We start from the raw sequence: 57154 nt of genomic DNA, 5'->3' as shown, positions 1-57154 counted from the left end.
GGGACTCGGACATGTTCTGAGCTCACCGACGGACACCCGCTCGGAGCTCGATATCGACCAGCGCCTGCCAAGAAGATGGACAGTTGACCAACAATTCTCGCGCGGACTTGCGCGGAAGCGATTCGTGGGCTGTGATCGCTCATCGTGGTCGAAAACAACAGCGCCGTAGCCTCCCAGTCGGTCGGGTTCGCCCGCCGCACCCTGTTCGCCGGTTCGACGGCGGTGGCGGCGGTCGCGGTGTTGGGCACCGTCGCGCCCGCACACGCCGCCGGCGCTGTCTTCCGGCACGGTGTCGCGTCCGGCGATCCGCTACCGAGCGCGATCATCCTGTGGACCAGGGTCACGGTCGCCGAGGACGCCACTCCAGGTTCCGGCCTCGGCGACGCGGCAGCGGTGCGCTGGGAGATCGCCACCGACGCCGGCTTCGGCACGCTCACCGCGTCCGGCACCGTCACGACCTCGACCGACACCGACCACACCGTCAAGGTCGACGCGACCGGCCTCACCCCCGGTCAGGACTACTTCTACCGTTTCACCGCGCTCGGCGAGACCTCCCCCGTCGGCCGCACCAGAACAGCGCCGGCACCGGACAGCGAGGTCGACCGCCTCCGCCTCGGCCTGGTCTCCTGCGCCAACTGGGAAGCAGGCTGGTTCGGCTCCTACCGGCACCTGGCCGCGCGCACCGATCTCGACGCGGTCGTGCACCTCGGCGACTACATCTACGAGTACGGCCGCGGCAAGTACACCGGCCGCAACGGCGCGGTCCGCGCACACGACCCGGCGAACGAGATCGTCACCCTCACCGACTACCGCACCCGCCACGGCCAGTACAAGACCGATCCCGACCTGATGGCCCTGCACGCGGGAGTGCCGTTCATCTGCACCTGGGACGACCACGAGTCGGCCGACAACTCCTGGCGCGACGGCGCGGAGAACCACGACCCCGCCACCGAGGGCCCCTGGGGCGACCGCAAGGCCGCGTCCACCCGCGCCTACCTGGAGTGGATGCCGGTGCGCGCCACGCGCGCCGACGGCCAGGTACAGATCTACCGCCGCCTGCGATTCGGCACGCTGGCGGAACTGTCGATGCTGGATCTGCGCACCTATCGTGACGAGGAGGCAGGGCCGGGCGGGGGCTGGCGGCACGCCGACGACCCGTCCCGCACGATCACCGGCCGCGCCCAGATGGATTGGCTCACCGCCGGACTCACCTCCTCCCCCACCCGCTGGAAACTGGTCGGCAACTCGGTGATGGTCGCGCCGCTGGTGTTCCCGCCGCTGGAAGCGGCCACGACCCAGGCGATCACCGAGGCACTCGGTATTCCGCAGGGCGGCATCACCGTCAACGGCGACCAGTGGGACGGCTACACCGCCGACCGCACCACCCTGTTCCGGACGATCGCCGACAACGAGGTGGGCGACGTCGTGTTCCTCACCGGCGACATCCACACCTCCTGGGCCGCCGACCTGCCGTTGAACGCCGCGAACTACCCGGACGGGCCGACCGTCGGCGCGGAGTTCGTCATCCCCTCGGTCACCTCTTCCAGCGTCGGCGACATGCTGAAGGTGCCCGCCCGCACCGCGTCGGTACCGGCGGAGGAGGCCATCAAGGCGGCCAACCACCACCTGCGTTACGTCGAGCTCGACTCGCACGGTTTCGGCGTGCTCGAGGTGACCGCGACGCAGACGCAGATGGACTGGTTCTACGCCGCCGACGTCACCGATCCCGCGACCGGCGTGCGACACGGCGCGTCGTTCGCCGTTCCGGCGGGCGGGCGGCTCGAACAGCGACCGACTCCGGTGCTCTGACCGGGGTTCGCCGCGGCGCCGCGGAAATCGGCGCAGAATTCTTCGGACAGGGTTGTCGATCGCGCCCGAGGTCGCTCGTCGGGTGAGTACGGCCACCCGACGAGCGGGCAGCCCCCACCCGAAGGAGCACATCATGAGCCAGTATCTGGTCCTGATCTACGGCGACGAATCCGCCTATGCCGCGTACTCCCCCGCCGAGTTCGACGACATGCTCGCCGCGCATCGCACCTTCCAGCAGATCGCCGGTGCCGCCAACCTCGGCGGGCAAGCGTTGCAGCCCACCGCGACCGCCACCACGATCCGCCACGACGCCAACGGCGAGGTCGTCATCACCGACGGGCCGTTCGCCGAGGCGAAGGAAGCGCTCGGCGGCTACTACTTGCTGGAGGCGCCCGACCTGGATGCCGCGATCGCGATCGCCGCGCAGGTGCCTGCCCCCACGGGTGGCGTCGAGGTACGCCCGATCCAGGTCTACCCGCAGTCGTGACCACGGTGGCGGCCGAGGCCGTCGAGCAGGCGCACCGTCGTGAATGGGCCTTCGTGCTCGCCGCGACGGTGCGGCTGGTCCGCGATTTCGACCTCGCCGAGGAATGCGTGCAAGAGGCCTACGCGACGGCCCTCACCGCGTGGGCGAGCGACGGTGTCCCGGCCAAGCCCGGCGCCTGGCTGACGACGGTCGCGCGACGCCGAGGCCTCGACCTGTTACGCCGCGACAGCACCTTCCGGCGGGCGCTGCCCCAGCTCGTCGTCGACGAACCGGTCGCCGACACCGCCGATCTGGCGTTGGCCGACCTGGACGACCCGGCGATCCCCGACGACCGGTTGCGGCTGATCAGCACCTGCTGTCACCCCGCGCTCGCACCGCAGGCCCAGGTCGCGCTGACTCTGCGGCTGGTTTGCGGTGTCACCACCGCCGAGGTGGCGCGCGCGTTCCTGGTGAGCGAGTCCACGATGGCCGCGCGCATCACCCGCGCCAAGAAGAAGATCGCGGTCGCGGCCATCCCGTATCGGGTGCCCTCGGTGCGGGAACTGCCGCAGCGGCTCGATTCCATCTGCGCGGTGATCCACCTGCTGTTCACCACCGGCCATACCGCGCCGGCGGGTGAGGTGCTGGTCCGCACCGATCTCGTCGACCGGTCGCTGCAGTTGGCCAGGATGATGCACGCGCTGGTCCCCGACGACCCGTCCGTGACCGGGCTGCTGGCGCTGATCCTGCTCACCGACGCCCGCCGGGCAGCGCGCGTCGACGGCGACGGCAATCTGTGCACGCTCGAACACCAGGACCGCGAGCGCTGGGACCGCGCGGCCATCGTCGAGGGCATCGCACTGGTGAAACACGCTCTGCCACACACCGACCGGTATACCTTGCAGGCCGCGATCGCCGCGGTCCACGACGAGGCGCCCACGTGGGCCGACACCGACTGGCGAGAGATCATCGGCCTGTATCGGCTGTTGCTGCGCGATTCGGCGTCGCCGGTCGCGCTGCTCAATCACGCCATCGCGGTCGGCCTCGCCGGCGATCCGGACCAGGCGCTGGCCCTGCTCGATCCGCTCGGCGCGGAACCGGCGCTGGCGACCTACGGCTATCTCGACGCCGCCCACGCGGCTTTCCTCACCGATCTCGGACGTACCGAGGAGGCGATCGCCGCCTACGAGTCGGCGTTGCTGCTCACCGACAACGCGGTCGAACGTGCCCATCTGCGGGGCAAACTCGTCGCGCTGACGAGCTGACCGGCACCGGGCAACTCCGGATCAGGCCCGTTCGGCGGCCAGCTCCCGTTTCCACTCGCGGAAGCCCTCCTCGGTGCGGCCGCGCCGCCAGTACCCCGAGATCGAGAGCCATTTCGGCGCGACGTCTCGTTCCTTGCGCAGGTAGGGGCGCAGCTGACGCATCACGGCCTCGGCCTCGCCGTGCACGAATGCCTGGACCTGTCCCGGCAGCCACTCGGCTGTACGCACCGCGGCCACCAGTGGCGAGTGCGCCCCGGCGAGGTCGTCGGTGATCCGGTCCGAGGACACGCCGCGATGCACCCAGTGCAGGCGCAGGTCGGCAGGTGAGGCGAGGGCGATCTCGTCCTCGGTACCGCCCACCTCGATGAACACCAGGGCGGGCGCACCGGCGGGCAGCGCCTCGAGCGCGGCCGCGATGGCGGGCAGTGCCGATTCGTCGCCGGCGAACAGGTACCAGTCGGCCGCCGGGTCGGGTGCGAACGCACCGCCGGGTCCGTTCAACCAGAACAGCGCGCCCGGCTCCACCGAGCGCGCCCACGGCCCCGCGATGCCCTCGTCGCCGTGCACCACGAAGTCGATGCTGATCTCGCGCCGCTCCGGATCGAAGGACCGCACGGTGTAGGTGCGCAGCACGGGCTGGCTCTCCGGGCCGAGCGTCGCGCGCACGGTGTCGAGATCGAACGGCTCGGGGTAGTCGACGCCGGGCACCGGAAAGATCAACTTCACGTAGGCATCGGTGAACCCGTTAGGGCTGAATCGGTCCGAGACTGTGCCGACCACCCGCACCAGGTGCGGGGTCAACCACTGCTTGCGGACGACTGTGACGGTGACCGGTATCGGCACGGCTGCTCCCAACTCCTCAGATCCCTGCCGACGGTACCCGTGTCGCGCCGGGAAATGGGGAGCCCGCTCGGCGCCGCTACTCCGACCAGCGCTCTTCGAGCATCGCCGAGACCTGTTCGGCGAAGTCGCCGACCGCGTCGTCGCCGGTCATCCTGGCGTCCTCGGCCAGCGCCGACCACCGGTTGATCAGTGCCTCCGAGCGCGGCACCGACAGCCCGTGCTCCCGCGCGGTGGCGATGCGGGCGTGGTCGGCGGGCAGGAACCAGTACGTCGACAGCCAGACCCAGATCAGCCGGGCCTCGAGGATCCGTTCGGCCAGGACGGTGTCGTCGGCCAGCGACGGCCACACGCCGACCACGGCCGAACGCCACGCCTCGACCATTTCCTTGGCACGGCTGCGCGAGAGTTCGAAATCGCACAGGCAGCCGGGGAAGGAGACCAGCGCGTAGGCGATGTCGAGGGTGGCGTCGCGGAAACCGCCCCACTCGTAGTCGAGGAACCGCGCGCCTTCCTCGTTCATGATCACGTTGTCGGGGCACAGGTCCGACGGGCTGAACGCGCGATAGCGGCCACCGGTGAACAGGCGATTGCCGTGCACGATGCGTTCGGCGATCTCCCCTGGCACCTCGATGCCGAACTCGGCTTCGAGCAGACCCGGAACCTCGGCGATGGCGGCCTGCGCCTGCTGGGCGATCCCGTCGACGCGATGCGCCGAGTCGACCCGGCGCATCAGGGCGACGAAGTCGGGTTCGCGGCCGACGGTCGCGGCGTGCATCCGGCCGAGCGCCTGCGCGAACGCCATCAGCGAGTTGCGGGTGCCCGGCTCGACGCGCGCCTGCAGCACCGAGGTGAGCAAGGCGTTCTCGCCGAGGTCCGACAGCACGAGTAGCCGGTCGGGAACGCTGTGGGCGATCAGGAAGGCTCCGGGCCGCTGTTCGCGACTCAGCGCGGTGGTGAACTGGTAGGACACCGCCTCGCGGAGGAACGCGGCGTCGATGCTGGCGACGCCGGGCGCCAAACCACCGGCGCGGCGGTCAGGACTGGAACCGCGCACCTGCTTCACGATCAGCGTGCGCGGCAACGAAAATGCGTTTTCCGCAACACGCACGCGTAGGACTGTCGTCCTACCACTGCCGCTGAGCTCCATCGGATCACTCAGCTTTACCGGAGCACCCATTCGCTTTGTGAGCAACTGTTGTGCTGCGGACACGACGTCGGCGGCGCGTTCGGCCAATAGTGCGGTCATCGCCTCTCAAGCTACTCGTACCCGGTCACTTCTAGCGAGCGGTTGGACAACCTTTCCGCGTCGTTCGGCGTGTTGGCGCCGAGGTTGCGCGTGTGTGCCTGTTCGCTTGACACATCAGCCGGTCTTCGGGTTTTCTCATCGTGAACTGCTGTGCGCCACACCGCAAACCGGTTGAGTCGAAAGGTCTATCACAGTGACCGACACTCCGTACGCCGCATCGAGCGATTCACCGGGCGGGTCGCCTGTTCCGGGCGGTGGCGGACAGTTCGCCGGCCCCACGGGCAGACACGAGGGAACCGGGCAACCACCGGCTCCCGGTTCGGGGCCGAGCAGGCACGGAATGGCCGGTGGCGCAGGCTATCCGCAATTCGAGGGGCCCGGCGCCGCCCAGTACGGGCAGGAGCCGGTCGAGCCGCCGCCGCCGATTGCCGGACACGGCGGTCCCACACCGCAGTACGGGCCCGCGGGCACGGGTCCCGGTTACGCGGTCCCCCAGTCGAAACCGGAGAATCCGGTTTACCCCGCCGCCCCCGCATCCGGCGTGTCGCAGGGCGGTGGCGGGCAGACGCCCGGTTACTACCATTCGGGAGCACAAGCCCTCGATATCGGCCGTTCGCTGAGCTACGGCTGGGAACGATTCCGGGCCAACCCGGGTCCGTGGCTCGGCGTCACCGCGGTGGGTGTGCTGATCTATCTCGGCTTCGTCGCCGTGGTCCAGATCGTCGAGCCGACATCGCCGTTCAGCGTGCTGTTGCTGTTCTTGATTGTGATCGTCGCACTGTGGCTGCTGCAGGCGGCGATGGTGCGCGGCGCGCTCTACGAAACCGACGGATACCCACCGGCTTTCGGATCGTTCTTCCGGTTCGTGAACGCGGGCAATGTCCTGCTGACCTCGCTGCTCGCGTTCACCATCACCCTGCTCCTGTCGTCGCTGTGCCTGGCGCCGGGGCTGATCGCCGGGTTCCTGTGCATGTTCTCGCTGCACTTCGTGATCGATCAGGACTACGGCCCGGTGGAAGCGATCAAGGCGAGCGCGCAGCTGGTGCTGGCGAATCTGTGGGCGGCGCTGCTGCTGGCGCTCACCGTCATGCTGGTCACCCTCGTCGGCGCGGTGCTGTGCGGCCTCGGCCTGTTCGTCGCAGGACCGGTGTGCGTCATCGCGGTGACGTACTCCTACCGGATGCTGACGGCGGGACCGGTCGCCCGCGTCTAGAGGTCAGCGTTCGAGCACGGTCCGCATGCCGATGGCTCGCTTGAACCGGCCGACCGGGCCCTTCTCGTCGCCCGCCTTCGGCCGCAGCTCGAGCACCAGCACGCCGGCGATCACGATGCCCACCAGATTCAGCGCCAGCTGGCCCGCCGACTCGAACGCCCGGTGCCACTGTCCGATGGTCGCCGCCACCACCGCGTACCCGGCGGCGGGCACGGTCGTCACCGAAATGAAGACCCCGATCAGGGCCGCCGACTTCGCGGTGACCAGCGACAACATCCCCGCCGCACCGGCGAGCAGCGCCACCACCAGCGAGAACGGACCTACCTCGAAGATGAAGTCGACGCTGTGCGCGTCGACCACACCCTCGGTGGTGATCCAGCCGAGCTGCTCCCACACGATCGTCGCGCCGAGCGTGACCACCATCGCGAACGGAAACGCCACCGCCAACGCGATGATGGAGCGCCGCGCCAGCCGCCAATTGCGGCGCACCAGTGCCACCGACAGCGCGGCCAGCGGACCGAACTCCGGGCCCACCACCATCGCGCCGACGATGGTGACCGGCGAGTTGGTCGCCACCCCGATCGCGGCGAGCAGGCAGGCGATGGTCAGGAACGCCACGAAGGTGGCGTTGAGCGAGGACTCCTCGCGGGTTTCCTTGAGCAGTTGCTCCCAGACCACCGCGTCACTCGGATCGCCGGGCGCCGCCCGCACGGCGCGGTCCGCGGCATCGGAGAGCACCGCGCTGACCGGCCCGAGGGTGATTCCGCCGTGCTCGACGATGCCCAGCGACTTCACATCGGCGAGCACCTTGTTGCCCGCCTCCCGCGCCACATCGGCCTGGACGAGATCGCCCACGGGGTCGAGCGCGATGCCGCGCGCCACCGTCAGGTGGGTGACGCCGGCGTCGGCTTCGAGAATCCGCACCAGCTCGTCGGTCTGCTCGGGCGGGCTGATGACTCGAAGATGTAGCACCGGTGTCCTCCTGATCGGTATCGCCGTGGCGATACGGGAACTGACCAGAAGGTACCGGGCTACCTCCGATGACCGCTATTTCTCGGCCGCAACAACTTTCGGCGCGTCGGTGGCCTCGCCCTTGCCCTTGACCTCGGGCTTGGCGTCGATGCCCGCTTCCTTGCGCTGCTGTGCGGTGATCTGCGCGGGTGCGTCGGTGAGCGGGTCGACGCCGCCACCGGTCTTCGGGAACGCGATCACCTCGCGGATCGAGTCCTCGCCCGCCAGCAGTGCGGTGATGCGGTCCCAGCCGAAGGCGATGCCGCCCATGGGCGGGGCGCCGAAGGAGAAGGCATCGAGCAGGAAGCCGAACTTCTCCTGAGCCTCGTCGTGGTCGATGCCCATCACCTTGAACACGCGTTCCTGCACGTCGCGCCGGTGGATACGGATGGAACCGCCGCCGATCTCGTTGCCGTTGCAGACGATGTCGTAGGCGTAGGCCAGCGCCGAACCGGGGTCGGTGTCGAAGGTGTCGATCGACTCCGGCTTCGGCGAGGTGAACGCGTGGTGCACCGCGGTCCAAGCCGAGTAGCCGAGGGCCACGTCGCCGCTGGCGGTGGCGTCGGCGGTCGGCTCGAACATCGGGGCGTCGACGATCCAGACGAAGGCCCAGGCGTTCGGGTCGATGAGGTCGCACTTGCGGGCGATCTCGCCGCGCGCGGCACCGAGCAGGGCACGGCTCGACTTCACCGCACCGGCCGCGAAGAACACGCAGTCACCCGGCTCGGCGCCGACCTGCTTGGCCAAGCCGTCGCGCTCGGCGTCGGTCAGGTTCTTGGCGACCGGGCCACCCAGGGTGCCGTCTTCGTTGATCAGGATGTAGGCCAGGCCCTTGGCGCCGCGCTGCTTGGCCCATTCCTGCCAGGCGTCGAGCTGACGTCGCGGCTGGCTCGCGCCACCCGGCATCACGACCGCGCCGACGTACTCCGACTGGAACACGCGGAACGTGGTGTCCTTGAAGTAGTCGGTGAGCTCGGTGATCTCCACACCGAAGCGAAGGTCGGGCTTGTCGGAGCCGTAGCGCCGCATCGCCTCCGCGTAGGTCATGTGCGGGATCGGGGTGACGATCTCGTGGCCGATCAGCTTCCACAGCGCGGTCAGGATGTCCTCGGCGAGCAGGATCACGTCGTCCTGGCGCACGAAGCTCATCTCGATGTCGAGCTGGGTGAACTCGGGCTGACGGTCGGCGCGGAAGTCCTCGTCGCGGTAGCAGCGCGCGATCTGGTAGTACCGCTCGATACCGCCGACCATCAGCAGCTGCTTGAACAGCTGCGGGCTCTGCGGCAGGGCATAGAAGCTACCCGGCTGCAAGCGCGCGGGAACCAGGAAGTCGCGGGCGCCCTCGGGAGTCGAGCGGGTGAGCGTGGGGGTCTCGACCTCGACGAAGTCGTGGTTCGCCAGCACGTCGCGAGCGGCGGCGTTGACCTTGGAGCGCAGGCGGATGGCGTGGCCGGGGCCTTCGCGGCGCAGGTCCAGGTAGCGGTACTTGAGGCGGGCCTCGTCGCCGGGGGTCTCGTCGAGCTGGAACGGCAGCGGCGCGCTCTCGTTGAGCACGACCAGTTCCTTGGCGTCGACCTCGATCTGCCCGGTCGGCAGCTCCGGGTTCTCGTTGCCGTCGGGACGCCGTTCCACCACACCGGTGACCTGCACACAGTATTCCGCGCGCAGCTTGTGGGCCTGTTCGGCCGCCTCGCCCTCGCGGAAAACCACCTGCGAGACGCCCGAGGCGTCGCGCAGATCGATGAAGGTCACACCACCGTGGTCACGACGCCTCGCCACCCAGCCGGTGAGGGTGACGGTCTGACCGGCGTGCTCGCCTCGCAGCGAACCAGCCAAGTGGGTGCGCAGCACGGTATTCCTTTCGACAGACTTTCACGGACTTGTCGCACCGGCGCAGATGACCGCGTGCACTGCCATCGTAGTGAGACACGGTGCCCGGATGAAAACCGATATCTTCCTCACCGTGTCAAGCTTGTGACACCTGTCCGCCGTCGCCGCTCCCGCCGACGGTGAATCGCGCTGTGAGACAGCTGGACAACCGAGCGAAGGCGAGTACCGCGATGACCTTCAACGAAGGTATGCAGATCGATCCCGGCCGGGCTTCGTCGGGCGGCGGACCCGGCATGGGCGGCAAACTCGCCCTCGGCGGCGGCGCGGGCGGTCTGATCCTGTTGGTGATCACGTTGCTCCTCGGCGGCGATCCGGGGACGGTGCTCGGCAACTTCACCGGCGCGCAGAGCGGGCAGCAGGCGCAGCCGGGGACCGCGGGGACGCCGACCCACTGCAAGACCGGCGCCGACGCGAACAAGTACGTCGACTGCCGGGTGGTGGCCACCGCGCAGAGCCTGGACGCGGTGTGGTCGGTGCAGCTGCCCAAGCAGACCGGCAAGCAGTATGTGGAGCCCGAACTGGTGCTGTTCACCGGCGGCGTGAGCACCGGGTGCGGCAACGCCACCAGTGATGTCGGCCCGTTCTACTGCCCCGCCGACCAGACCGCCTACTTCGACACCGCCTTCTTCCAGGAACTCACCGATCGCTTCGGCGCGAGCGCGGGACCGCTGGCGCAGGAGTACGTGGTCGCGCACGAGGTCGGCCACCACATCCAGAACCAGCTCGGCGATATCGGCAAGGCTCAGCGCGATCCGCAGGGCGCGACCTCCGGCGCGGTCCGCACCGAGCTGCAGGCCGACTGCTACGCCGGCATCTGGGCCAACTTCGCCGACAAGCAGCCCTCGCCGGGCGGCGGACAGCCCTTCCTGAAGCCTTTGTCCGACAAGGATATTCGCGACGCGCTGTCGGCCGCCAATGCCGTCGGCGACGACCGCATCCAGCGCTCGGCCGGTCGCGGTGTGAATCCCGAGTCGTGGACCCACGGATCCTCCGAACAGCGGCAGAAGTGGTTCCTCGTCGGCTACCGGACCGGGTCGGTGCAGGCGTGCGACACCTATTCCGCCCGTGACCTCGACAACCCGCCCGGGATACGCTGACGCCTCGAACGCGATACCCACGCACTGTCTTTCGATCGAGGGGAACCCATGCGCCCGACCCTGACCGGACTGCTTGTCTGCGCTCTCGCCCTGAGCGGCGCGAGCGCACTCGCCCATGCCGATCCGGCGCCACTACCGTTGGTGAGCCTGACCACGATCCCCGACGGCTGGTCACAGCGCACCGACCTACGTCCGGTCCTGCAGGTGTTCGCCGACGGCAAGGCCGTGCACATGCCCGACGCGGTGAGCAAGGACCGTAAACCCGAGACCGCGCCCAAGCAGGTGACCGGAAAGGTTGCCGCCGACGTGATCTCGGCCGCGCTCGAGGAGATCAACGCGCTCGCGGAGACCGATTTCGGGATGCCGGCGGGCGACAACCGGGGCACCCAGATCATCGACCTGATGCCCGACGATCCGACCGACGAAGCCCACCTGGTCGTCTACTCCCCCGAGGCGTCCGATGGCCTCAACCCGGAGCAGAAGGCCGCCCGCAAGCGCTTCACCGACCTCTACAAGAAGCTGGTCGACGCCTTCAAGAGCTGATCGTTCGACACTGAACCACAAGGGGCTCGCCGGTTTTCACCGGCGAGCCCCTTGTCGGTCAGAACCGATCCGCGGTCGCGTCCGCGTCGCGTTCGTCCTCGTGGACGGCACCGATGACGTCGGGCGTGGATTCGCCCAGCGGACCGGTGAGATCGTCGTTGCCGGTGCGGCTCTGGTAGGGCTGCACGGTACGACCGTGTTCTTCCTCGTTGTTGCCACGGCCCGCGCCGGCTCCCGCGCCACCGCCGCCCATCATGCCGGAGGTACCGCCGGTACCGGCGGCCGTGGTGGTGCCGGAGCCCATCACCGTGCTCATCGGACGGCCGGACGCCGGAACCGCCGCACCCGGCACGGCCGCGGTGGACTTCGGAGTGCCCGCGCTCGGGGTGCCGCCGGTACTGCCCGCCGCGCCACCTGCGCCACCCGCGCCGCCCCGTGCGGTACCGAGCGCGCCGAGCGAGGCGCCGGAACCACCGCCGCTGCCACCGGTGCCGACACTGGACGGTGACGTCGAGCCGGGAGTGGTGGTACCCGCGGTGGTGCTCGCCGCGGTGGTAGAGGAATCGCCGCCGCCGCTCAGGGCCTCCTCCGCTTGGGTGAGCAGCGGTTCGCCGATGTTCTCCGAGGCCGCGGAGAGGACTTCCTCGGGCGAGGGCAGGCCGCTCTGGCCGGCCAACTGCCCGACGACGCCGCTGAGTTCGCCGGTGTACCCCATCAGCTGCCCACGGGTGACGTTGACGACCGACACCGCTTCACCGAGATGCGAAGTGGCCAAGCCGATCAGCGTGGCCTGGGTCGGCGGCAGCATGATCGTCGGCGCGAGCGCGGTGGCCTGGGCCGCGAAGGTGGTGGCGATCGTGGTGAGCTGGGCGTTGCCGGTCTGGACGACGGCAGCGGCCTGCTGGGTGAGCGCGGAGATATCGATGCCGCGCTGGCTGGTGTCCTGCCCCTGCGTTTGCGCCTGCTGGCTGGCGGTGGTCGCCGCGTCGGCGGACTGCCCCTCCCACACCTGCTGGACGGTCTTCACGCCACCTTGGGCAAGGGTCATCGCCTGCTCGATGACCGCCGAGGAATTGCTCAGGATCGCGGTCGGGTCCAGCGAGCCGAAAACGCCGGAACCGAAGCTGCTGAGCAGGTCGAGGAACGGCTGGAACAGGGTGTCGATGCCGGGCAGCGCGGGCAGCGACAGGCCGCTCATCAGTGCGGCGACCGGATCTTCGGTCAGCGTCGTCGCGGCGGCCGACGTGCTCGCGCCGGAGGTAGTCGAAGCACCGGCACCCGAGGTGCCGGTGAGCGCGGACTTGGCCTGGTCGAACGCGGTCAGCGCGGCGGCGGACGCGGGCGCGGCGACCTGAGCCACCGTCCCCTGTAGGCCGCTCAGCGCGGACGACGCGTCGTCCGCGACGCCCGACAGGATGTCTTGGGGCTCCATGCCGGTGCCGAGGCCACCGAGCCCACCCAATCCGGCGGGCGACATGCTGCCGTTCTGGGCTTCGTCGGTGATCTTCTGCGCGAGGGTGAAGACCGCTTCCTCGTCGGTCGCCACATCCTCGGGCACCTGCATCAGCGGGACGTCCAGGATCGCCTGCGCATCGAGGGGTACCGCACCCATCACCGATGCCGTCGCGGCATCGGCAGCGGCCATCGCGGCATCGGGAGCGATGACGCCCGCGTCCGAACTCAGCGGCTTCACAGGCCGGCGGCCTGACGGGCGAGTTGGGCGGCATTGTCGATATCGGTCGTCTCGAAGGTCACCGACGTCTTGAAGGCCGCGTCGGAGAGCGAGCTGAACTTCGCCGACAGGTCGTTGATGTCCTTGGCCTGCAACGCTTGTGCGGCCGCGAACATCGCCAGGTAGTCGGCGCCGATGAGGCCGAACACCGGCGTCGCCGCCGACACGCTGGCAACCAGGTCGATATTGCCCGCCGCGGCGACCTGTGCCGCCACCCCGCCATTGGTCGCCGCGAACGCAGCGACTTCTTCGGTTTGCACCGAGAGATCGGTCATGCGAAATCCCCCCAACTCGTCGTGAAAAGTCTGCACTACAGAAGCGAGCGACGGACGCGAAACTCCCGACGCGACCACCCAACTGCGATTGGCGCCAAATATAGCCGAACTCCCGGACAGTTTTCGAGTCGTGCCACCCTCGATCTGCGTGATCCACTATCAAAACTAGAACATGTTCTATATCCTCGGGCTCATGAAGGTCGCAGTGACCGGCGCAGCCGGCTACCTCGGTACCAACTTGATCCCTCTGCTCGTCGAGCGCGGCCACGAGGTCGTCGCGATCGACCGCGCCGCCCCGACCACCGCCGATCCGGCTGTCACCTGGGTCGAAGGCGATGTGCTCGACCCGGCGTCGATGCGTGCGGCGCTGGCGGGCGCCGAGGTGGTCTACCACCTCGTCGCGTTGATCACCCTCGCCGAACGCAACGATCTGGCGTGGCGGGTGAACACCGAGGGCGTGCGCGTCACCGCCGAGGCGGCACTGGAATCGGGCGTGCGCCGGTTCGTCCACACCAGCTCCATCCACGCTTTCGACCAGTACCGCGCGGGCGGGCACATCGACGAGACCTCCGGCCGCTCAGACGATCCCGGCTTGCCCGTGTACGACCGGTCGAAGTGGTCCGGCGAACTGGCCTTGCGCCCGGTGATCGAGCGCGGGCTGGACGCGGTGATCGTGAATCCGACCGGCGTCTACGGCCCGGTCGACCTCCCCGGTCGCCTGTCCCGGCTGAACGTCATCGCCGCCCAGGCGATGCGCGGCCGGATTCCGGTGATGATCGGCGGCGGCTTCGACCTGGTCGACGTGCGCGACGTCGCCCAGGGCCTGATCCTCGCGGGCGACAAGGGCCGCACCGGCGAGAACTACCTGCTCGGCGGCGAGATGACCACGATGATGGACTTCTGCCGGATGGCGGCGGCCCGCACCGGCGCCAAGGGCCCACGTTTCGCCATCCCGGCGAAGGTACTCGGCGCGACACTGCCGGTGATCGAGCCGATCAGCAGGCGTTTCGGCTCCGACAGCCTGTCCAAAGCCGCACTGGGCGCGCTGATCTCGGCGCCGGTCGTCGACCACGGCAAGGCCGAACGCGAACTCGGCTACCGCCCCCGCCCGACCACCGAGACCGTCAACGACCTCGTCGACTTCCTGCGGACGTCGCGTCAGGCTTGACAGCTGTTCGAACAAATGTTCGACTCGTGGGGTGCGGTGGCAAGCTCAGACCCTGGACGCCGATGACGGCGCGCTGCCCGGCCTGACCAGGGCCGGGCTGGTCCGTTCCGTCCGCACCCCCGAGTTCGACGGCATCACCTTCCACGAGGTGCTGTGCAAGAGCGCGCTGAACAAGATGCCCGAGAGCTCCGCGCTGCCCTTCCGCTGGACGATCAACCCGATGCGTGGTTGCTCGCACGCCTGCCGCTACTGCTTCGCGCGCGGCAGCCACGAATATCTCGGCCTCGACGCGGGCGAGGACTTCGATTCCGAGATCGTGGTGAAGACCAATATCGCCGCGGTGCTGCGTCGCGAACTCATGCGCCGTTCGTGGCAGCGCGAGGCGGTGGCGCTCGGCACCAACACCGACCCGTACCAACGGGCCGAGGGCCGATACCGCTTGATGCCCGGCATCATTCGCGCGCTCTCCGATTCGGGCACCCCCTTTTCCATCCTGACCAAGGGCCCGCTGCTGCGCCGCGATCTCCCGCTGCTCACCGAGGCGGCCCGGCGCGTAGAGGTGAGCGTCGCGGTGTCGATCGCCATCCTCGATCCCGACCTGCACCACAGCCTCGAACCGGGCACCCCCGAACCGCGCGCCCGGCTCGACCTGGTCCGCGCGCTGGCCGACGCGGGCTTCACCGTCCATGTCATGGCCGCGCCGATCATCCCCTGCCTCACCGACAGCCGAGCCCACCTCGAGGCCCTGTTCGCCGCGATCGCCGATGCGGGCGCGGCCAGCGCCATGGCCTTCCCCATGCACCTGCGCGGCCCCACCCGAGACTGGTTCCTCACCTGGCTCGGCACCGAACACCCCGCGCTCATGCGCCGCTACCGCCAGCTCTACGCCCGCGGCGGCACTGTGACTCCCCTCTACCGCGACTGGCTACGCGACCGAGTGAATCCCCTCCTCGACCACCACGGCCTACGCCGAGTCCAAGGCCCCACCACGCCGGCCGCTCCCCCGCCCACGCCGCAGGACGCGCAGCTCGCCCTTTTCGGCTGACCACGGGGAGAGCGGTCGGGCCACGACACGATCGGGCGACGCTCAGCCGAGTGCGGCGACCTCGGAATCGGTGAGGACCACCGGCGAGACGCTGTCCTTGCTACGCACCGACCGCACCGCGCGATACAGCGGACGTTCGTCGAGCCCGGCGTCGCGAGCCTCGGCACGCAACTGCCCGACGAGCACCTCCGAGATCGCGATGGCCGCGGCGAGTTCGCTGGCGGCGAGTGCGTCGGCGAGTTTACGCAGGCCGAGCAGGTGCAGTTCGCGGCCGCTACCCACGTCGGTATACATCGCCAGCGGCACCAATTGGGTGTCGCCGCCGACGGTGACCCGCAGGACGATGCGGCTGAGCCGTGCGGGATAGGCCAGCAATTGCACACCTGTGGCGTCGGCGAGGTCGACCGTGTGTTCGCCGAACAGCCGGTGTGCGCGGATCACGGTGCCGCTCAACCACAGCCGCCGCCGCTGGAACACGAAGACGTAACCGATGGTCGGGACGGCGACGGCCAGGCCGATCAGGATCGCGTACGGCCAGCTCAGCCAGACCGCCGACAGCAACGCCGCACCGACGCCGACGCCGAGCGCGGCCAGCGCGAGCCTGCGCAACATCGGCGCGAACACCTCGGGCGCCACCAGGTCGATTCCCACCGGCTCCGTCGCCGCCGACTGCCCGGACTGCCCGTCCACGATTGCCTCTCCGCCCCCACCGGCCCGCCCGGCATGAGGCGCGGTCAGATTACCGCGCCCCACCGACCTCAGCAGCCGAGCGCGACGCCCAGCCGCTGTGCGAGCGGCCTCAGCGACCGAGCTCCTCGCGCAGCACCGCCACGACACCGTCGAGCGGGACGGACCGCTGCTCACCGGTCGCCATCTCCTTGACGCCGATCGTGTTCTCGGCGAGATCGCGATCGCCGAGCACGAGGGTGTATTTCGCCCCCGAACGGTCGGCGCCCTTCATCGCGCCCTTCATCCCGCGTCCGCCATAGGCCAGGTCGACACTGATGTCGGCGGCACGCAGTTCACCGGCCAGCGCGACCAGCTTCGCCTTGGCCGCGTCGCCGAGCGCGACGCCGTACACCTGGCAGCGCGCCGGATCGGCCGCCGACTTGCCCTCGGCCGCGAGTGCCAGCACCGTCCGATCGACCCCGATGCCGAAACCGATGCCCGACAGCGGCTGTCCGCCGAGTTCGGCCATCAGTCCGTCGTAGCGGCCGCCGCCGCCGATGCCCGACTGCGCGCCGAGCTGGTCGTGCACGAATTCGAACGTGGTCTTGGTGTAGTAGTCCAGACCGCGCACCATGCGCGGGTTCACCACATACGGCACGCCGAGCGCGTCGAGGTGCCCGAGAACCTGCTCGAAGTGGGCCTTCGCCGACTCCGAGAGGTGGTCGATCATCAGCGGCGCGTTCGCGGTCAGCTCGCGCACTTCGGGGCGCTTGTCGTCGAGCACGCGCAGCGGGTTGATCTCGGCGCGGCGCTGAGTCTCCTCGTCCAGGGGCAGCCCACGGAGGTACTCCTGCAGCAGTTCGCGGTACTGCGGACGGCACGTCTCGTCGCCGAGCGAGGTGATCTCGAGCCGGAATCCGTCCAGGCCCAGCGAGCGGAATCCGGCGTCGGCGATCGCGATGACCTCGGCGTCGAGGGCGGGGTCGTCGATGCCGATCGCCTCGATGCCGACCTGCTGCAACTGCCGGTAGCGACCGGCCTGCGGGCGCTCGTACCGGAAGAACGGACCGGCGTAGCAGAGCTTCACCGGCAGCTGACCGCTCTTGTCCAGACCGTGCTGGATCACCGCGCGCATCACGCCTGCGGTGCCTTCGGGACGCAGGGTGAAGCTCTCGCCGTTGCGGTCGGCGAAGGTCCACATCTCCTTGCTGACCACGTCGGTCGACTCGCCGACACCCCGTGCGAACAGGGCGGTCTGTTCGAATACCGGCAGCTCGACATGCCCGTACCCCGCGAGTCGGGCGGCGTGGATCAAGCCGTCGCGCACGGCGACGAACTCGGCCGAACCGGGCGGCAGGTAGTCGGGGACCCCCTTCGGGGCGGTGAAGCTGCTGGTCTTGGTCACGATGGTCCAGTTTTCCCCACGGGCGCCCCCCGCGTCCAACCGGTTACCCTCTAGACGAACCTGACGACACGGGAGGAACGCGGTAGTGCCGAGTAACGAACAGCGACGGGCGGCGGCCAAGCGCAAGCTGGAGCGCCAGCTGGCACGACGGGCCGAGCAGGAGAAGAAGCGCAAGCGCTTGACGATCGCGGGCTCGGTACTGGGTGTGATAGTCGTCGCGGCCGCCGCGACCGGCGTGTATTTCCTCACCAGGGGCGACGACAGTGAGTCGGCCAACGCCGAGTCGTCCTCGGCGGTGCCGACGACCCAGTTCGTCAACACTCCCCTCGACATCCCCGGTCCGCCGCCCCCCGCGGCCAAGCCCGCGACCGTCGACTGCAGCTACCCGGTGGGCCAGGAACCCCCGGCGAAGCCTGTCACCGCGCCGACCACGACATCGGTCGCCACCGACGGTCCCGAGGTGAAGGTGGCGATCGATTCCACCCAGGGCCCGATCGGGTTGTCGCTCAACAGCGCGCAGGCACCCTGCACGGTCAACTCGATGGTGAGCCTGGCCCAGCAGGGCTACTTCGACAAGACCAGCTGCCACCGCATCGTGGCCACGCCGGGCTTCGGCATCCTGCAGTGCGGTGACCCCGCGGCCACCGGCATGGGCGGCCCCGGCTACAGCTTCGACAACGAATACCCCACCGACCTGTTCCCCGCCGGTGACCCGGCGCTGCAGCAGCCGGTGAACTACAAGCGCGGTCTGGTCGCGATGGCCAACGCGGGCACCTCCCCGGAGGGCAAGGGCACCAACGGAAGCCAGTTCTTCCTGGTCTTCGGCGACACCCAGCTGCCGCCGAACTACACCATCTTCGGCACGATCGACGAGGCCGGACTCGCCACCTTGGACAAGGTCGCGGGCGGCGGCGTCAAGGGTGGCGCGGAAGACGGCGGGCCTGCCGTCCCGATCTCGTTCAACTCCGTCAAGGTGGGCTGACACCCGCTTTTCCAGCACGGAAACGGACCGGACACGCTCGCGTGTCCGGTCCGTTTCCGGTTTTCCCGCCCCGACGTGCGAAGAAGATCATCAGAGGCTAGGCAACCCTACGATTCATCCGGCCCACAGACCGCTCACCCGCATTTTCTCCGCTGTCCACGCGGCCCGCCGGACATCGCACCGTGTCCTGCACGCGGTAGGCTCAGATGTCCACTTCCACAGCAGCATCGGGGAGCAGTCATGGCGGAACTCGACGACATCGGCAGCGAAACGGCGTCCATGATGCGCACCATGCTGCAGATGGCCATTCTGGTCGCCGTCAAATCGCGTGAACACGGCCAGAAAGAGGCCGAGTCACGGGCGAAGGCGATCGAGGCCAAGATGAAGGAAGCGCGCGAATTGCAGATCCGCGAGGCGCGTGATCTCAAGGCCAAGGATCCGCGCAATATCGAACTCGTGCAGATGATGTCGGTCGGGTCGCGCACGGTGGAAGCGCGCGGTGTGGAATCGCGCGGAATCAACCTCAACAAGCCTGAGGGCTCCGCCTTCGCATCGAGCGCCGCGGCGACGCCGAGCGTCGGCTACGACTCGGCGGAGCGGCGCTCGGCGATCGCGGCACATCTGCAGCGCGCCGGGGTCGCTCCGGAGCTCACCCAGGTTCGGATGCTGGTCGAGATGGGCCAGGGCATCTCGCCGGAGGAGGCGATCCGGTCCAGGGACACGGTGATGCGCGCTACCCTCGCGCGCCAGCGCGGGGAACGCGGAATCGAACGCGGAATCGAACGCGGGCGCTGACTCGGCTCTGAGGATGCTCGGATCCCCTTGCCTGGCAACGGGATCCGAGCATCCATTCGGTCAGTCCGGTACGCGGCCCTTCTGCCAGAGCCGGTCGATGTCCGGACTGCCGAACATCTGCGCGTCCGCGCCCTCCGGCTTCTTGAGCGGCAGCGGTTCGAGCATCCCCTTGTGACCGTTGCGCACACTGCAGTATTTGAACGGCCCTTTCGGGTCGAACAGCTTGGTCATGTGCGGGTCCGCATGATCGAGGAACCACACACTGATACCGGTCCCGCCCTGCAGGCGGTGATGCTCCCAGGCCTGCCACAGCGCGCTCAACCGGATCACGGCCTCGCTGTGGTGCCACCATTCCGGGCACCACACCGTGTCACTGATATCGGTGACCTGGCGTCGGTAGACCTGGCTCAAGTACTCGGTGACGAACTCGTACACCCCCTGGTAGCCGTTCGTAATCTCACCATTGGCGACATTGTCGTAGCTCATAGCGGCTTGACCTCCTCGACTTCACCCATCTCTTCCGGCGGAACAGATTTCGCTAGCGACGGCGACCCGAAAAGGTCTTCGACGCGGGTCTTGCGAGTCGGGTCGTTCTGCTCGATCGACCGTTTGACCGCGTCGGCGTAGTCCGACTCCCACCACGGCACCGTCCGCACCAGGACGGCGGGCTGGCCGGAGGTGAACACGATGGCGCGGCCGCGCGGCAGCGTCGCCAGGCCCTGCGCGGTGAAGGTCACCGACGAGCTGAGCGAACGCGAGTAACTCTTGCTGTTGCCCGACTGCGACATCGACGCCGAGATCGAGTCGTACTCGCCGATCGCCTCGGATCGATCACGGAGGAAGGCCATGTCATCGACTCCGCTGCCGAGCACTTTGATATTGGCGGCCGACCACAGCGCGCTCATTCCGGCCTCACCCCAACAGCGCGCGCCCTGCGCCCACGACTGCAGCACGGTCATCACCACGATGCCGCGCGACCCGAAGTGGCTGTACTGCTTGGGCAGATCCTTCCAGCGCACCACGTTCGCGGCCTCGTCGAGCACCGCGAGCAACGGAATCGGCAACCGTCCGCCCGAAGAACGCGACGCCTTGCGCATGGCGACATCGATGACCGCCTCGGTGAGCGCGCTGACCAGTGGCGCCGCCGACCCACGGCCCTCGAGCGACAGGCAGTACAGCGTGCCGTTGCGTTCGATGAACTCCAGCTCGTCGAACTGGGGCCGAACGCCGTCGGCCGGAGTGATCCACGGATGCACGTTCGACAGCTGCAGGCAGCGGATCATCTTCTTCGCGGTACCGAAAATGCCGCTCCTGGTGCGCTCGTCAGCGTTGTACTGCATGGCGAGGCCGGACGCGGTGAAGTGGTGTTCGGCGCCGCGCAGGTGTTCGATCGCCTCGGTGTTCTGCGGGTTCGTCACCCATTCCCACACCTGCGTGATCGGTTTGCCCGCGATCGCGGCGGCGAGGAAGAACGCGGCGAGCAGGTCTTCGGCCTCGGGATCGAAGAAGTTGTCGCCGTCGTCGGCGCTGCCGCCGGTCTCGGCGTCGGCGAAGTGCCCGGCCAGCCGCGCTGCCCGCATCTCGCATCCTTCGGTGCGGAAGTTCACCCAGCCCAGCGGATCCCAGAACCAGGTCGGTCGTTCACCGGCGACCCCCTGCGGGTCGAACACGAAGGTGCGGCTGCCCTTGGCTTCCTGTACGTCACGAGTCGCGTCGACCACGTCGCGCTTGTTCGACGTCGCGAGCACAGGCCCGATCGCGGACAGGATCGCCGGGATAACCCGGGACGTGGATTTGCCCTGGCGAGGACCCCAGATGTCGAGGTGCAGGTCTTCGTAGGAACCGTAGAGCGGGGTGCCGTCCGCGACAGCGATTCCGATCGGCACACCGGGCGAGTCGTTGGTGCCCAGCTTCATACCGAGATCGGACGCCTTCTCGCGCACCCCGGCCTCGGTGATCGACGCGATCGCGCTACCACTACCCATGTAGTCGGCCTTGTCGTCGACCGCCAGCCGTCCCGCACCCGCGCGCTTCCTCATCTGCTTGCGGATCACCACATAGGCGATGGCCGACGCGATCACCAACAGCACGATCACCGTCGAAGCGCGCGGCCAGTGCAGCTTGCCCCGCGCCAGATCGGCGACCACCGCGATCGGGTTGATCGGAATGGTCTGCGGCACCACCGCCAGCGCGTTGCCCAGGTGCAGGGCGACGGCGAGGGTGATCAGCGCCGCGAACCCGAACATGATCATGATCAGCGTCGTGTCGGGTCCGACCGCGGCCGGATCCGTCACCTTCTTCTTCGCCACGGGTGCCTCCTTGTGTGGACGTGGTGGGTGGTCAGCGGAACGCGTCGAGGCGCCAGCCTTGCGGCGTCTGCACCACGGTCGCGATGACCGTGCTCGGCGGTAGGGCTTCGGTGCGTCCGTTCGGGTAGACGACCGTTTGTTCGATGCCGATCTTGTACTGCGCCACCGTGGGATCGGCGCTCGCGGGCGCCGGCTCCCCCGAGGCGAAGGTGAACGCCTCCACGCGCGCTTTCGCCTTCGCCCAGTCGGCCCACTGCAGCGACGGTTTCGGGGTCTCGGTGGCCCCGATCGAACTGTCCAGCATACGTATCATGCTGGGCCCCAGCCATTCTCGCGCGCGCTGCAGCGAGGATCCCGGTTGTTCGGTCGCGGGGTTCCAGGTGTAGACCTCGCGCAGCGCGACCACCGCGACACCGTCGGGAGTCGTCGGGTCGACCGCGGCTTCGAGCAGCCGCGTGGTGGAGGTCGCCTCGGGGCGCGTCGGCTCGGCATCGCTACCGCACGCCGGAACCGAGAGCAGGACTGCCACGAGCATCACCGCCGGGGTTGTGCGGATTCGTGTTCTCTCCCACCAGGTTATCGCTGGTCGCGTGGTCACAACACCCTCCTCGCCCGCGCGTCGCCGGGCACCGCCACCTCGGCGACACCCCCGCCACCACGGTTGCTCGTCGGCGGTACCGACTGGATCAGCCGACCGTTGCCCGCGTAGATCCCGACCTGTGTCGGGCCCTGCCGTCCGAACCCGCTGAACACCAGATCGCCGACCGCCGCCTTCGCGATCGGGACCTCCCGTCCGGCCTCCCACTGCTGTTCGGCGGTGCGCGGCAACGTGACCGCGCCCGAGGACGCGGCGAACACCGCCGCCGCGGTCAGTCCCGGCCCGTCGAATCCGCCACCGCTCGGCCCTTGCGCGCCGCCGCCACCCCACACGTACGGTGTGCCGAGCCAGTCGTGGGCGGCCTCGACGATCTGCTCGCCGTCGCTGCCCTGCCCGGGAGTGAATCGGCCCTGCGCGCCGGGCGCCCGGTACTGGGGTTCCATCGACAAGATGTTGGTGACGTAGGGCCTGGTCTCGGAATAGTGCGCCGCATACTGATTGGGCATCCCCCCGGAGGCCAGCACCGCGCCCTCACCGGCGTTGTAGCCGGCCAGGGTGAGGGCGGCCAGGTCGCCCGAGACGCGCCCCGCGGCCATCCAGCCCGCGATCTTGTGGGCGATCGAGCACATGTAGCGGGCTTGGCCGATGATCGCGTCGCCGTCGTCCCACACGCTGGCGGACCCGTTGCCGTCGGCATCGATGACGTAGGGCTGACCGTCCTCGGGATTGATGCCCGCCGCCGTGCCGGGCAGGAACTGGGCCAGGCCCTGGGCGCCCGCGGGCGAGGTGAGCCCGCGCCGGAATCCCGACTCCTGCTTGGCCTGCGCGGCCAGCAGCGACGAGGAGATCTCCGGGCACACCGTCCCCGCGCGGCGATACCAGATCTCGAGTTCGGCGGGCACCTTCCCGTCGGCCAATGCCCCACCGGCGCTGCCGAATCCGCGCACACAGTTCGGATCGCTCGAAAACGCCCGCGCGCCACCGACATCCGGGGTCGGCGCACCGTCGAGCCACGGCACCGGATCGATCTGACGACCACCGGTGAACCGGCCACCGGGCACGATCTCGAAATGCAGGTGCGGGCCGCTCGATTCGCCCGCGGACCCGACCATCCCGATCGGCTGACCCGCGGTCACCGTCTGGCCGGTGCGCACCTTGACGCCGGCGTCCCACATGTGGCCGTACACCGCGGAGTAGGCGCGGCCGTTGGTGTCGACGGAATCGACGACGATCCAGTTGCCGAAACCCGAAGCGGGACCGGCGGCGACGACCCTGCCGTCCGACACCGAGTAGATCGTGGTGCCGTCGGTGGCGGCCATGTCGATGCCCTTGTGATCGCCGCCGCGCGAACCGAACACATCGGAGACGGTGAACGTTCCGGTCTCCAGCGGCAAGGTGCGGCGCAGCGGACCGACACCAGCGGCCAGCGACGGCGTACCGGTGACCGCCGGATTCGATGTCGGCGCGGCGGCACTCGTCGCACCGGCGCGGTTGTCACCACCGAGTTCGGGCAGCGTGGGCACCGACGATCCGACCAGCACATCGCCGGTCTCGCAGGTCTCATCCGACGACGGCAGCACGATCACCAACACCAGAGCCACCAACCCGACGACCGAGCCGAACACCGTCATCATCATCGTGCGGACGTTCACCGGCCGCCTCCCCGCGTTCCGCGCCGGGCGCCGATTCGCGCAACGTCCGCCGCGGCGGAGTTCATGTTCGGCGCCGGGACTCGTTGAGCGTGTCGGCGAGCGTGCGGTTCATTTCCGCGGCGGCGGCCAGCTGTTGCTGCAGCAGAGCCACTTTGCGGCGTAGCGCGGTGGCGTCCATCCGGTCCAGGCTCGGATCCTGGGTCGCGCGGACCCAGTTGCGCACCGAATTGGCGTGCACGCCGATCTGCTCGGCCACCATTCGGCAGGCCTCCGATTCGCTGCGCAACTTGTCGGTCAGCGCGACCACCTGGGCGACGGCGGCATTGCGGACCTCCGGCGAGACCCGGCGATAGGACCGGTGCGGCATCATTGCTCACTCCCGTTCGAATAGTCCGGCGTGCCCCTCGGGTTGTCGCCGAACTCGCTGAAGCGCTGGTTCGTGTCGTGGATTCCGCTTTCTCGCTCCGACACCGTGAACTCCATGTGGAATGGAATGCCCGGTCGGCGATCCTCGCCGACCTTGAGCAGGAACTTGCCGGTACCGGGCGGCGACGGCCGCTGCTGGCCGGGCTTGAGCGCCTCACCGGTGAGGGCCTGCGGCGCCGACCAACTCGTCACCATCTCCTGCTCGGCCGAGGTGAACGGCACCGTGGAGTCGAGTCTGCTGATCTCCTCGGCGGGTAGCGCGCCGAAGATCTTGGCGCGCGCGCGTTCCAGGAAGCCGATGGCCTTGGCGATCGCGGCGTCCGACCCCAGCGCCTGCAGGTCCTTGATGGTGTGGCTGATCATGATCAAGGCGGTGGCCAGACCGCGCTGCAGACGGGTCAGTTCGTCGACGCGATCGACCATGAAGTCGCCGAGACCGAGCACCTGCCACAGCTCGTCCATCACCACCTGGAAGTAGCGCTGCGGGCCGAGATCGGCGTCGGCCAGCACGTGCGCGGCCTCGACGGAGGCGAAACCGTCTGCCCAGCAGGCCAACATGACCGCGGCCTTGAGCTTCTTGTCGCCGCTGGGGATGTGCGAGACATCGATGCACACCGCAACGGCGCCGGTATCGATGGGAACACTGGTCTGGCCGTTGAAGATCGCGCCGAAGGGACCCTGGGTGAGCGCGCGCAGCGAACGGCGCAGCCCCTTGATCGCGTTCTGGTATTCGTCGGCGTTGTCGGCGCCCGCGTCGAGCATCATCTCGGCGCCGCCGCCGACGATCACCTCGAGCAGGTTTTCCATGATCGGCGGTTTGTCGGGGGTGAAGCCGCCGGGCTGGTAGAGGATGCGCAGCGCGGTGGCGATCAGCGTTTCCTCGAAGTCGGCGACGCGGGCGCCGCGGACCAGTTCCACCAGGCCCGCGATCAGCGTCACCTGCCGGGCGCGCAGATCCTGCAGCACCTGACGTTGCAGTGCGGGTTTGTCCGCCAGGCGCGGCACCACCGAACCGAGCACGCCCGCGGCCAGCGGGTTCAGCTTGCCGTGCCCGTAGCCGAGGTCGATCACCTGGCCGCCGACGAGCTCGACCATCTTGCGGTAGTCGGGTTTCACATCGGCCAGGATCAGCGGGGTGATGCCCTGGGCGATGCCGCCGAGCACGATCCGGCGCACCAGCGACGACTTGCCGAAACCGTTGAGGCCGAGCACGAACAGGCTGGGCGCGGTGATGAAGCTGCCGCGCATGAACCAGTTCATCGGATCGAAGCACACCGGGGCGCCGGTGTGCAGATGCGAGCCGAGTGGAGTGCCGATCAGCGGCGCGCCTGCACCGACCGACCACGGCCACAGACCCGCCACCTGGGCGGTGGTGGCGCGATACTCCACCGGGCGGCCGACGACGTTCATCTTGCCGCCGCCCGCGCCCGAGTACCCCCGGTCGGTCAATTCGGCGGTGGTGCGGTCGAACCCGTCCTTGACCACGGCTTCGGTGCGCGCGTGCGCGTTGTTGCGGCGCAGGTCGTCGGTGTGGATCCGGAACGTCGCCCAGGCCGCGCGCAGACCCGACTGCTCGCGGGCGATCATCTCGTAGCGGGCGCGGGTGGCGTCGTCGAGCAGCGAGGGACCTTGCGAACGCCGTTCCGGCTTGGTCGATTTCGCCGACCGACCCGAACCCATCGCCCGGTCGGCGGCGTCGTCGGCCCGGACCGCACGCACGGCCTTGGCGGGGCGCGCCTTCTTCATCGGCTTCGGTTCGGCCTGCTTGGGGCGCCGACGTGGATCACCCGATGGGCGTTCGTGTTCCAGCCGAGGACCGTGATCCTGGTCGCGCAATCCACGCTCGGCGCGCGCCCTGGCGCCCCGGTCGGCATCGGGACGCGGACCCCGCGTCCGCCCGCCCTCACGCGGTCGACGCGGCTCGTCCTCGCGTGGCCTGCGTGGCTCCTCGCCACGGGGCCGGGGTGGACGACCTCGCTCGGTGCGGGCTTCCTCCCGCGAGCGGTGCTCGACCGGCGGACGACCTTCGGCCGTGCGGGATCCCCGCGCCGAGCCTTCTCGCTCGTCGCGTTCGGTGCGCTCGTCGAGGCCGAGCACGTCGTCGCTCACGCGCGGCGCGCTCCCCGCGGGCCGTGGCTCGCGTTCGCCACGGATGCGCGGCGGCCGGTGGACCGGGCGCAACGCGACGTCGTCGCGATCGCGCACCGGGGGTTCGTAGTCGCGTCCCATAATCGCCTCACCCCGCCAATGCCTTCGGAATGGTTGCGTGTTCGGGCAGGATCACGCCGCAACCGAGAGATGCCGCGAACGCCGCGGACTGGTAGCGGTAGCAGCGCCGGATCTTGAGCCGAGCCTGCGTGGACAGGTCGCGGGTGATGGCCTCGATGCGGGGCAGATCACCGCGCAGCGGTTCGGTGATGGTGACCAGCGCGCCGAACCGGGTGACACCGTGTCCGCGGGCCTGCTCCTCGCGCGCCTGCTGGGTGGCGCCGACGCGCAGCGTCGCCGCCGCCGACACCACGCCGCGTTCGCTCTGCTGCGCCACGAGCGCGTTCTTGAAGTCGTCGTCGACGATCTCGGCGGCGTCGGCGGCCGAGTGCGGCCGGTAGACGATCGCGATGCGCTTGCGTGGCACTTCGGGATTGGGCGCGAGCAGTCGCTGCAGCACCCGCTCGTCCACCGCGCCCTCGGGCGCGGCGTCCATCTCCCAGGTCACCGAGCGGCCACCGTCGTGGATCAGGTGATCCCACTTCTCGTCGTAGGACACCGGACCCGCGTCGTCCCAGCCGAGACCGTGCCCACCGGGATCGGCCGCGGCCACCTCGAGGTCGGCCTGCGAGGCCGGGTCGTAGCTGCGGCGGATGAAGGAGATGACCTCCTCCGCCGACATCGGCTGCGCCCGCACGCCGGCCTCGGCCAGCGCCGCGCAGATACCGGGCAGCCTGCGCCCGATCTCCACCGCTTCCTCGGCCGGGTTCTTGCGCCGCTCGGCGGTGGTCGCCTTGAACGTGATCGCCACCCGCGGCAGCAGTTGCACACGCTCCTGCGGCAATTCGGTCGCCAGCTCGTACATCACCTGCTGGGCCAGCTCGGGGGCTTCGGGGCGGGTGATCGTCGACACCTCGTTGAGCAACCGGTTTCCGGTCTCGGGCACCGTGTCGATCACCGGCACCACCGCGACGATGTCGCTGGTCTGCCCGACCGAGGCGAGGAAGGTGCCCCAGGCCGCGACCCAGCGATCGATCACCGGCTGATCCACCGCCTCGTGCCCCTGCGGCCAGGCCCGCAACACCACCGTGTACTGCGCGAACGCGGGCAGATGGATCATCCCGAAGTGATACCCACCGGCGTCGATGCCTTCGTAGAGCTTCGACGGCGCGAGCAGCCCGGGCAATTTCGTGACACCGCCGGGGATCCGGGAGAACCGGCCACCGCGATACACGTGCTCGCCGTTGTTGCGCGAGCGCCTCCAGTTGAACATCATCAGTCCCGTCTCATAGCCCGAGCGGCCCCCCGTCCGCCACACCAGGGGCACCATCACCAGCGCGCCGAAACCGCCGACGACGAGACCCCATTTGAATCCACCGACCATCGCGCAGATCAGTGCCGTGATCACCACGACGAAACCGATCACGGTCTCTTCCCAGCGCAGGCCGAAAAGGCCCGCGCTGCGCGGTTTCTGCCACAGCCCGTACGAGCGGCGCTCGTAGGTGTCGGTCGCCGAGGTCGTCATCGCGGAATCGTGCTCCTGCCGAGGTCGGGTGAACGATTCGCCCAGCGGTCACCGGCGACGTCGCCCATCGATTGGTCCGCGCGCGCGGTGGTGTTGGCCGCGGTCCGTGCGGCGGCCACGTTGCGGGCCGCCCCCGCGGGCACCGAGCCCGAACTGGTCCTCGGGGGCGCGGATCCGCCCCCGCGCGGTGGCGGCGCGGGTCGCGGCGTGTTTCCGCCACCGTCGCCGCCCGTACCGCCGCCGGGCCCACTGGGCCGCGGACCCGCACCGCCACTACCGAAGTAGCCCGCAGAGCCGGGCGCCGCCACCGGGCGAGAGGCGACAGCCTTGGTGCCGATCGCACCGAGCCCCATCGCGGCTACCGCCGCACCACCGGTCACCATCAGACCCGAACCACCGGTGCCGACCGTGGCGACCGCGGGGGCGACCAGGCGCATCAGCGCGGGCAGCACGAACGCCACACTGCACAGCAGCACCAGCGCGACCAGCATCCGCTGCGCGTCCTCGCCGCTGGGCAAGCCGCCGGACGCCGTGGTCTCGTCGACGTGGCCCGCGGTGGTGAACGCGATCATGTACACGATCGCGGCCACCGGTTTGAACAGCATGAACGCGATGATCCAGCCGACCAGTTTCTGATACGACTGCTTGCCGGTGCCGGTCGCCGAGGCGGCGGCGGCCAGCGGCAGCACGCCGGCGGCGACCACCAGCAGACCCTGCCGAACGATGGCGAGCACGATCTGGGCGAGCGCGCCGAGCAGGCCGACGATGGCGATGATCAGCACCAAGCCCGGCGAAAAGGCCTGCAGCTTACTGGTTTTCACCATCAACTCGGCCATGTTCTTGGCATTGCCGCCGGTGGCGTCTTCGATGATCCACTCGGAGAACTTGTCCGAGGCTCGCGTGCCCGCGACGATCACCGCACCCAGCATCCACGAACTGAACACCACCCTGGCGAACAGGCGGAACGATTCGGCGGCCTCGCTCACGACCGCCCCACGTCTGGCCTCGGCCAATCTGCCGCCGGTGATGATCACCGAGGCGATCAACAGCAATATCTGGATCTGATAGGTGTAGTCGTTGATCTTGGTGAACAGTGCCCCCGAGTCGCTCACCGCCTCGTTGGGCACCTTCATCCAGAAGGTCAACGCCAGGATCAGCGCCTCGCCGAGGCCCTTCATCAGCGAGTCGACCACCTTGCCGAAGGTGGAATCCCACGCCTTGTCCTTGACCGCGGTGGCCGCGTCGCCGGGGTGGGAGGCGGCATTGCCCGCCTTGCACACCGCCGACGCCGCGTCGCCGAGCGAGACTCCGGGGATCGCGACGCTGTCGAGGGTGTCGTGCAGTTCGTTGCACGCCTCGTCGAAGCCGTAGGTCTGGCCGTAGGCCACCGTCGGCGTCGCGATCATCACGGTGAAGATCACCGCGAAAATGGTGACGATCCGCCTCAGCATTGTTGGCACCCCTCGATGGTCCGCGCGGAATCGATCCGGGCTGTGCTGTACCTCGATCACCATGTCGTCCACCCCGCCAGCGATTCCACGTACTCGGTCTGGGTATTTGCTGTCGTCGACGGTTTGAGCCGCCAGTCACCGGCGTCCCACACCACGATCATCCGCATGGCGGCATATAACTGCTTGCCATCGATCACCGGACCGCGCGAGGCAAGCCGCACGATCGCCAGATCCTCGGCGAAATCATCGATCTTGAACGCGTCGGAGGCCACGAAATACCGGGTTACCTTCTCCGGCTGCTGTTTGGGCAGCCGCTCGCCCGACAACGCGGAGTCGTAGGCGGCCAGCTGCGCTGTACTGACCCGCAATTGCGTCACGTACAGGTCGCGGTCGGCCGGGCGGGCGTTGAGCCGGTAGGTGATCTGCGCGGCGGCCAGCGCGGCGCCCTGCGGTGTCCGGGCGTAGCCGACGGCGAGTCCGTCCTCGATCCGCGACGGCCCGTCGGAGGTGGAGAACGGCACCGACGCGCCGTAGACACGCTGCCAGCCGTGCGGTTTCGTGGTGCCCTCCGGCGCGCCGGTCAGCCAATCCGGGTCCGCGGCGGTACGTTGCGTACCCGGTTGCTGGGCCAGCGGCTGACCCGCCGGGTTGTTCGGGATGTCCACCCGCCTGCCGAGCAGGTCGACCTCGGGTTCGGCGAATCCCGTCCCGCCCGCGGCCTGAGCGGGCGGCGGTGAGTTGTCCACCTCGCCGCTGCCGTCGCGCGTGAAGTACACGACGGCGCCGACGACCATGATCAGGGCGAGCAGGGCACCGGAGGCGATCATGCCGAAGGACGCGCGGTCGCGCGTGCCCGGCTCCTTCTCGCTCACTGCGGTGCCTCCAATGTCACAATGTCCTGCGGTAATTCATCGATCGGGTCGACCGGTCGGTCGATGGAACGGGGATCGGGTAACTGCAGTCGCCAGTCTCCGCCGTACCAGCTGACCGTGGTGTGGTTCACCGCCCGTGACCGGTCGGAGTATTCGGTATAGACGTCGACAGTCGTTCGCTCGTCACGATATTCGGTAATTTTGTAACCCAACAATTTCGGCGCGTACTCCGCCGTGGCGGGTCCGGTGATGGACAGCTGTACTCGGTTGATCGCCCACTCGTCGCGCGCGGGCCCCGGGACGAGTTCGGCGTTCACCACCTGGGCCCACTGACTGTCCGGCGCCACCGACAATCGGATGGTGTGGGTCAGTGCCGCCAGCCCCGCTCCGCGCGGGGAATGCTCGAACCCCGTCGCGGCGCCCTGCTCCACCGTTTTCGGGCCCTGGTCGGCGTGCGGCAGGGAGATGCCCTGGTAGCCCTGCCAGCCCACCCCGGTCGGTGCGGCTGTCAGGTCAGGGCCGGTATCGCCACCGCCGCCGCCGCCGCAGCCGACTGCTGCGGCGAGCAATGCGATACCGACCGCAACCGGTCGTGTCACTGTGGAATTCATGCGGGCAGGAAGGCCAGCGCGATCGCGGACGCGGTGCTGGCGACCGAGGCACCGATCAGGCTCATCAGGACGCCGTGTGAGGCGTCGTTGACCGCCAGGTCGCTGCGGAACGCGATCCACAATCGACCCGCCGACAGGATCATCCAGGCCAGGCACGACAGCAGGACGAACCAGAGCAGCCAGTTGAGCAACTGCATCATCGGCGCCAACACGTCGGCCGGGATCTGTTTGTAGGCGAGCACGGTGATCACTAACCGATGACCGCACTCATGATCGTGCCCGCGCTGGTCGCCACGACGCCGCCGATCATGGCGCCCGCCACCATCTTCGGCGATTCGAGACCACCACCGGTCCAGCGCTCCCACGCGAACTTGCCGCCCGCGTAGGTGATGCCGCAGATGCCCGACAGCAGCACGAACCAGGTGAGGTAACGCACCAGCTGCAGGATCTTCTCCGAGCCGGGAGGAGCCTCCGGGGTCGGATTACCGACCTGGGCCAGCACGGTGCCGTACGTGTCCTGCACGGCGAGAAGGAGCATGCTCATCGGGTGCCTTTCTCCCACAGTAAAGGTGTTGTGCCACAAACACTTCGACGACGACACACGTTTGTACACCACCGACCGGCGAACCGCCCGGCGTTCACGATCGACCCTCGCCCGACGTGGGCGGGCCGAGACTGGTGCGGATCGCGGCGACCACATCGGTACCGAGGTCACCGATTTCGACCGGCACGTCGTCGAGCGGGTCGGGGCGGCGTTTCTTGACCGCCACCTCGTCGCCCGGCGACCACACCGGAAGCACATCGGACTCCACCAGAGTCCATTCCTCGAACCACGGCACCTGCCAGACGTGCCCGGCCAGCGAGCCGACCACCTCCCGGTAGCGCCGGATCTCCGGCGCCATCCGGCCGGGGCGCGCGGCCACGGTGATCAGGCCGAGAACCAGTGCCGGGCCCGCGAGCCCGGCGTGGTGCTGGCGCAGCAGATCGTGCGCGCGGGTGAGTCCGGAGATGGTTTCCCTGGCGACCAGCACGACATAGGGGGATTCGCGGTCGAACACCCCGGGCCAGCGCCCGCGCGCGTCGGCGGCGGGGGCGAGCACGTGCGACAGCGTGGTCGCGCCCGCGCCACCGTGCACGCCGAGCAACCACACCAGCGGCGCCCGGCCGACCCCCGGCACCGGGCGCTCCCAGATCTTGGCGCGCAGCGATTCTGGCGGCGCGACTACACCGGCGGGGGCGTCCGGTTCACGACGACGACGAAGATTCATGGCTGCCGTCATGATGCCACCCCCGCGAGCAAGCTCGCATACGCCGAACGCGTCGCCTCGGCCAGTTCGGCGTGGCGGACGAGTTCCCCGCGCGCGAGATGCGGATCGTAGGGGATCTCGACGACCTCACGCACCCACCCCGACAGGTGTTCGCGCAAATGCTCCGCTACGCGCGAGTCGTCGTGCGAGTACTGATGCGAGACAACGATAGTGGTGTCGGCGACCACGCCGGCACCGTCGTCGCCGTAGTGGTCGTCGAGCCATTCCAGGGTCACGCGCAGCCGGTTGGCGGCGTCGACGCGGGCCGGGATGGCCAATACCAGTGCGATATCGGCGTCGTCGAGCAGGGGCCGCAGTTGCCGTCCGGCAATCGGGTTGCCGCCGTCGTAGACCGCGGTGTACCCGCCGGTGTCCAGCGCCCGCGCGACAGTGAGAAATGTCGCGCGGCGGCGCAGCGGGGTCGCGTCCCGCCAGAGCAGTCCGAACCCGGAGGTGGAGCGGGACAGGCAGTCTTCCAGGGGTGCCGGTTCGTCGTCGCCCCGGCCGTAGACCCAGGACTGCAGGTTCACCGGGTGCAGGTGCTTGTCGGCCCCGCGCAGCGCGATATCGCTGCCCGCCGCGGTCGCGTCGACCGCCACTGTCGTCGCACCCGCGGTGACGAGCTCCGCGGCCAGGCCGAGCGCGGTCGTCGTGGTGCCCGCGCCGCCGCAGCCGCCGACCACCAGGATCGGCCTGCGGGTACCGTCGCGGCGCTCACCGTTGCGGCGCCGCAACCGCACCACCGGAGCCGGATCACGCGCCAGGTCATCGGACGGGTCCCCCTCGGGGGCCTCGTCGAGCCATCGGCTCCAATCGTCTGTCATCGCCTCTCCTTACCCTGCCGCGATGCCCGTGATGAGCGTGCGATCGCCGACCAGCGCTGTCCGCACCGATTGCTTGGTGTAGGTGGCCGGTGCGCCCGCGGGCCGGAACTCGGTGACCTCCACCGTGAACCGGTCGGCCGCGACTGTGGTGATCCGCACGCAGTGGGTGGTCCCCACCGGGATGGTGTCGATACCGCGCTGGATCACGGCGGCCGGCGAGACATCGGCGTCGGGGGTGACCACCGCTCTGGCCTGCTCCCCCGATCGGGTCACGTAGTAGGCGTACTGGAAGGCGAGGACGGCGTCGGGGCCCGAGTCGGTGCCGCCCGCTTCGGCGCTGCGCAGCACGATCTCGGTGCGTTCGGTCGGGCACGAGCCCGCGGTGTCGGCGGTCAGGTTGCCCGCGGTGAAGTGCAGTGGCGGGACGGCGTCGCGGGCGGTGTTGCTGTCGCCGCGTCCGAAGAGCAGGAAGAACACGCCGGTCGCGGCGAGAACGAGCACGAGGACCGAGACCGCGAGGACCACCCAGGCGCGCTGACGTTTCCGGTTCGCGCGCAGGGCACCGGACGGTTCGAGCACGCGGGCGTCGTCGTATTCGTCGGCGGCGGACTCCGGCCAGGGGAACTGGACGAGTTCGGCGTCGTAGTCGTCGTCGGGGCCGGGTGCCGAGTCGGCGACCCAGTCCGACCAGCCGCCGGTGAAGTCGCTGCGGCGTCCGGCCAGTTGCGCGGGGGGTGGTGGAGCGGGCTCGGGCTCGGGCTCCGGTTCGACCGGATAGGACCGCTTCTCGTACTCGGCCGCACCGAAGCCGGCGGATTCGGTTGTCGCGTCATCGAACCCGGTGGCCCGTTGTGACGGATCGCCGACGTTCGGCTCGGGCTCGACGTTCCAGCTGTGGGGGTCAGCGGCAACTTTCGCCTGATGCCCCGCCTCCCCGCGGTGCGAGTCACCGGTGGCTGCCGGAAGGTCGAGGCCGAGACTGAACTGTTCCGGCTCACGCTCCCCCACCGTGGCGTGCTCCGGCGCCGACTCGGCGATCGGGGCAGCGTCGGGACTCGTCGAATGTCGGTCGATGCTGTCGTCGTCGCCCGCCAGCGGTTCGGTAGTGTCCGGGCGCGCGGGGGCGCCGGTCTCGGTCTCGGGCTCCAGCGCCGAGTACCAGCGCGACAATTCGTTGTACGACTTCAACATTCCCCCCTTTCCACGGCGCCGGGCACAGTTCGCATCGAATGACCTCTCGGTGATCAGTTCACAGAGAACGGACGGGTGGTGGGTGCGGTGGTTACGGGTGTCGCGGCAGGCGGAGTCGTCGCGCCGCCGGATGAGGCGCCATCGGCTCCTGTCCCGAACGGAAATTGTCCCCCACCGGAGGGTTTGGTTGTCGTAGACGCGCCGGTCGGGCTCTGAAATATTCCCATACCACGCGAGTCGGACCCGCCGACCGGTACGGTTCCCTTCCCGGAAACGCCTGCGGCGTCACGGGCGAGCGCGGCGAACCACGCGCCCACGTACTGCGTCGGAGTGGCGCCGTTCGCGCCGACACCCATGCGTGAGTACGCGTCATGGCGTTGCAGCGTGTCCCAGTAGCGCACCCAGGTGGTGACGTCGAGGAGTTCGGCGTTGTCGGTCACGTTCTGCTGAACCGCGGTGAACGCCTCGTTGACCAGCCGAACCCCGGTGGTCGGCGGCACCAGTTGCGGGACCGCGCCTGCCAGTTTCGTGCCGAGCAGCGTCAGCCCGGCCAGCGGGTTCGACAGTGTGGCCGTGGCCAATTCGCTGATGCTCGCCGGGCTGATCACCGACTTCACCACGGTGGCGACGGCGTTGAGGCCGATCACGCCCACCTTCAGCAGCGCCTGGTACGCGGCGTTCATGTCGAGCTTGCTGTTCGGGTCCGAGGCGTCGGACAGTCGCTGCGAGATCGACTTCGTCGGCGAGATGGAGACGTCGGCCAGGGTGGCGCCGGAGATGTCCTCCTCGACCACCGCGGTGGCGGTTTTGATGGAGGTGAACGCCAGCGCCTGCGCGATCGAGGTCAACGAACCGATCGGGTCGCCGCCGGAGAGTTTCGACTGGCTCATGAGGTTGGTGACGGCGCGCACGATCGGCGCGCCCTGCGGTGCATCACACGCGAGATCGCCTGTGGCACAAAAGCTTGCGACACGACCGGTGAGTTTACCGAAGTCGTCGGCCTGCTCGCTCCGCGGGGCGAGCCCGCCACCGGAGGCGACCCCTTGGCGCACCGCGCCGATGTCGGCTACCGCGTCGCCGGAGGTCCCCGGCGCCGCCAGCGGCGCTGTCCGATCGGGCGCGCCGGGAAACAGTGGCGCGTTCTCGGCGCGCGTCGGGTCGGCGAACAACGCGACCGCGGCGACCTTGTCCGCGGACAGTGCTCCGGTGCCCGCGCCGACCTCCTGGGCGAACAGCGAGGCGACATGGGCGCCTTGGGAATAGCCGACGACCGCGATCCGGGTGTCCGGGCACCGCTGCGTCACCTGGGTCGCCATCGCGCGAAGTCGTTCCAGGCCACCGGCCACCGATTCGGTGTACGGCACCGTGCCGCCCTGGACCGCACCGCCGAAACCGGCCTCATAGGGCACGTACGCACGATCGACGAGTCCCGCGTCGGCCGCACCGGCCAGCATCGGACGGAACACCGTCGACAGCATCCCGGTGTCGGTGCTGGGCGCCGCGTCGGGCGAGGACTCGCCGGTGCCCTGAATTCCCAAGGCATACAGTGCCGGACACGCGGCGATGGATACGTGTGTAGACGGCGTGGTGGGTGTACCGTCTTCCGCGCCGGCCACCCCCGCCGTAAGCGACAGCGAAGCGACGGTGAACGCGATCAGCGTCCCCGTGAGTCGTGTCGTGCACCGAGCCATATCGATCCGCATCACAGTCCGTTTCGGCTGACCAGTGGAGCGTTGAAACGCACTAAACCGTAACAGATTCCGGGTAACCCAACCGCTGCCCTAATCGGCCCTTTCACTGCCCCCGGCAAACCCGATGCGAACAGCAACCTTTCGGCGATCACCTGGGCAGACAGCGGCCCGGGCACCCTCGCGAGGAGAGTGCCCGGGCCGTGGTCGGGTCAGGCGGCGGAGGTCACCCGGTACACGTCGTAGACACCTTCGACGTTGCGCACCACATTGAGCAGGTGACCGAGGTGCTTGGGATCGCCCATCTCGAAGGTGAACTTGCTGATCGCGACGCGGTCGCCATGGGTGGCCACCGAGGCGGACAGGATGTTGACCTTCTCGTCGGCCAGCACCTTGGTCACATCCGAGAGCAATCGGGTGCGGTCGAGCGCCTCGATCTGGATCGCGACCAGGAACACCGACGAGGGCGAGGGCGCCCATTCGACCTCGATGATCCGCTCCGACTGTTCCTGCAGCGAATCGGCGTTGGTGCAGTCGGTCCGGTGCACGCTCACCGCGCCACCACGGGTCACGAACCCCATGATCTCGTCGCCGGGCACCGGCGTGCAGCACTTGGCCAGCTTCGCGACCGTTCCCGGCGCGCCGGGGATGAGCACGCCCGCGTCACCGGTGACACGCTGGCGGGAGGGCGTGGTCGACGGTGTCGACCGCTCGGCCAGCTCGTTCTCGACATCGCCGATGCCGCCGAGCTGGGCCATGAGCCGCTGCACCACGTGATGCGCCGACACCTGGTGCTCGCCGACCGCGGTGTAGAGGGTGGAGATGTCGCTGTAGTGCAGCTCGTGCGCGACCGCGGTCATCGCCTCGACACTCATCAACCGCTGCAGCGGCAGCCCGACGCGGCGGACCTCCTTGGAGATCTGCTCCTTGCCGCTCTCGAGCGCTTCCTCGCGCCGTTCCTTGGCAAACCACTGGCGAATCTTGGCTTTCGCGCGCGGTGAGACCACGAACTTCTGCCAGTCGCGGCTGGGTCCCGCGTTCTGCGCCTTGGAGGTGAACACCTCGACGACTTCGCCGTTCTCCAGCTGCCGTTCCAGCGCCACCAGGCGACCGTTCACCCGCGCGCCGATGCACTTGTGCCCGACCTCGGTGTGCACGGCGTACGCGAAGTCGACCGGGGTGGACTTCTGCGGGAGCGTGATCACGTCGCCCTTGGGCGTGAAGACGAAGATCTCCGGCGACTTCAGGTCGAAGCGCAGCGATTCCAGGAACTCTGCGGGATCGGCCGCCTCCCGCTGCCAGTCGAGCAGCTGACGCATCCACGCCATGTCGTCGACTTCGGCGGCGTCACCGGAGTGCTTGCCCTTGGTCTCCTTGTACCGCCAGTGCGCGGCGATGCCGAACTCGGCGGTCCGGTGCATGTCCTGCGTGCGGATCTGCACTTCGAGCGGCTTGCCGTCGGGGCCGACGACCGTGGTGTGCAGCGATTGATAGACGCCGTAGCGCGGCTGCGCGATGTAGTCCTTGAACCGGCCCGCCATCGGCTGCCACAGCGAGTGCACGACGCCGACCGCGGCGTAGCAGTCGCGGACTTCCTCGCACAGGATCCGCATGCCGACCAGGTCATGGATGTCGTCGAAGTCTTTGCCCTTGACGATCATCTTCTGGTAGATCGACCAGTAGTGCTTGGGCCTGCCTTCGACGATCGCGTTGATCCGCGACGCGGCCAGGGTGTTGGTGATCTCCGCGCGTACCTTCGCCAGATAGGTGTCACGCGAGGGCGCGCGGTCGGCGACCAGGCGCACGATCTCGTCGTATTTCTTGGGGTGCAGGATCGCGAAGGCGAGGTCCTCCAGCTCCCATTTGACCGTGGCCATACCGAGGCGGTGCGCCAGCGGCGCGATCACCTCGAGGGTTTCCTTGGCCTTCTTGGCCTGCTTCTCCGGCGGCAGGAAACGCATGGTGCGCATGTTGTGCAACCGGTCGGCGACCTTGATCACCAGCACACGCGGGTCGCGGGCCATGGCGATGATCATCTTGCGGATGGTCTCGGCTTCGGCCGCCGCGCCCAGGTTGACCTTGTCGAGTTTGGTCACGCCGTCGACGAGGTGGGCGACTTCCTGCCCGAATTCTTCCTTCAGCTGCTCGAGCGAGTAGCCGGTGTCCTCGACGGTGTCGTGCAGCAGGGCCGCGACCAGGGTGGTCGTGTCCATGCCGAGTTCGGCCAGGATGTTGGCGACCGCGAGCGGGTGCGTGATGTAGGGGTCGCCGGACTTGCGGAACTGCTTGGCGTGGCGTTCGTCGGCGACGTCGAAGGCGCGCTGGAGCAGGCCGAGATTGGCCTTCGGGTACAGCTCGCGGTGGACGGTGGCCAACGGTTCGAGGACGGGCTTGACCGCCGCGATCCCCCGTTGACCGGTCATCCGCCGAGCCAGCCGCGCACGGACCCGCCGAGAGGCCGAGCTGGGCACCGAGGCTGTCGGGGACTGCTTGGCGGTTTCGGGGGTCTTCGCCGGGGCACCTTGGCTTGGCGTGGCTCCGGTGGATTCCTGCCCGACCTTCGCCTCGCCGAGTTGTCGAGTCATGCCACCACCTCTCACGCTGCATTCGGACCTGTCGGCCGAGTGCTGCAACCGCCCGGGTCCTCAACTTTAGTCCCCGCACCGACCTGGTGTTCGAGTCACCAGGGTCACAGGCCTGCGGCTAATCCGCCTCTCCGCGGTTTCTGCCGGTCGTTCACGGGCAGCGTAGTGAGTTTCCGGGCCTGCGGATAGGTTGTTCGACAGGTTTTCGACGTCCCCGATGAGTTACCCATCTCCCAGCGTGATCAGTGGTTTTGTTCCGACCCGAGTCGCGGGGTCTCGCCTGAGGGAGAGTGCGTGGCGTGGCGAAGCTGTCAGCGCTCGTCGCCCGGGGTCGGGCGGGCGCGGAGACTGTGGCCGTCGAGACGGCCGGGCGGGGCGGCGAGGAGGTCGAGGACGGTGGGCGTGAGGTCCACCAGGGTGTGGGCGCTGGTCACGGTGCCGGGGGTGAAGTCGGGGCCGCGGGCGATGACGAAGTTGGCGGTTTCGGCCGGGGTCTGGCCGCCGTGGCCGCCGGTCGGGAGGTGGCCGTGGTCGGTGGTGACCAGCACGGTCCACTGTTCGCGAGGACGGGCTTGCGCGCGCTCGTCGACCGCCGCGACGATCTGACCGACCAGCGCGTCCACCCGGCGGATCGCGGCGAGATAGGCGCGGGACGCACCGCCGTGCTGGTGGCCCGCCAGGTCGATCTGGTCGAGGTGGGTGAAGATCAAATCGGGGCCGGAACGCTCGATCGAGGACACCACTTCGGCGGCGGTAGCGGCATCGGTGGCCGACTCGTCGGGATCGTCGGCGACCGGTGCGGTGGTGAGGGCGACGTCGGCGCGCCGGTCACCGGTGGCGGCGATCGTCGCGATCTGGTGCCAGGTGCCGATGGACACCGTGTGCCGAGTGGGGTCGGCCCGTTCGATCCGGGTGAACACGCTCGGGTGCGCCAGGAACGGAGTCACGTCGAATTCGTTGTCGGTGATCCCGTGCTCGGTGTCCCACACTCCGGTCAGCGCGCTCGCCCACGACGGCCCGGAAATCGTGATGTGCCCCGCGATGTTCCCCTGCGACAGCAGCCCCTGCGCGGCGAGGCGCCGCAATCGCGGTGCCTGTGCGGCGTCGGCCTTGTCGAACATCAGCCCATCGATCCCGATGACGACGACCTTGTTCACCACCTCGCCCACCCCGCGGCGCGGAGCCCCGAACGCGGCCGCCGCGTCGACGGTCGCCCCCACGTCGTCGAACGCCGCCACCGAGCCTGCCGCCGATCCCACCAGCGGAATCGTCACCAATGCGGTGACCAGAGCTGCGAGCACCTTCGCCGGAGCCGACATCTCGCGCATGTCCTCACGATGCGGGATCGATGCCGTTGCGGCGAGGCCGACGCGACGGTGTTCATCGACGTTTCATCGGCTTCGCACGCATCGGACGCCTCGCTGAACAACCCGCGAACCGCAGGTCCACCCGCGAACCGGCGATCCGAGTTCCGCTTCTTCGGTGCGCCCGCCGAAATGCTGCCGCGGGCAGGCGATCTCACCGGTGGCGACACCGAGCGCGAGTCGGGAATCTCCTTCGCCGCGGCTCAGTTCCCGTCGACGTCGAACGCCCACACCACCGCGGGCCGCCCGGTGGCTTTCACCCGGCGACGTTCACCGGTCCGGCCGAGCCCTGGAATCGCGGCGAGCGTCCGGTTGAGGTTGGCGGGGTCGGGACGAGCACCGTGCAGCGAGGTACTGAGATCGACCGCGCGGGTGGCGGGAAACTCGGTGCCCGCCAGTGCTCGGGTGAGCGTCGCGTCCTTCCAGAGGAGTCCGGCCAGCAACGCACGGCTGGTATCGACGATGCGATTGTGGTCGAACGCCAGCGGCGGGACCTCGTCGAAGCCCACCCACTCGGCGGGTCCCTCGTGCTCGGCGACCACCGCCCACATCGCGATGGCCAGCGTCGGGCCGCGCGGGTCGCGGTGTGGTTCGTCGAACGTGACGAGCTGGCCGACCGCGCCGATCGCCGCGGCCGGCACGCCGAGTTTGGTGTGGACGGCGCGCCGGGCGGCCTCGACGAGACGTTCGCCGCGGCCCAGCAGCACACCCGGTAGCGCGAGTTCGCCGGTGAACGGCTCGAACTCGCGGGGGGCGATGCCGATCCGGACGCCGCTGTCGGCATCCCAGCACCGCAGGGTCACCACATCGATCGACACAACGGATTGCTCCACGTCATCCCATCCTGCCTCGAGCTGCCCAGCTCCGGGCGCAGTGCGTTGTCACCGGCCGATACCGCGGTTCACGGTACGGATGCTCCGATTCTTCCCTGCGCACCGGCATCAGCGGGTCGGCCCCTCCGGTCGCCGGCGCGAGCGGCGACAGCGCGGTCGCGCCGATCCGGACCGTGCCCGGTCAGCACCACCGGTACCCGCAACCGCTCGGCCAGCCACGCTGCCGGGTCGGTGTCGATCGGCACGAGAATCGGTGTCGCGCCGAAGAGTTGGTCGGTGAGCTGCTGCTGGTGATCGAGATCACGCCACCGGCCGGGGACCAGTTCGGTCAGCCTGCCCGCCGGTGTCTCGTATGCCTGTGCGGCGCAGAGGGTTCCGGGCACATCGAGGTGGTTGACGACCAGCCCGTCGATCCCGCCACACACGTCGACGGCGTAGCGCAACAGGATCGGATCGAGGTGGCCCTGACGAAACGCGCCCTGGTAATGCCCGGTGCCGTTGTGCGGTTCGGGAAATCCGAGCGGTGCTTCGGTCGGCAGCGGACCCGCGCCGTGCCGGGTCATATAGGTGCGGGTGACGCCGAGAACCGCGGCGGTTCCGCCGATGTCGCGGATCATGGCGCGGGCGTTGCGGGGCTCGACCGTCGACCAGGTGGTGTGCGGGTGCAGGCCGCGCCACTCGTCGAGCAGCACACCCTGGGCGCCCTCGAACACCAATCGCCCGTCGTGTGCGATCCGGGCGAGTTCCTCCGCCCCGGTGATGCGGACGGCTCGCGCGAAATCGCGGTACATCGCCACCAGCGCCTCGATCGATTCGTACCCGTGCGCGCTGGGCCCGATGAGGTCCTCGTAGTGCGCCGCGAGCCGATCCAGTTTGGCGCGCAGCACGGCAGGCGCCCGGCAGTCTGCGACGGTCGGTGCGTCGTTCTCCAGTGCGTACCAGGCTGTTTCGCCGATACCACGGCCGCAGGAACCGTGCCGCGAAGTACCCCTCGCGTCCTCGCGCGCACGGTTCGCCGCGATGTGGATCGGTGTCGTCAGCAGGGCGCGGCCGTCGACGGCGAGCAGGCCGAGCGGATCGTGAACACCGAGCGCCGCCAGCTGGTCGGACTCGGCGGCGAGCGCGATCGGCTCGACCAGCATGTGCCGCGACAACAGGGTCGCCACCCCGGCGAACGTTCCCGATCCGAACTGCGCGAACGTGTGGTGGCGACCGTCGGCCACGACGTTGTGCGCGGCCTGCGCACCGCCGTTGAACCGCACCACGGCCGCCACCCCGAGATCGGCCTCGGGCGAGCACAACCAGTCGACTGTGGCGCCCTTGCCCGCGTCACCGAAGCCCAGATCGACGACGACGAGGTGGCGGCCACCGAACATCGGGCTCATCGCCCCGGCGGCAGGGCGCGCGGCGTCGGGCCGGGCTTCGAGCCGAGCGCTCGGCCGACCGCGTCGGCCTCGTCGCTCGATCCGACGTCGCGCAGATCGGCGAGCCCGGTGTCCAGATCGACCCGGTCCTCGCCCAATCCGATGGTGAGCGCGATCAATTCGCAGACCGCGCCGGGATCGTCGAGTTTCAGGAAGTTCTGCCCGAGCAACGCCCGCCAGTGTTCGGCGATCTCCGGATCCCGGTAGTACGACGACTGATTCGGCAGGATGTAGTACACGTGCCACCGCTGCTCGAGTTCGCGATAGATCGACTCGACGGACACGTCGCGGCGCACATGATCGCCGATCACCGCCCTGATGTGCCGGGCGGCCAGGCGAGACTTGTTCAACTCGTCGCCGATCAGGAACAGGTATCCCTTCTTGCCGCGCTTGTCCCATGCGTCCGTCGCGACATGCTCGGCGATGAAATAGGCGGCCAGTTCATAGCTTTCGGACTTCTGCCCGCCACCGCCGCCTTCGAGCAGGATCGCTCGCAGCTGTTCGTCCATCCGGTTGTCGGATTCGAACTGCCCGACCTGCAACGGCACCCGGTCGGTGTCGGCGTCGCCGATCGCACCGAACAGGACCTGCGGATCCTGCGCGTACCCCTTGTTCTTCAGCAGCCCGTGCAGTTTTCCCAGCTTGTCCTGCATGATGCGCGGCACCCGGCCCATCGACCCGGTCACGTCGAACAGCACGGCCACCGGCAGCGAGTTCCCGTGCTCGGCCGAGTCCCGGCACTCGCGCTTGCCGACTCCGAAGGGATCGAGCAGCGGATGCGCGCACCAGGTGTCATACGGCTTCGCCCGCATGTCGGCCGTGTACCCGAAATCGTCCACACCCTGTCGCGCTCGATATGCCTTCCCCGCGCGGTAGGCGGTGTCATCCCAGTTCCCGTACCCCATCCGAACCACTCCCTCTCGCCGTGATCGTTGTTTTAGTCTATTCAACCAAAACAACGATCGTCAAGGAGCTGGGGCGAATTCGTCCGAGCGGCTCAGCAGGAGGCAGTGCCGTCCGGCAGAGGCGTCAAGCGCGTAGCAACGAGAACGACACCGGGACCGGGCCTACCGCCCGGACCGGCATGCCAGGTGACGTTGTCCGAAGTGAGTGGAGCGGCGCATTCTCGACAGACGACGACGCCCTCGGTCACCTGACCGCAGTCGCGGTGAACCACCGCCAGCGGTGGCCCGTCGTCGCCGGCCAGCCAGCGGTCTCCCCACGCCAGCAGCATGGTCAGGATCGGGTAGAGATCGTGACCGCGGTCGGTGAGTACGTACTCGGTGCGGGTCGGGTTCTCCTGGTACACCCTGGTTTCCACGATCCCGTGGTCGCACAGGGTGCGAAGACGATCGGTCAGCACATTGGACGCGATGCCGAGGTCGCGACGCAGGTCCTCGAAGCGACTGATGCCGAGGAACAGGTCACGCAGGATCAGGGGAGTCCACCGCTCCCCCACAATGCCGACGGTACGGGCGATCGAACACGCGATATCGGCGAGGTCCACTTTTGCCATAGCACCGAGGATAGTCCATTGCTTTTTGCAAGTCAGCTGGATACGGTCGGGAGGCACCTGAAGAATTCGCCCTAGAGGAAGGTGTGATTCCCATGTCCGACGCCCTTGCCGATCCGGTGTCCACCGATTCGGTCGCCCGGTTCCGGCGCGCGACCACCGACAACGACATCACCGCCCTGCTCGACACCTTGACCGACGACGCCGAACTCATCTCACCGGTGTCGGGACGGCTCGTCTTCCGTGGCCGAACCGACCTCGCCCCTTTGCTCACCCTCGTCTATCGCGCGGTCAGCGATCTGCGATGGACCGACACACTCGGCACCGGCGACACCCGAGTCCTGTTGGGCGAAGCCAGGTTCGGTCCTTTTCGGATGACCGAGGCGATGGTGCTCGACCTCGATTCCGACGGCCGCATCCGGCGGATGCGCCCACATCTGCGCCCCTGGCTCGCGCTCACCGCGGTGGCGGTGTGGTTGGGCCCGAATCTGCTCCGGTATCCGGGAGCGGTGCGCCGGGCCGCGAGTTCTGGGCGGTAGCCACCGGACCGTCTTCGACCAGGCCGTCCGGGGTGAGCTCGAGCCTGCGGGTGACCCCGATGTCGTCGAGGAAGCGCTCGTCGTGGCTCACCACGATCAGCGCACCCTCGAAACTCGCCAGCGCCTGGGTGAGATGAGCCAGGCTGGGCAGGTCGAGGTTGTTGGTGGGTTCGTCGAGCATCAGCAGCCTGGGGGCCGGTTCGGCGAGCAGCAGGGTGGCCAGGGCGGCGCGCAATCGTTCGCCGCCCGACAGCGCGGCGGCCGCGATGTCGGCGTCGGCGCCGCGGAACAGGAAGCGCGCGAGCTGACCGCGGATCTGTTCCGGTGTCGCGTGCGGCGCCGCGGCGGCGACATTCTCGAACACCGTTCGCGTTTCGTCGAAGACGTCGAGACGCTGCGGCAGCAACCGCCACGACACCTTCGGCCCCTCGGCGACGATCCGACGCAGCAGGGTGGTTTTGCCGGCGCCGTTGCGCCCGGTCAACGCGATCCGCTCCGGTCCGCTCACGCGCAGATCGACCACCGGACCGTTGGCCAGCTCGACCTGCTGCAGGTCGACCACGTCCTGCCCCGGATACAACCGGGTGCCCGGGAGGTCCACGCGGATCTCCCGGTCCGCGCGCACCAGTTCCTCGGCGTGATCGAGGGTTTCGCGGGCGGAGTCGAGTTTGTCGATATGGGAGTTGCGCAGTTTGCCCGCCGACACCTCCGCGGCGTTCTTGCGCAGTCCCGCGACGATTTTCGGCACCCGCTTGTTGTCCTGCATCTTCTGCGCGAAGCGCGCCCGCCGGTCCAGTTTCGTTCGCGCGTCGACGAGTTCGCGCGCCTGCTTGCGCACATCGCTGCGCGCATCGCGAACGGCGGCGCGCGCCGCCTCCTGCTCGGCCTCGATGATCCGCTCGTAGTCGCTGAAACCACCACCGAAGGAGCGGATTTCGCCCGCGCGCAGTTCGGCGATGCCGTCCATCCGGTCGAGCAGTTCGCGATCGTGGCTGACCACGATCACGGTGCCCGCGAACTGCCGGATCACCTCGTAGAGCCGCCCGCGGGCGACCGCGTCGAGGTTGTTGGTCGGTTCGTCGAGCAGCAGCACGTCGGGTTCGCGCAGCAGTTCGGCGACCAGGCCGAGCAGCACGGTTTCGCCACCGGAGAGGGTGTCCAGGGTGCGGTCGAGGTCGTCGACCGACTTGGCGACGTAGTCGAGCCCGAGCTTGCCGAGCAGTGCGACAGCCTCGTCCTCGACCTGCCAGGACATGCCGACCGTGTCGAAGTCGGCGGGCTCGCCGGTACCGCTCTCGATGCGGTGCAGCGCGCCGCGTACCTCGGCGATACCGAGCACCGCGTCCACCCGCTGACCGGTCTGCATGCCCAGGTCCTGCCGGAGATAGCCGAGGCTGCCCGGCACGGAGATCGACCCACGCACCGGCTTCAGTTCACCGGTGACCAACCGCAACAGCGTCGATTTCCCGGCGCCGTTGCTGCCGACGAGACCGATCTGACCGGGCCCGACGGCAGCATCGAGCCCGTCGAAGACAGCGGTGCCATCCGGCCAGTGAAAGGTGAGATCGGAAAAAGAAAGAGAGGTCATGCGGATCCCCTGGAGGTGCGACGGAAACACGGTGCGCAGAATGCGGACCGTCCGAGAGCGCTACCTCAAGAAATCAACGCATGGCTCCGATCGCCGGGAACAAGACCCTTCATTGATAACACCGAGCTACCCCGACGCGCCACCCCTTTTTCCTCCTGTGAGGCCCGTCATGGAAAAGCTAGCCTGGACGCGAGTCGCCATCTCGTGGGCGAACCCGGATCGAAGGAGTGCGATGGCGACGATTGTGGTGCGCAAGGCGGCCCGGCACGATGTCGACGCGGTGGCCGAGACGCTGGCCGCGGCGTTCCAGCACGACCCGGTGATGAGCTGGATCCTGCCGGATCCGGATCGGCGAGCCGCCGGCCTGCCCCGGTTCTTCGCCACGATGGCGCGCCACCTCTTCTTACCGGCGGATGCCTCCGACCTCGCCCTGCGCCCCGACGACACGGTGGGCGGCGTGGCCCTGTGGACCCCACCGCACCATCAGAACCCGTCACCCCTGGCCGGACTTCGCACGCTGCCCGGCATCTGGCGCGCGTTCGGCCGCCGCACCCTGGCCGGCAAACAGGTGGGTGACCTGCTGAAGAAGAACCATCCGACCGAGCCACACTGGTATCTGGCGATGCTCGGCTCCGCCCCCGATGTCCGGGGCGAAGGTTACGGGAGCGCCCTGCTCCACAGCCGACTCGACCAGGTCGACGCCGAGCACGCCGTCGCCTATCTGGAATCCAGCAACCCGGTCAACGTCCCGTACTACGAACGCTTCGGCTTCGTCGTGACCGGCGAATTGCAGATCCCGGGCGGCCCGCCGCTGTGGCCGATGCTGCGGGCAGCGCGCTGAGTCAGATCTTGACGATCGAGCTCACCGGGTAGTCGCCCTGGTGCTCGCGCCCCTTCAGGAACTCGAGTTCCATCACCACGGCGGCGGCGACCACCTCGGCGCCGACCTCCTTGAACAGGGCGGCCGCCGCGGCGAGGGTGCCACCGGTGGCGAGGACGTCGTCGAGCAGCAGAATCCGCTTGCCCTCGAGGTCGACGCCGTCGGCGGGGATTTCCAGTGCGGCGGAACCGTATTCGAGCTTGTACTCGCGTGAGACGACCGGCGGCGGGAGCTTGCCGCCCTTGCGGATGGCGAGCACGCCGGTGCCGAGCGTCGCGGCGACGCCTGCTCCGAGCAGGAAGCCACGCGCGTCGACGCCTGCCACGAGGTCGGCGTCGGGGGCGATGGCGGCGAAACAGTCGATGACCGCGCGGAAGCCCACGGCGTCGGCGAACACGGGAGTGAGATCGGCGAAACGCACACCCGGCGTGGGGAAGTCGTCGTGCCAGCGGGTCAGCCGGGTGACCGCGGCGGCCGCCTCGGCGGTGCGCTCACTGGCCTGATCGTCGGACTCGACCACCGCGTGCTTGCTCATCAACCCTCTTTCATCACGTGCGCTCATCGCTGCAACACCCAGCGATCCATGTTCCAGCCGGTACCGGCCTGTGTCGGCCCGGCGATCCCGTTCTGCATCCCGTTGCCGAACGCGATGAGGCGCGGCGTCGCGAACAACGGAATGCTCGGTAGCTGCGCCCACAGCAGGTTCTCGGCCTCGGTCAGCAGGTTCAGCGTCGCGGTCGAGTTGGCTTCGCCCGCAAGCTGATCGGTGATCGCATCGTAGCGACCGTTAGCGAAGCCACCGAAATCGAGGCCGCTACCTGCCCGCAACGCGGCGAACGCGACAACACCCTCGCTCGCCCCCGCGGGCCCCGGCACCGCGCCGGTTCCGCCGAGCACCGCGTCGACCGCGCCCTCGGGCAGCTTCACCGGTGTGAAGTCGGGCGAACCCGCGTCGACGACGGTGATGCCCGCCCCGCGGCAGGTCTCGGCGATCATCGACACGGTCTGCGCGCGGCGGGCGTCGGGACCCTGATACCCGATCCGCACCGTCGGCTGTGCCGTGCCGGACGACGCCAAAGTCGCGGTGGCCGCGGGGATGTCGGCGCCGCGATACCGATCGGCGCCGCCGATCACCGCCGGGTAGTACAGCGAATCCTGCTGCACCACATGGGCGTTCAGCACTCCCGCGCCGAGTCCGTGCGGCGCGGGCTCCCCCGCCTTACCCAGCGTGTCGAACAGTGCCTGGCGCGGCACACACTGTGCGAACGCCCGGCGCACCTCCACCCGTGAGAACACCCCACCGGTGGCGAGCACGAGCTGCTCGGCGCTACGGCTCGCCACCGTCTGCTCGTCGAAACCGTCGAGCTTCAGATCCGCGACCGACCCGGCCCCGAGATCGACGACCCCGAGCGCGTTCTCCTTCGCCTTGGCGGCGAAGTCGGTGCCCTTGGGCCACACCACGATCCGCTTCGTCTCGGGCGCGTCACCCCACCACTTCTCGTTGGCGACCAGCACCAAACCGTCCTTCGCGCTGAAGGATTCGATCCGATACGGCCCCGACGACGGGAACTTCGTCAGGTCGAGCGCCCCGGCCTTCACCGTCCAGCCGCTGTTCCAGAAGTCGGCGATGCGGCCGATCACCGCGCCGTCGCCGGTCTGCAGGGCGTTCACGACGTTCGGCACGCCGACCGCCTGCGCCACCACATGGGCGGGCATCACCTCGGCCGCGGTGAACAGCGTCCGCCACGGCAGGTAGTGCTTGCCCGGCCGGAACACCACGGTGGCGTCCTTGGACCCGGGCTGGCAGTCGATCCGTTCGATCTCGTCGTAGCCCACGGTGCTCGCGGCGTCGAACAACGAGACGGGCCCACGGTCGCCGGGGCGGGTGAACTTGCCCGAGCGCGCCGACCACGCCAGCACCAGATCGTCGCAGGAGGTCTTCACCCCGTCGGAGTACACCCCGTCCGGGTTGAGCCGGTACTGCACCGTCTGCGTCTCGCCCGGCACTTCCTTGGCCGTGCCGACGTCGGTGTCGGCCACCTGCTGCCCGTCGGGTCCGGTGTAGAAGAACCCGGTCAGCACCCGGCCGAACACCGCCGCGGCGCCGCTGCTCGCGCCGAGCGTGCTCGCGCCGTTGTAGCTGGCGACCGCGGCGTCGACCGCGTACCCGATGGAAGGCACCTGGTTCTTGGTCGAGCACCCGGCCACCACGGAGGTGGTCACAGCCGCCGTGGCGAGCACGGTGATCAGTCGAATCGTGCTGCGTCGCATGATGAGACCCCCTGCTAGTCGGTCGTCAGTGCCTTCTCTGCTGCCGCTTTCCGCTCGGACGCGACCCCGTCCGCGGCGCGCCGCTGCCGGTCGGTCGCGGGCCACGGGCGGCCGAAGCGCCCACCGGAACCCGAGCGCCCGCACCGACACCGGCGCGCTTGTCCAGGACCTTCTTGGTGTGCGCGGCCACCGGACCCCAGCGTTCCTTGATCGAGACCAGCACCGGTACGGCGAGGAAGATCGAGGAGTAGGCGCCGACGATCATGCCGACCAGCTGCACCAGCGCGAGGTCCTTGAGCGTGCCGACCCCGAGCAACCACACCGCGATCACCAGCATGCCGATGATCGGCAGGATACCGATCACGGTGGTGCTGATCGAGCGCATCAGCGTCTGGTTGGCGGCCAGGTTGGCCTGTTCGGCGTAGGTGCGTTTGTTCAGGTGCAGCACGCCACGGGTGTTCTCCTCGACCTTGTCGAAGACCACCACGTTGTCGTAGAGCACGTAACCCAGAATCGTGAGCAGACCGATCACCGCGGCCGGTGTCACCTCGAACCCGACCAGCGAGTAGATACCCGCCGTCACGAACAGGTTGAAGAACAGCGACACGATCGCCGCGATGGACATGTCCCGTTCGAAGCGGATGGCGATGTAGATCATCGTCAGCAGCACGAACACCGCCAGCGCGATCAACGCCTTCTGGGTGATCTGCCCGCCCCAGGTCTCGCTGATCTCGGCGATGCTGATGGCGTTGCGGCTCACCTGTCCGGACGAGTCCTTGGGCTGGAATTCGTCGTAGAGCGCGGTCTGGAGCTGGTCGATCTGTTCCAGGTCGAGAGTCTCCGAACGCACCTGGATGGTGGCCGCGTCCCCGGAGCCGACCTTCTGCACCGATACCGGTCCGTGGCCGAGCGCCTGCGAGTAGACGTCTTCCACCTCCTGGGTGGTGACGCCCTCGGCCGCGGGGATCTGGATACGCGAGCCGCCCTCGAAATCGATACCGAGGGTGAAACCGCGCACCCCGATGCTGAGCAGCGAGATCAGCAGCAGCACCGCCGACAGCGTGTAGAAGAACTTGCGCCTGCTGACGATGGGGAAGCCGCCGGTGCCGGTGTAGAGACGTTCGAAGAACCCGTGCTTCGGGCCCTGTGTGGGCTCGTACTTGTCCAGGTTCACCGATTCCTCGGTGGGGTTGTCGTTGCTCATCGTGACATCTCCTTCGACCTGGCCTGGCCGCGTTCCCTGGCGATCTGCTGAACCGAGCCGAGTCCGTTCACCGACGGCTTGGCCCAGAACGGCGAGCGCGAGGCGAGCATCAACAGCGGTGCGGTGACCAGGTACAGCACGATCACGTCGAGGACTGTGGTGACACCGAGGGTGAAGGCGAAGCCCTTCACCTGACCGGCGGCGAGCAGGTACAGCACGACCGAGGCGATCAAGCTGACCGTCTTGCCGGACAGGTTGGTGCGCTGGGCTCGCTGCCAACCGCGCGGCACCGCCGAGCGGAAGCTGCGGCCTTCGCGCATCTCGTCCTTGATGCGTTCGAAGAACACCACGAACGAGTCGGCGGTCAAACCGATACCGATGATCAGACCCGCGATACCCGCGAGGTCGAGGGTGAACCCGATCCACCGCCCGAGCAGCACGATGATGCCGTAGACCGCGACACCGGCCGCGATGAGCGAGAACCCGGCCAGCAAGCCGAGCATCCGGTACACGAGCAGGCAGTACAGCAGCACCGCGATCAGGCCGACGGCGCCGGCCAGCAGACCCGCTTTCAGCGAGGACAGGCCCAGCGTCGCCGAGACCGTCTCCGCTTCGGAGGTCTGGAACGACAGCGGCAGCGAACCGTACTTCAGCGTGTTGGCCAGCTCGGACGCGCTGTCGGCGGTGAAGCTGCCCGAGATCGAGGTGCGACCACCCAGCTGCGGGCCCTGCTGCACCTGCGGCGCGCTGACGACCTTCGAGTCGAGCACGAACGCGACTCGCTTGTTGACGTACTCACCGGTCAGCTTCGACCAGGCGTCGGCACCGGCCGACTTGAACTCGAGGTTCACCTCGTGCCGGGCCTGCTGGGAGTTCAGGCCGGAGGTCGCGTCGGCGATCTCCTGGCCGTCGATGCGGCTCGGGCCGAGCAGGAACACCTCGGTGCCGTCCTGCGAGCAGGTGACCAGCGGCAGCGTCGGATCGTCGTTACCGGTCAGCGGGTCGGGCTTGGTGCAGTCCATCGCCGCGACGGCGACCTGCTGAACCTGCTGATCGGTGCTCTGGCGCAGCGCCTTGGCGTCGGCGATCTCCTTGGCCTGCTGCTGCTGGGTGGTGAGCCCACCGGGCGGCGGCGTCGGCGTCGGCGGTGCCTGCGCGGGGAACACCCGCGACTGCGGCGCCGGGGTGGTCGCGCCTTCGGCGGGCGGGGTCGACTCGCCGGGCACGGGCGCCGGAGTCTCCGTGGCCGCCGGCGGCGCGGTGCCACCCGGTGGCGCGGTACCGGTCGCGGGCGGAGCCGCGCCGCCTGCCTGCGGCTCGGTGGCGAACAGCACCGGGCGGATGTAGAGCTTGGCGGTGGTGGCCAGCGCGCGTGCCTGCTGGCTGTCCTCGCCGGGCACCGTGATGACCAGGTTGTCACCGTCGATGACCACCTCGGAGCCGGAGACGCCGAGACCGTTGACACGGCTCTCGATGATCTCCTGCGCCTTCTTCAGGCTGTCCTGGCTCGGCTTGTTGCCGTCGGGGGTCCGCGCGGTCAACGTGACGCGGGTACCGCCCTGCAGGTCGATGCCGAGCTTGGCCGACGGGGAATGGTCACCGGTGAAGAACACCAGCGCGTAGATCACGGCCAGCAGCGCGGCGTAGGCGCCGAGCAGCCGGAACGGATGCGCCGATCCTTGGGAAGGTGGCACAGCAGGTCATCTCCTAGGCGGGAAGTCGAGGCTGGATCGGTGGGCACAACGGTGCCCGGCCCGCAACGCCAGTGCGCCCGGGCGGGAAAAGGGACTGGTCAGTCCTTGGTCAGCCGGGTCTCGGTCTGTTCCACGACTTCCTCGACGGGGGCGTCGGTGACCTCGGGGGTCTCCTCGACCGTCTGCTCGTCGGCGCGCACCTCGCGGATCGCCTGGCGCAGCCACGTGGTGACCACGTCTTCGGCGATCTCCAGGTCGACGGTGTTCTCGTCGAGGTCGACGACGGTGCCGTACAGACCCGAGGTGGTGACGACAGCGTCACCGACCTTCAAGGCCTCCTGCATCGTCGAGACCTTCTCGGCCTCCCGCTTCTGTTTGCGGATACCGAAGAACATCGGCACGAGCAGGGCCAGGATCAGCAGCGGAAACAGGAAGTCCATCGTCGAAGTCAGTCCCTAGTCAGTGGTGGACGTGCAAGTACGCCTGACAGTCTGCCAGTTCCCCGCCGCGGCGACACACCGGACACCGACGCGCGCGTGAAACAGCCCCGGTCCGCGGGTGCGCGAACCGGGGCCGAGGGTGTTCAGGCGATGCTGCCGTAGGTGTAATCGTCGAGCGGGAAAGTGACGGCCTCGCGGTGCGCGGCGGCGGTGCTGGTCGGGCGCAGCAGTGCCGCTTCCCCGTGCTGGTTGAAGTAGTAGCTGCGCGCCGACGAGCAGTCACCACCGTAGAAGACCGAGGACCCCAGCTTGTCGGTCATCCGGTCGAGGAAGTCCGCGTTGGCTTCTTCGGTGACCTCGAAGGTCTGCTCGCCACGACGGAACAGCTCGGTGAACAACCTGCCCATGTGCTTCATCTGGGCTTCGATGGTGGTGAAGTACGACAGCCCGCTGTAGGAGTAGGGGCTGTTGAGACTCAGGAAGTTGGGGAACTTGGGCACGGTGATGCCCTCGTAGGCCTGAAAACGGTTGTCGCGCCAGAACTTTCCGAGGTTCACACCGTCGCGGCCGACGATCTCGATCGCCGGGAAGTTCACGTCCCAGAGATTGAAGCCGGTGGCCAACAGCAAGGTGTCGATCTCGGTTTTGTGGCCGTCGGCGGTGACGATGCCGTCGGGTTCCACATGGTCGATCGAGTTCGTTTCCAGCCGCACGTGCGGCTGGTTGAAGGTCTTGAAATAGGTGTTGGAGAACGTCGGGCGCTTGCAGCCGAAGTCGTAGTGCGGGGTGAGCTTGTCCCTGGTCTCGGGATCACGCACCTGCGCGAACAGGTGCGCCTTGGCCATCGCGGCGGCTGCCCGGTTCAGCGGTTTGGCCTGCTTGTAGTGCAGCACGCCGACAACCATCAGCGCCTCCAGCATGCCGGTGTTGACCAGCCGGGCCGCCTTCTGCGTGAGCGGAACCTTGTCGAACAGTTCTCGCACCACCCCCGGAATCGGCGCGTCGACCTTGGGCACCACCCAGATCGGGGTCCGCTGGAACACGGTCAGCTCGTCGACCTTCTTCGCGACCTCGGGCACCAGCTGCACCGCGGTAGCGCCGGTGCCGATGATGGCGGCCCTGCGACCGGTCAGGTCGTAATCGCCGTCCCAGTCGGTGGTGTGGATGATCTTGCCCGCGAAGGACTCGATGCCGGGGAACGGCGGTGTGTAGGGCTGGGACAGGAAGCCCGTCGCCGCGAGCAGATAGCGCGCGGTCAGGGTCTCACCGCCGGCGATCGTCACCACCCACTGCTGGTGCTCCGCATCCCAGCGCGCACCGTCGACGACGGTCCCGAACCGCATACGCCTGCGCAGATCGTATTTGTCGGCCACATGCTCGGCGTATTTCTTCAGCTCGGCGCCGGGCGCGAACAAGCGGGTCCAGCGCGGGTTGGGCTCGAAGGAATAGGAGTAGGTCACCGAGGCGATGTCGACCGCCAGACCCGGATACCTGTTCACATGCCAGGTGCCGCCCAGGTCGTCCTCCCGTTCCAGGATGACGAAATCGCGCAACCCGAGCCGGTCGAGCTCGATACCGGCACCGATGCCACCGAAACCCGCTCCGACCACGACCGCGTCGAACTGAGGTACCACGCCGAACCTCCACACTGAGATCGAGAATGCTCCAGTCCCAGAATGACACGTCATTCTGATTACAGCGAATGTAACATCGTCAAGGTGACGAAGCCACCCTCGCGAATCGACCAGCGCAAAGCCGAATTGCGCAGGGAGATCATCGATACCGCGTTCGACTGCTTCGCCGAGAAGGGCTATCACGCCACCGGAATCGCCGATATCGCCACGCGTCTCGGCATCGGGCACGGCACTTTCTACCGCTACTTCACGAACAAGCGCGACATCATCGACCATGTCATCGACGAGGTGAGCGGGCGCATCTTCGGCGCGCTCGACAACGACATGGAGCCCGAGAGCGCCGCCACCATCGAGGAATACGCCGCGCTGATCGACCGGATCAGCGATTCACTCAACCGCGTTCTGCTCGACGATCCGCGCACGGCGCACCTGTTGCTGTTCCACGCCACCGGCATCGACGACGAACTCACCGAGCGGGTGTACGGCCTTGTCGACGCCACCGAGATCCTGATGACGCGCTACCTCGAGCACGGTGTGCGCGTCGGCTACCTGCGCGCCGATATCGATACCGCCCATACCGCCAAGGCGGCACTCGGCATGATCGTCGCCGGGCTGGTCGCGGGGATGCGAACCCCTGATCCGGCATCGATGTCGGTGTACAGTCACGCCGTGCGGCGGCTGTTCATCGATGGCGTGCGCGCCGCTGCCCGATAACGAAAAGCCGTGGGATAGAAGGGCAATCCTGAGACAATGACCGCTGTGACGCCCGACGATGTGAGCCGCACCCACTTCGCCATGCCGACCCTGGGGCATCGCGGCTACCACGCAGACGAGGTCGACGCCTTCCTGGAACGAGTGTCGGCCACCCTCGACGGGCAGGGCGCGCTCACCGCCGACGACATCCGTCACGTGCACTTCGGCGCACCGCGTTTCGGCGGTCGCGGATATCAGGCCGATCAGGTCGACGACTTCCTCGACCGGGTGCGGACCGAGCTCGAACATCGCCAGAAGGGCGGCGCTCCCGTTCCGGCGGCACGGGCGGGCGACGATGTCGCCGAGATGCTCACCCCCGACGACGTGCATCGCATGCGGTTCACCCAGTCCGCCGTCGGCAGGCGCGGCTACCACGAGGAAGAGGTCGACGCCTTCCTCGACCTGGTCGCGGCGACCCTGGCCCACAACGGTCCCGGCAGCCTCACCACCGCCGATGTGCGCGGCGTCCGCTTCACCGACACCCGCCTCGGCACTCGCGGCTACGCCCGCGAGGAAGTCGACGCCTTCATCGACCTGGTGATCACGGCACTGGAACACCCCGAACGCCGACAGTGATCTCTGCGGCCGACGCCGCTGGTTTTCCCATCGGCGGCTACACCCGTTCCTACCCTTGGATGCTGTGCAGTTCGGCTTCGCGCAGGTCGTCGGGGAAAACGTAGCGGCGGAAGGCCCAGAAGCGGAACGCCATGGCCAGCAGGACGCCGAGGATCTGTCCCGAAATGAAGTTGGCGACCATCTGCACCGTCGGATCCACGTGCGGCACACGCAGATTCAGCGCGTAGAGCGACAGCGCCTGCGGGATCATGGTGACCACGATGCCCAAGGCGCTGACCGCGAAGAACAGGGCCGCTTCGTGACTGCGCTGCCGACCGCCGCGTGCGTTGAACGACCACTCGCGGTTGAGGATGTAGGAGGCGATGGTCGCGATCAGCGCGCCGAGCAGGCGGGCGGTGAGCGGCTTGTCGCCGAGCACCGTCAGTTTCACCGCGTACACGACGCCCGTGTCGATGAACCAGGTGATCGCACCGACCACGGCGAATTTCAGAAGTTCCCGGTGCTTCAAGAGCAGGGAACGCAACGGCTCGGGGAGTCGTTGCACCACCTCTAGGACTGCCACCGAATCGACAGTAGACGACGTTGCGGCGCGGTGCCCGCCCGGAGGCGCGGTATCTCAGTCGATGCGGTCGGCGCTCGGTTGCGGTTCACGTCCACGCACTTCGATGGCGCCGATGACCAGGTCGGGCGGCGGCACCAGGCCGAGATGTTCCCAGGCGCCCGCGGTCGCGACCCGGCCGCGGGGTGTGCGGGCAACGAGTCCGGCGCGCACGAGGAACGGTTCACAGACCTCTTCCACAGTGGCCGCTTCCTCGCCGACGGCGACGGCCAGGGTCGATACACCCACCGGTCCCCCGCCGAATCCACGCACGAGCGCACCGAGGACGGCGCGGTCGAGTCGGTCCAGGCCGAGCGCGTCGACGTCGTAGACCTCGAGCGCCGCCATCGCGATGGGGTGGGTGATGAACCCGTCCGCCCTGACCTCGGCGTAGTCGCGAACCCGGCGCAGCAGCCGGTTGGCGATACGCGGCGTGCCGCGCGAGCGTCCGGCGACTTCGGCGGCGGCGTCATGGTCGATCTGCACGCCGAGGATCCGCGCCGAGCGGGTGAGGATCTGCAGCAGCTCGGCGGGGTCGTAGAAGTCCATATGCCCGGTGAAGCCGAAGCGATCGCGCAGCGGACCCGTGAGCGCGCCCGAGCGGGTGGTGGCGCCGACCAGGGTGAACGGGGCGATGTCGAGCGGGATCGAGGTGGCGCCGGGGCCCTTGCCGACGACCACGTCGACGCGGAAGTCCTCCATCGCCAGGTACAGCATTTCCTCGGCCGGGCGGGCCATGCGGTGGATCTCGTCGATGAACAGGACGTCGCCCTCGACCAGGTTGGAGAGCATGGCGGCGAGATCGCCCGCGCGCTCCAGCGCGGGTCCCGAGGTGATGCGCAGGGCGGTGCCGAGTTCGCCGGCGATGATCATCGCCATGCTGGTCTTGCCGAGGCCGGGCGGTCCCGACAGCAGGACGTGGTCGGGGGTGGCACCGCGCTGACGCGCGCCACGCAGGACCAGTGCGAGCTGTTCGCGCACACGGGGCTGGCCGATGAACTCGTCGAGCGAGGTGGGACGCAGGCCGGTTTCGGCCTCGCCATCGGTGCTGAGATACCGGGCGGTGAGATCGGATTCGTCGGTCTCGGCGAAGGTGTCGAAGTCTTCGTCCACGGTCTACCTGTTCTTGCCGAGCAGGCCGA

At 68.6% G+C, this 57154-nt stretch carries 55 protein-coding genes (2 of these 55 running past the window's edge); 14 read left to right on the top strand and 41 right to left on the bottom strand.

Features of this window, described 5'->3' with window-relative positions; genetic code table 11:
- On the bottom strand, nucleotides 1–13 hold the start of the coding sequence (locus ACFVJ5_RS01025) for a replication-associated recombination protein A (RefSeq protein ID WP_379217841.1). The gene continues 1364 nt to the left of window position 1, outside the view; only the first 13 of its 1377 coding nucleotides appear in the window; the start codon lies at nucleotides 11–13; its stop codon lies beyond the left edge, outside the window.
- A gap of 131 nt (nucleotides 14–144) precedes the next feature.
- On the opposite strand from ACFVJ5_RS01025, the gene ACFVJ5_RS01020 reads away from it, so the two are divergent.
- From ACFVJ5_RS01020 to ACFVJ5_RS01010, 3 genes are all read left to right on the top strand, one after another.
- On the top strand, nucleotides 145–1809 hold the full coding sequence (locus ACFVJ5_RS01020; protein ID WP_379217840.1) for an alkaline phosphatase D family protein: 1665 nt from the start codon (nucleotides 145–147) through the stop codon (nucleotides 1807–1809).
- A 133-nt stretch (nucleotides 1810–1942) separates the two neighbouring features.
- Nucleotides 1943–2296, top strand: a complete 354-nt coding sequence (locus ACFVJ5_RS01015) for a YciI family protein (protein ID WP_379217838.1) — start codon at nucleotides 1943–1945, stop codon at nucleotides 2294–2296.
- On the top strand, nucleotides 2293–3540 hold the full coding sequence (locus ACFVJ5_RS01010) for an RNA polymerase sigma factor (protein WP_379217836.1): 1248 nt from the start codon (nucleotides 2293–2295) through the stop codon (nucleotides 3538–3540). Before ACFVJ5_RS01015 ends, ACFVJ5_RS01010 begins: the two co-directional genes overlap by 4 nt.
- A gap of 21 nt (nucleotides 3541–3561) precedes the next feature.
- Here ACFVJ5_RS01010 and ACFVJ5_RS01005 read toward each other — a convergent pair whose 3' ends face one another.
- Nucleotides 3562–4383 carry a siderophore-interacting protein gene (locus ACFVJ5_RS01005; RefSeq protein ID WP_379217835.1) on the bottom strand — a complete coding sequence of 274 codons (822 nt, stop codon included), beginning with the start codon at nucleotides 4381–4383 and terminating at the stop codon, nucleotides 3562–3564.
- A 76-nt stretch (nucleotides 4384–4459) separates the two neighbouring features.
- On the bottom strand, nucleotides 4460–5629 hold the full coding sequence (locus tag ACFVJ5_RS01000) for a phosphotransferase family protein (RefSeq protein WP_379217833.1): 1170 nt from the start codon (nucleotides 5627–5629) through the stop codon (nucleotides 4460–4462).
- Nucleotides 5630–5822: 193 nt separating this feature from the next.
- On the opposite strand from ACFVJ5_RS01000, the gene ACFVJ5_RS00995 reads away from it, so the two are divergent.
- Nucleotides 5823–6842 carry a hypothetical protein gene (locus tag ACFVJ5_RS00995; RefSeq protein WP_379217831.1) on the top strand — a complete coding sequence of 340 codons (1020 nt, stop codon included), beginning with the start codon at nucleotides 5823–5825 and terminating at the stop codon, nucleotides 6840–6842.
- 3 nt (nucleotides 6843–6845) lie between these two features.
- On the opposite strand, the gene ACFVJ5_RS00990 is transcribed toward ACFVJ5_RS00995, so the two are convergent.
- Nucleotides 6846–7814: a DUF389 domain-containing protein gene (locus tag ACFVJ5_RS00990; RefSeq protein ID WP_379217829.1), complete on the bottom strand. Its 969-nt coding sequence runs from the start codon at nucleotides 7812–7814 to the stop codon at nucleotides 6846–6848.
- A gap of 75 nt (nucleotides 7815–7889) precedes the next feature.
- A complete protein-coding gene (aspS, locus tag ACFVJ5_RS00985; RefSeq protein ID WP_379217827.1) occupies nucleotides 7890–9704 on the bottom strand; it encodes an aspartate--tRNA ligase in 1815 nt (604 codons plus the stop codon).
- A 209-nt stretch (nucleotides 9705–9913) separates the two neighbouring features.
- On the opposite strand from aspS, the gene ACFVJ5_RS00980 reads away from it, so the two are divergent.
- Together ACFVJ5_RS00980 and ACFVJ5_RS00975 are read left to right on the top strand one after the other, a co-directional pair.
- Nucleotides 9914–10840 carry a neutral zinc metallopeptidase gene (locus ACFVJ5_RS00980; RefSeq protein ID WP_379217825.1) on the top strand — a complete coding sequence of 309 codons (927 nt, stop codon included), beginning with the start codon at nucleotides 9914–9916 and terminating at the stop codon, nucleotides 10838–10840.
- A gap of 48 nt (nucleotides 10841–10888) precedes the next feature.
- Entirely contained in the window at nucleotides 10889–11383 is a 495-nt protein-coding gene (locus ACFVJ5_RS00975; RefSeq protein WP_379217823.1) for a hypothetical protein, read from the top strand.
- A 58-nt stretch (nucleotides 11384–11441) separates the two neighbouring features.
- On the opposite strand, the gene ACFVJ5_RS00970 is transcribed toward ACFVJ5_RS00975, so the two are convergent.
- Together ACFVJ5_RS00970 and ACFVJ5_RS00965 are read right to left on the bottom strand one after the other, a co-directional pair.
- Nucleotides 11442–13076 (bottom strand): hypothetical protein, encoded by a 1635-nt coding sequence (locus ACFVJ5_RS00970; RefSeq protein WP_379217821.1) that lies wholly within the window; start codon nucleotides 13074–13076, stop codon nucleotides 11442–11444.
- The gene (locus ACFVJ5_RS00965) at nucleotides 13073–13390 is read right to left on the bottom strand and encodes a type VII secretion target (protein WP_379217819.1); all 318 of its coding nucleotides are present in this window, start codon (nucleotides 13388–13390) and stop codon (nucleotides 13073–13075) included. Before ACFVJ5_RS00965 ends, ACFVJ5_RS00970 begins: the two co-directional genes overlap by 4 nt.
- A gap of 193 nt (nucleotides 13391–13583) precedes the next feature.
- Here ACFVJ5_RS00965 and ACFVJ5_RS00960 point away from each other — a divergent pair, with 193 nt between their 5' ends.
- Entirely contained in the window at nucleotides 13584–14558 is a 975-nt protein-coding gene (locus tag ACFVJ5_RS00960; protein ID WP_379217817.1) for an NAD-dependent epimerase/dehydratase family protein, read from the top strand.
- A 31-nt stretch (nucleotides 14559–14589) separates the two neighbouring features.
- Nucleotides 14590–15603 (top strand): Rv2578c family radical SAM protein, encoded by a 1014-nt coding sequence (locus ACFVJ5_RS00955; RefSeq protein WP_379217815.1) that lies wholly within the window; start codon nucleotides 14590–14592, stop codon nucleotides 15601–15603.
- A 42-nt stretch (nucleotides 15604–15645) separates the two neighbouring features.
- Here the strand turns inward: ACFVJ5_RS00955 and ACFVJ5_RS00950 are convergent, their stop codons facing one another.
- Together ACFVJ5_RS00950 and hisS are read right to left on the bottom strand one after the other, a co-directional pair.
- Nucleotides 15646–16293: a hypothetical protein gene (locus ACFVJ5_RS00950; protein WP_379217813.1), complete on the bottom strand. Its 648-nt coding sequence runs from the start codon at nucleotides 16291–16293 to the stop codon at nucleotides 15646–15648.
- Nucleotides 16294–16402: 109 nt separating this feature from the next.
- Nucleotides 16403–17677 carry a histidine--tRNA ligase gene (gene hisS, locus ACFVJ5_RS00945; RefSeq protein ID WP_379217811.1) on the bottom strand — a complete coding sequence of 425 codons (1275 nt, stop codon included), beginning with the start codon at nucleotides 17675–17677 and terminating at the stop codon, nucleotides 16403–16405.
- 85 nt (nucleotides 17678–17762) lie between these two features.
- Between hisS and ACFVJ5_RS00940 the strand changes: the two genes are divergently transcribed.
- Complete coding sequence (locus ACFVJ5_RS00940) at nucleotides 17763–18659, top strand: peptidylprolyl isomerase (protein ID WP_379217809.1); 897 nt, start codon at nucleotides 17763–17765, stop codon at nucleotides 18657–18659.
- A 240-nt stretch (nucleotides 18660–18899) separates the two neighbouring features.
- Nucleotides 18900–19454, top strand: coding sequence for a hypothetical protein (locus ACFVJ5_RS00935; RefSeq protein WP_379217807.1), 555 nt, complete (start codon nucleotides 18900–18902; stop codon nucleotides 19452–19454).
- 60 nt (nucleotides 19455–19514) lie between these two features.
- Here the strand turns inward: ACFVJ5_RS00935 and ACFVJ5_RS00930 are convergent, their stop codons facing one another.
- The 22 genes from ACFVJ5_RS00930 to ACFVJ5_RS00825 all read right to left on the bottom strand — a co-directional run bounded on the left by ACFVJ5_RS00930 (nucleotide 19515) and on the right by ACFVJ5_RS00825 (nucleotide 43838).
- Nucleotides 19515–19940: a DUF4913 domain-containing protein gene (locus tag ACFVJ5_RS00930; RefSeq protein ID WP_379217805.1), complete on the bottom strand. Its 426-nt coding sequence runs from the start codon at nucleotides 19938–19940 to the stop codon at nucleotides 19515–19517.
- Entirely contained in the window at nucleotides 19937–21763 is a 1827-nt protein-coding gene (locus ACFVJ5_RS00925; protein ID WP_379217804.1) for a type IV secretory system conjugative DNA transfer family protein, read from the bottom strand. The genes ACFVJ5_RS00930 and ACFVJ5_RS00925 overlap by 4 nt, the downstream gene beginning before the upstream one ends.
- A 31-nt stretch (nucleotides 21764–21794) precedes the next feature.
- Nucleotides 21795–22361 carry a hypothetical protein gene (locus ACFVJ5_RS00920; protein WP_379217802.1) on the bottom strand — a complete coding sequence of 189 codons (567 nt, stop codon included), beginning with the start codon at nucleotides 22359–22361 and terminating at the stop codon, nucleotides 21795–21797.
- Entirely contained in the window at nucleotides 22358–24013 is a 1656-nt protein-coding gene (locus tag ACFVJ5_RS00915) for a peptidoglycan DD-metalloendopeptidase family protein (protein WP_379217800.1), read from the bottom strand. The genes ACFVJ5_RS00920 and ACFVJ5_RS00915 overlap by 4 nt, the downstream gene beginning before the upstream one ends.
- A gap of 61 nt (nucleotides 24014–24074) precedes the next feature.
- Complete coding sequence (locus ACFVJ5_RS00910; protein WP_056810706.1) at nucleotides 24075–24383, bottom strand: transposase; 309 nt, start codon at nucleotides 24381–24383, stop codon at nucleotides 24075–24077.
- Nucleotides 24380–26668 carry a hypothetical protein gene (locus tag ACFVJ5_RS00905; RefSeq protein ID WP_379217798.1) on the bottom strand — a complete coding sequence of 763 codons (2289 nt, stop codon included), beginning with the start codon at nucleotides 26666–26668 and terminating at the stop codon, nucleotides 24380–24382. Before ACFVJ5_RS00905 ends, ACFVJ5_RS00910 begins: the two co-directional genes overlap by 4 nt.
- A 7-nt stretch (nucleotides 26669–26675) precedes the next feature.
- Complete coding sequence (locus ACFVJ5_RS00900) at nucleotides 26676–28172, bottom strand: SCO6880 family protein (protein WP_379217797.1); 1497 nt, start codon at nucleotides 28170–28172, stop codon at nucleotides 26676–26678.
- Entirely contained in the window at nucleotides 28169–29623 is a 1455-nt protein-coding gene (locus ACFVJ5_RS00895) for a hypothetical protein (protein WP_379217795.1), read from the bottom strand. Before ACFVJ5_RS00895 ends, ACFVJ5_RS00900 begins: the two co-directional genes overlap by 4 nt.
- Before the next feature lie 56 nt (nucleotides 29624–29679).
- Nucleotides 29680–30495, bottom strand: coding sequence for a hypothetical protein (locus ACFVJ5_RS00890; RefSeq protein WP_379217793.1), 816 nt, complete (start codon nucleotides 30493–30495; stop codon nucleotides 29680–29682).
- Nucleotides 30492–31094: a hypothetical protein gene (locus tag ACFVJ5_RS00885; RefSeq protein ID WP_379217791.1), complete on the bottom strand. Its 603-nt coding sequence runs from the start codon at nucleotides 31092–31094 to the stop codon at nucleotides 30492–30494. The genes ACFVJ5_RS00890 and ACFVJ5_RS00885 overlap by 4 nt, the downstream gene beginning before the upstream one ends.
- A gap of 8 nt (nucleotides 31095–31102) precedes the next feature.
- Nucleotides 31103–31357, bottom strand: coding sequence for a hypothetical protein (locus ACFVJ5_RS00880; RefSeq protein WP_056810720.1), 255 nt, complete (start codon nucleotides 31355–31357; stop codon nucleotides 31103–31105).
- On the bottom strand, nucleotides 31357–31650 hold the full coding sequence (locus ACFVJ5_RS00875; RefSeq protein WP_056815437.1) for a hypothetical protein: 294 nt from the start codon (nucleotides 31648–31650) through the stop codon (nucleotides 31357–31359). Before ACFVJ5_RS00875 ends, ACFVJ5_RS00880 begins: the two co-directional genes overlap by 1 nt.
- 94 nt (nucleotides 31651–31744) lie before the next feature.
- Nucleotides 31745–32386, bottom strand: a complete 642-nt coding sequence (locus ACFVJ5_RS00870; RefSeq protein ID WP_378626935.1) for a hypothetical protein — start codon at nucleotides 32384–32386, stop codon at nucleotides 31745–31747.
- Nucleotides 32383–33237, bottom strand: a complete 855-nt coding sequence (locus tag ACFVJ5_RS00865; protein WP_378658514.1) for a MinD/ParA family protein — start codon at nucleotides 33235–33237, stop codon at nucleotides 32383–32385. The genes ACFVJ5_RS00870 and ACFVJ5_RS00865 overlap by 4 nt, the downstream gene beginning before the upstream one ends.
- A 9-nt stretch (nucleotides 33238–33246) precedes the next feature.
- Nucleotides 33247–34425: a hypothetical protein gene (locus ACFVJ5_RS00860; protein WP_379217788.1), complete on the bottom strand. Its 1179-nt coding sequence runs from the start codon at nucleotides 34423–34425 to the stop codon at nucleotides 33247–33249.
- A 56-nt stretch (nucleotides 34426–34481) separates the two neighbouring features.
- Nucleotides 34482–35966 carry a cutinase family protein gene (locus tag ACFVJ5_RS00855; RefSeq protein ID WP_379217786.1) on the bottom strand — a complete coding sequence of 495 codons (1485 nt, stop codon included), beginning with the start codon at nucleotides 35964–35966 and terminating at the stop codon, nucleotides 34482–34484.
- Nucleotides 35967–36328: 362 nt separating this feature from the next.
- Nucleotides 36329–38701 carry a RelA/SpoT family protein gene (locus ACFVJ5_RS00850; RefSeq protein WP_379217784.1) on the bottom strand — a complete coding sequence of 791 codons (2373 nt, stop codon included), beginning with the start codon at nucleotides 38699–38701 and terminating at the stop codon, nucleotides 36329–36331.
- 311 nt (nucleotides 38702–39012) lie between these two features.
- On the bottom strand, nucleotides 39013–40029 hold the full coding sequence (locus tag ACFVJ5_RS00845; RefSeq protein ID WP_379217782.1) for an alkaline phosphatase family protein: 1017 nt from the start codon (nucleotides 40027–40029) through the stop codon (nucleotides 39013–39015).
- Between the two features lie 239 nt (nucleotides 40030–40268).
- Entirely contained in the window at nucleotides 40269–40898 is a 630-nt protein-coding gene (locus tag ACFVJ5_RS00840) for an NUDIX hydrolase (RefSeq protein ID WP_379217780.1), read from the bottom strand.
- A 68-nt stretch (nucleotides 40899–40966) separates the two neighbouring features.
- The gene (locus ACFVJ5_RS00835; protein ID WP_379217778.1) at nucleotides 40967–42283 is read right to left on the bottom strand and encodes an adenylosuccinate synthetase; all 1317 of its coding nucleotides are present in this window, start codon (nucleotides 42281–42283) and stop codon (nucleotides 40967–40969) included.
- Complete coding sequence (locus ACFVJ5_RS00830; protein ID WP_379217776.1) at nucleotides 42280–43227, bottom strand: hypothetical protein; 948 nt, start codon at nucleotides 43225–43227, stop codon at nucleotides 42280–42282. Before ACFVJ5_RS00830 ends, ACFVJ5_RS00835 begins: the two co-directional genes overlap by 4 nt.
- Nucleotides 43228–43319: 92 nt before the next feature.
- A complete protein-coding gene (locus tag ACFVJ5_RS00825; protein WP_379217774.1) occupies nucleotides 43320–43838 on the bottom strand; it encodes a winged helix-turn-helix transcriptional regulator in 519 nt (172 codons plus the stop codon).
- A gap of 92 nt (nucleotides 43839–43930) precedes the next feature.
- On the opposite strand from ACFVJ5_RS00825, the gene ACFVJ5_RS00820 reads away from it, so the two are divergent.
- Nucleotides 43931–44374 carry a nuclear transport factor 2 family protein gene (locus tag ACFVJ5_RS00820; RefSeq protein WP_379217773.1) on the top strand — a complete coding sequence of 148 codons (444 nt, stop codon included), beginning with the start codon at nucleotides 43931–43933 and terminating at the stop codon, nucleotides 44372–44374.
- On the opposite strand, the gene ACFVJ5_RS00815 is transcribed toward ACFVJ5_RS00820, so the two are convergent.
- On the bottom strand, nucleotides 44292–45962 hold the full coding sequence (locus ACFVJ5_RS00815) for an ABC-F family ATP-binding cassette domain-containing protein (RefSeq protein ID WP_379217771.1): 1671 nt from the start codon (nucleotides 45960–45962) through the stop codon (nucleotides 44292–44294). The genes ACFVJ5_RS00820 and ACFVJ5_RS00815 overlap by 83 nt on opposite strands.
- Nucleotides 45963–46194: 232 nt before the next feature.
- Between ACFVJ5_RS00815 and ACFVJ5_RS00810 the strand changes: the two genes are divergently transcribed.
- The gene (locus ACFVJ5_RS00810) at nucleotides 46195–46803 is read left to right on the top strand and encodes a GNAT family N-acetyltransferase (protein WP_379217769.1); all 609 of its coding nucleotides are present in this window, start codon (nucleotides 46195–46197) and stop codon (nucleotides 46801–46803) included.
- 1 nt (nucleotide 46804) lies between these two features.
- Here the strand turns inward: ACFVJ5_RS00810 and ACFVJ5_RS00805 are convergent, their stop codons facing one another.
- From ACFVJ5_RS00805 to ACFVJ5_RS00780, 6 genes are all read right to left on the bottom strand, one after another.
- On the bottom strand, nucleotides 46805–47377 hold the full coding sequence (locus ACFVJ5_RS00805; RefSeq protein ID WP_378626917.1) for an adenine phosphoribosyltransferase: 573 nt from the start codon (nucleotides 47375–47377) through the stop codon (nucleotides 46805–46807).
- A gap of 23 nt (nucleotides 47378–47400) precedes the next feature.
- Nucleotides 47401–49113, bottom strand: a complete 1713-nt coding sequence (locus ACFVJ5_RS00800) for an ABC transporter substrate-binding protein (RefSeq protein WP_379217767.1) — start codon at nucleotides 49111–49113, stop codon at nucleotides 47401–47403.
- Nucleotides 49114–49138: 25 nt separating this feature from the next.
- Nucleotides 49139–50317, bottom strand: a complete 1179-nt coding sequence (gene secF, locus ACFVJ5_RS00795) for a protein translocase subunit SecF (RefSeq protein WP_379217765.1) — start codon at nucleotides 50315–50317, stop codon at nucleotides 49139–49141.
- On the bottom strand, nucleotides 50314–52011 hold the full coding sequence (secD, locus tag ACFVJ5_RS00790; protein WP_379217763.1) for a protein translocase subunit SecD: 1698 nt from the start codon (nucleotides 52009–52011) through the stop codon (nucleotides 50314–50316). Before secD ends, secF begins: the two co-directional genes overlap by 4 nt.
- A gap of 98 nt (nucleotides 52012–52109) precedes the next feature.
- Nucleotides 52110–52451, bottom strand: coding sequence for a preprotein translocase subunit YajC (gene yajC / locus ACFVJ5_RS00785; RefSeq protein ID WP_378988976.1), 342 nt, complete (start codon nucleotides 52449–52451; stop codon nucleotides 52110–52112).
- 143 nt (nucleotides 52452–52594) lie between these two features.
- Complete coding sequence (locus tag ACFVJ5_RS00780; RefSeq protein WP_379217761.1) at nucleotides 52595–54085, bottom strand: flavin-containing monooxygenase; 1491 nt, start codon at nucleotides 54083–54085, stop codon at nucleotides 52595–52597.
- A gap of 84 nt (nucleotides 54086–54169) precedes the next feature.
- Between ACFVJ5_RS00780 and ACFVJ5_RS00775 the strand changes: the two genes are divergently transcribed.
- Entirely contained in the window at nucleotides 54170–54799 is a 630-nt protein-coding gene (locus tag ACFVJ5_RS00775) for a TetR/AcrR family transcriptional regulator (RefSeq protein WP_379217760.1), read from the top strand.
- Between the two features lie 36 nt (nucleotides 54800–54835).
- Nucleotides 54836–55414: a DivIVA domain-containing protein gene (locus ACFVJ5_RS00770; protein ID WP_378626903.1), complete on the top strand. Its 579-nt coding sequence runs from the start codon at nucleotides 54836–54838 to the stop codon at nucleotides 55412–55414.
- Between the two features lie 49 nt (nucleotides 55415–55463).
- Here the strand turns inward: ACFVJ5_RS00770 and ACFVJ5_RS00765 are convergent, their stop codons facing one another.
- The 3 genes in view from ACFVJ5_RS00765 to ruvA are tightly spaced (at most 54 nt apart) and all read right to left on the bottom strand, a layout consistent with a single transcriptional unit that may run on beyond the window.
- Nucleotides 55464–55976, bottom strand: a complete 513-nt coding sequence (locus ACFVJ5_RS00765) for a GtrA family protein (RefSeq protein ID WP_378626902.1) — start codon at nucleotides 55974–55976, stop codon at nucleotides 55464–55466.
- Between the two features lie 54 nt (nucleotides 55977–56030).
- Nucleotides 56031–57125: a Holliday junction branch migration DNA helicase RuvB gene (gene ruvB, locus ACFVJ5_RS00760; RefSeq protein WP_379217758.1), complete on the bottom strand. Its 1095-nt coding sequence runs from the start codon at nucleotides 57123–57125 to the stop codon at nucleotides 56031–56033.
- Nucleotides 57126–57128: 3 nt separating this feature from the next.
- Nucleotides 57129–57154: the end of a Holliday junction branch migration protein RuvA gene (gene ruvA, locus ACFVJ5_RS00755; protein ID WP_379217756.1), read on the bottom strand. It continues 574 nt past the right edge of the window; only the last 26 of its 600 coding nucleotides appear in the window; its start codon lies beyond the right edge, outside the window; the stop codon is at nucleotides 57129–57131.

It is taken from the genome of Nocardia sp. NPDC127606, assembly GCF_042671725.1.
In the GTDB taxonomy this organism is placed as follows: Bacteria; Actinomycetota; Actinomycetes; order Mycobacteriales; family Mycobacteriaceae; genus Nocardia.
This window is presented reverse-complemented; position numbering and strand designations above follow the sequence as displayed.

Excerpts from the sequence above, each read along its gene's own strand:
- ACFVJ5_RS00965 (WP_379217819.1), bottom strand. The coding sequence starts at position 13,390 with ATGACCGATCTCTCGGTGCAAACCGAAGAAGTCGCTGCGTTCGCGGCG.
- ACFVJ5_RS00770 (WP_378626903.1), top strand. The coding sequence starts at position 54,836 with ATGACCGCTGTGACGCCCGACGATGTGAGCCGCACCCACTTCGCCATG.
- ACFVJ5_RS00960 (WP_379217817.1), top strand. The coding sequence starts at position 13,584 with ATGAAGGTCGCAGTGACCGGCGCAGCCGGCTACCTCGGTACCAACTTG.
- ACFVJ5_RS00835 (WP_379217778.1), bottom strand. The coding sequence starts at position 42,283 with ATGAGCCCGATGTTCGGTGGCCGCCACCTCGTCGTCGTCGATCTGGGC.
- ACFVJ5_RS00980 (WP_379217825.1), top strand. The coding sequence starts at position 9,914 with ATGACCTTCAACGAAGGTATGCAGATCGATCCCGGCCGGGCTTCGTCG.
- ACFVJ5_RS00800 (WP_379217767.1), bottom strand. The coding sequence starts at position 49,113 with ATGCGACGCAGCACGATTCGACTGATCACCGTGCTCGCCACGGCGGCT.
- ACFVJ5_RS01000 (WP_379217833.1), bottom strand. The coding sequence starts at position 5,629 with ATGACCGCACTATTGGCCGAACGCGCCGCCGACGTCGTGTCCGCAGCA.
- ACFVJ5_RS00845 (WP_379217782.1), bottom strand. The coding sequence starts at position 40,029 with ATGCGCGAGATGTCGGCTCCGGCGAAGGTGCTCGCAGCTCTGGTCACC.
- ACFVJ5_RS00895 (WP_379217795.1), bottom strand. The coding sequence starts at position 29,623 with ATGCTGAGGCGGATCGTCACCATTTTCGCGGTGATCTTCACCGTGATG.
- ACFVJ5_RS01015 (WP_379217838.1), top strand. The coding sequence starts at position 1,943 with ATGAGCCAGTATCTGGTCCTGATCTACGGCGACGAATCCGCCTATGCC.
- ACFVJ5_RS00930 (WP_379217805.1), bottom strand. The coding sequence starts at position 19,940 with ATGAGCTACGACAATGTCGCCAATGGTGAGATTACGAACGGCTACCAG.
- ACFVJ5_RS00905 (WP_379217798.1), bottom strand. The coding sequence starts at position 26,668 with ATGGGACGCGACTACGAACCCCCGGTGCGCGATCGCGACGACGTCGCG.
- ACFVJ5_RS00900 (WP_379217797.1), bottom strand. The coding sequence starts at position 28,172 with ATGACGACCTCGGCGACCGACACCTACGAGCGCCGCTCGTACGGGCTG.
- ACFVJ5_RS00865 (WP_378658514.1), bottom strand. The coding sequence starts at position 33,237 with ATGACAGACGATTGGAGCCGATGGCTCGACGAGGCCCCCGAGGGGGAC.
- yajC (WP_378988976.1), bottom strand. The coding sequence starts at position 52,451 with ATGGACTTCCTGTTTCCGCTGCTGATCCTGGCCCTGCTCGTGCCGATG.
- ACFVJ5_RS00975 (WP_379217823.1), top strand. The coding sequence starts at position 10,889 with ATGCGCCCGACCCTGACCGGACTGCTTGTCTGCGCTCTCGCCCTGAGC.
- ACFVJ5_RS00935 (WP_379217807.1), top strand. The coding sequence starts at position 18,900 with ATGGCGGAACTCGACGACATCGGCAGCGAAACGGCGTCCATGATGCGC.
- ACFVJ5_RS00805 (WP_378626917.1), bottom strand. The coding sequence starts at position 47,377 with ATGAGCAAGCACGCGGTGGTCGAGTCCGACGATCAGGCCAGTGAGCGC.
- secF (WP_379217765.1), bottom strand. The coding sequence starts at position 50,317 with ATGAGCAACGACAACCCCACCGAGGAATCGGTGAACCTGGACAAGTAC.
- ACFVJ5_RS00815 (WP_379217771.1), bottom strand. The coding sequence starts at position 45,962 with ATGACCTCTCTTTCTTTTTCCGATCTCACCTTTCACTGGCCGGATGGC.
- ACFVJ5_RS00830 (WP_379217776.1), bottom strand. The coding sequence starts at position 43,227 with ATGGGGTACGGGAACTGGGATGACACCGCCTACCGCGCGGGGAAGGCA.
- ACFVJ5_RS00910 (WP_056810706.1), bottom strand. The coding sequence starts at position 24,383 with ATGATGCCGCACCGGTCCTATCGCCGGGTCTCGCCGGAGGTCCGCAAT.
- ACFVJ5_RS00850 (WP_379217784.1), bottom strand. The coding sequence starts at position 38,701 with ATGACTCGACAACTCGGCGAGGCGAAGGTCGGGCAGGAATCCACCGGA.
- ACFVJ5_RS00875 (WP_056815437.1), bottom strand. The coding sequence starts at position 31,650 with ATGAGCATGCTCCTTCTCGCCGTGCAGGACACGTACGGCACCGTGCTG.
- ACFVJ5_RS00810 (WP_379217769.1), top strand. The coding sequence starts at position 46,195 with ATGGCGACGATTGTGGTGCGCAAGGCGGCCCGGCACGATGTCGACGCG.
- ACFVJ5_RS00820 (WP_379217773.1), top strand. The coding sequence starts at position 43,931 with ATGTCCGACGCCCTTGCCGATCCGGTGTCCACCGATTCGGTCGCCCGG.
- ACFVJ5_RS00870 (WP_378626935.1), bottom strand. The coding sequence starts at position 32,386 with ATGACGGCAGCCATGAATCTTCGTCGTCGTCGTGAACCGGACGCCCCC.
- ACFVJ5_RS00825 (WP_379217774.1), bottom strand. The coding sequence starts at position 43,838 with ATGGCAAAAGTGGACCTCGCCGATATCGCGTGTTCGATCGCCCGTACC.